The organism is Actinokineospora spheciospongiae (genome assembly GCF_000564855.1).
Classification (GTDB): domain Bacteria; phylum Actinomycetota; class Actinomycetes; order Mycobacteriales; family Pseudonocardiaceae; genus Actinokineospora; species Actinokineospora spheciospongiae.
Window position 1 is genome coordinate 1 of sequence record NZ_AYXG01000131.1, and the last position, 57671, is coordinate 57671.

At 73.8% G+C, this 57671-nt stretch carries 51 protein-coding genes (1 of these 51 running past the window's edge); 26 read left to right on the forward strand and 25 right to left on the reverse strand.

What is annotated here, in order from left to right:
• Window positions 1–119: 119 nt before the first annotated feature.
• Together UO65_RS17680 and UO65_RS17685 are read right to left on the reverse strand one after the other, a co-directional pair.
• Entirely contained in the window at window positions 120–641 is a 522-nt protein-coding gene (locus UO65_RS17680; RefSeq protein ID WP_233427712.1) for a TIGR03086 family metal-binding protein, read from the reverse strand.
• Between the two features lie 93 nt (window positions 642–734).
• The gene (locus UO65_RS17685; protein ID WP_035283950.1) at window positions 735–1769 is read right to left on the reverse strand and encodes a zinc-binding dehydrogenase; all 1035 of its coding nucleotides are present in this window, start codon (window positions 1767–1769) and stop codon (window positions 735–737) included.
• 175 nt (window positions 1770–1944) lie between these two features.
• Here UO65_RS17685 and UO65_RS17690 point away from each other — a divergent pair, with 175 nt between their 5' ends.
• The 4 genes from UO65_RS17690 to UO65_RS17700 all read left to right on the forward strand — a co-directional run bounded on the left by UO65_RS17690 (window position 1945) and on the right by UO65_RS17700 (window position 4846).
• On the forward strand, window positions 1945–2622 hold the full coding sequence (locus tag UO65_RS17690; RefSeq protein ID WP_035283952.1) for an SRPBCC family protein: 678 nt from the start codon (window positions 1945–1947) through the stop codon (window positions 2620–2622).
• Window positions 2619–3299, forward strand: a complete 681-nt coding sequence (locus UO65_RS17695; protein ID WP_035283954.1) for a DUF4166 domain-containing protein — start codon at window positions 2619–2621, stop codon at window positions 3297–3299. Before UO65_RS17690 ends, UO65_RS17695 begins: the two co-directional genes overlap by 4 nt.
• A 129-nt stretch (window positions 3300–3428) precedes the next feature.
• Complete coding sequence (locus UO65_RS36795; protein WP_161784476.1) at window positions 3429–3578, forward strand: hypothetical protein; 150 nt, start codon at window positions 3429–3431, stop codon at window positions 3576–3578.
• Window positions 3551–4846, forward strand: coding sequence for an MFS transporter (locus UO65_RS17700; RefSeq protein ID WP_233427701.1), 1296 nt, complete (start codon window positions 3551–3553; stop codon window positions 4844–4846). Before UO65_RS36795 ends, UO65_RS17700 begins: the two co-directional genes overlap by 28 nt.
• On the opposite strand, the gene UO65_RS17705 is transcribed toward UO65_RS17700, so the two are convergent.
• On the reverse strand, window positions 4806–6050 hold the full coding sequence (locus tag UO65_RS17705; protein WP_035283956.1) for an FAD-binding protein: 1245 nt from the start codon (window positions 6048–6050) through the stop codon (window positions 4806–4808). The genes UO65_RS17700 and UO65_RS17705 overlap by 41 nt on opposite strands.
• 222 nt (window positions 6051–6272) lie before the next feature.
• Between UO65_RS17705 and UO65_RS17710 the strand changes: the two genes are divergently transcribed.
• On the forward strand, window positions 6273–7067 hold the full coding sequence (locus UO65_RS17710) for an NUDIX domain-containing protein (RefSeq protein WP_233427704.1): 795 nt from the start codon (window positions 6273–6275) through the stop codon (window positions 7065–7067).
• A 5-nt stretch (window positions 7068–7072) separates the two neighbouring features.
• Here the strand turns inward: UO65_RS17710 and UO65_RS17715 are convergent, their stop codons facing one another.
• Window positions 7073–7573: a DUF1990 domain-containing protein gene (locus UO65_RS17715; protein ID WP_233427708.1), complete on the reverse strand. Its 501-nt coding sequence runs from the start codon at window positions 7571–7573 to the stop codon at window positions 7073–7075.
• An 85-nt stretch (window positions 7574–7658) separates the two neighbouring features.
• On the opposite strand from UO65_RS17715, the gene UO65_RS17720 reads away from it, so the two are divergent.
• The 3 genes from UO65_RS17720 (at window position 7659) to UO65_RS17730 (ending at window position 11947) form a co-directional block, all read left to right on the forward strand.
• Window positions 7659–8384: a dienelactone hydrolase family protein gene (locus UO65_RS17720; RefSeq protein ID WP_052021303.1), complete on the forward strand. Its 726-nt coding sequence runs from the start codon at window positions 7659–7661 to the stop codon at window positions 8382–8384.
• Window positions 8385–8552: 168 nt separating this feature from the next.
• On the forward strand, window positions 8553–10367 hold the full coding sequence (locus UO65_RS17725; protein WP_035283960.1) for a flavin-containing monooxygenase: 1815 nt from the start codon (window positions 8553–8555) through the stop codon (window positions 10365–10367).
• Window positions 10364–11947 carry an NHL repeat-containing protein gene (locus tag UO65_RS17730; RefSeq protein ID WP_035283961.1) on the forward strand — a complete coding sequence of 528 codons (1584 nt, stop codon included), beginning with the start codon at window positions 10364–10366 and terminating at the stop codon, window positions 11945–11947. Before UO65_RS17725 ends, UO65_RS17730 begins: the two co-directional genes overlap by 4 nt.
• A 46-nt stretch (window positions 11948–11993) precedes the next feature.
• On the opposite strand, the gene UO65_RS17735 is transcribed toward UO65_RS17730, so the two are convergent.
• The 7 genes from UO65_RS17735 to UO65_RS17765 form a co-directional block, all read right to left on the reverse strand.
• Window positions 11994–12482, reverse strand: coding sequence for an SRPBCC family protein (locus UO65_RS17735; RefSeq protein ID WP_035283962.1), 489 nt, complete (start codon window positions 12480–12482; stop codon window positions 11994–11996).
• Window positions 12479–12811 (reverse strand): ArsR/SmtB family transcription factor, encoded by a 333-nt coding sequence (locus UO65_RS17740; RefSeq protein WP_233427710.1) that lies wholly within the window; start codon window positions 12809–12811, stop codon window positions 12479–12481. The genes UO65_RS17735 and UO65_RS17740 overlap by 4 nt, the downstream gene beginning before the upstream one ends.
• Before the next feature lie 90 nt (window positions 12812–12901).
• Window positions 12902–13669 (reverse strand): SDR family NAD(P)-dependent oxidoreductase, encoded by a 768-nt coding sequence (locus UO65_RS35925; RefSeq protein ID WP_200873393.1) that lies wholly within the window; start codon window positions 13667–13669, stop codon window positions 12902–12904.
• Window positions 13666–15894, reverse strand: coding sequence for an MMPL family transporter (locus UO65_RS17750; protein WP_035283964.1), 2229 nt, complete (start codon window positions 15892–15894; stop codon window positions 13666–13668). Before UO65_RS17750 ends, UO65_RS35925 begins: the two co-directional genes overlap by 4 nt.
• Before the next feature lie 146 nt (window positions 15895–16040).
• Window positions 16041–16658, reverse strand: coding sequence for a TetR/AcrR family transcriptional regulator (locus tag UO65_RS17755; RefSeq protein WP_035283966.1), 618 nt, complete (start codon window positions 16656–16658; stop codon window positions 16041–16043).
• Window positions 16659–16809: 151 nt separating this feature from the next.
• Window positions 16810–17964 carry an acyl-CoA dehydrogenase family protein gene (locus tag UO65_RS17760; RefSeq protein ID WP_035283967.1) on the reverse strand — a complete coding sequence of 385 codons (1155 nt, stop codon included), beginning with the start codon at window positions 17962–17964 and terminating at the stop codon, window positions 16810–16812.
• A gap of 13 nt (window positions 17965–17977) precedes the next feature.
• The gene (locus UO65_RS17765; protein ID WP_035283969.1) at window positions 17978–18823 is read right to left on the reverse strand and encodes a 3-hydroxybutyryl-CoA dehydrogenase; all 846 of its coding nucleotides are present in this window, start codon (window positions 18821–18823) and stop codon (window positions 17978–17980) included.
• Window positions 18824–18952: 129 nt separating this feature from the next.
• Here UO65_RS17765 and UO65_RS17770 point away from each other — a divergent pair, with 129 nt between their 5' ends.
• The 9 genes from UO65_RS17770 to UO65_RS33420 all read left to right on the forward strand — a co-directional run bounded on the left by UO65_RS17770 (window position 18953) and on the right by UO65_RS33420 (window position 33076).
• Entirely contained in the window at window positions 18953–19636 is a 684-nt protein-coding gene (locus UO65_RS17770) for a TetR/AcrR family transcriptional regulator (protein ID WP_035283971.1), read from the forward strand.
• A 234-nt stretch (window positions 19637–19870) separates the two neighbouring features.
• Window positions 19871–20194 (forward strand): hypothetical protein, encoded by a 324-nt coding sequence (locus UO65_RS17775; RefSeq protein WP_152552137.1) that lies wholly within the window; start codon window positions 19871–19873, stop codon window positions 20192–20194.
• 951 nt (window positions 20195–21145) lie between these two features.
• Entirely contained in the window at window positions 21146–21745 is a 600-nt protein-coding gene (locus UO65_RS17780; RefSeq protein WP_161784477.1) for an EF-hand domain-containing protein, read from the forward strand.
• Window positions 21746–21805: 60 nt separating this feature from the next.
• Window positions 21806–26767, forward strand: coding sequence for a type I polyketide synthase (locus tag UO65_RS17785; protein ID WP_152552138.1), 4962 nt, complete (start codon window positions 21806–21808; stop codon window positions 26765–26767).
• On the forward strand, window positions 26764–28146 hold the full coding sequence (locus UO65_RS17790) for a phenylacetate--CoA ligase family protein (RefSeq protein WP_035283975.1): 1383 nt from the start codon (window positions 26764–26766) through the stop codon (window positions 28144–28146). The genes UO65_RS17785 and UO65_RS17790 overlap by 4 nt, the downstream gene beginning before the upstream one ends.
• Window positions 28143–29597 (forward strand): acyl-CoA reductase, encoded by a 1455-nt coding sequence (locus tag UO65_RS17795; RefSeq protein WP_063935963.1) that lies wholly within the window; start codon window positions 28143–28145, stop codon window positions 29595–29597. Before UO65_RS17790 ends, UO65_RS17795 begins: the two co-directional genes overlap by 4 nt.
• Window positions 29594–30772: a cytochrome P450 gene (locus UO65_RS17800; RefSeq protein ID WP_035283978.1), complete on the forward strand. Its 1179-nt coding sequence runs from the start codon at window positions 29594–29596 to the stop codon at window positions 30770–30772. The genes UO65_RS17795 and UO65_RS17800 overlap by 4 nt, the downstream gene beginning before the upstream one ends.
• Window positions 30773–30890: 118 nt before the next feature.
• The gene (locus UO65_RS33415; RefSeq protein ID WP_052021300.1) at window positions 30891–31895 is read left to right on the forward strand and encodes a hypothetical protein; all 1005 of its coding nucleotides are present in this window, start codon (window positions 30891–30893) and stop codon (window positions 31893–31895) included.
• A complete protein-coding gene (locus UO65_RS33420) occupies window positions 31886–33076 on the forward strand; it encodes a hypothetical protein (RefSeq protein ID WP_052021301.1) in 1191 nt (396 codons plus the stop codon). The genes UO65_RS33415 and UO65_RS33420 overlap by 10 nt, the downstream gene beginning before the upstream one ends.
• A gap of 30 nt (window positions 33077–33106) precedes the next feature.
• On the opposite strand, the gene UO65_RS17810 is transcribed toward UO65_RS33420, so the two are convergent.
• Complete coding sequence (locus UO65_RS17810; protein WP_035284041.1) at window positions 33107–33838, reverse strand: SDR family oxidoreductase; 732 nt, start codon at window positions 33836–33838, stop codon at window positions 33107–33109.
• Between the two features lie 101 nt (window positions 33839–33939).
• On the opposite strand from UO65_RS17810, the gene UO65_RS17815 reads away from it, so the two are divergent.
• Window positions 33940–34773: a helix-turn-helix transcriptional regulator gene (locus UO65_RS17815; RefSeq protein WP_035283980.1), complete on the forward strand. Its 834-nt coding sequence runs from the start codon at window positions 33940–33942 to the stop codon at window positions 34771–34773.
• A gap of 2 nt (window positions 34774–34775) precedes the next feature.
• Here the strand turns inward: UO65_RS17815 and UO65_RS17820 are convergent, their stop codons facing one another.
• The 3 genes from UO65_RS17820 to UO65_RS17830 form a co-directional block, all read right to left on the reverse strand.
• Complete coding sequence (locus UO65_RS17820) at window positions 34776–35897, reverse strand: RAD23 family protein (protein ID WP_152552139.1); 1122 nt, start codon at window positions 35895–35897, stop codon at window positions 34776–34778.
• A gap of 91 nt (window positions 35898–35988) precedes the next feature.
• Entirely contained in the window at window positions 35989–36708 is a 720-nt protein-coding gene (locus UO65_RS17825) for a class I SAM-dependent methyltransferase (protein WP_035283988.1), read from the reverse strand.
• 24 nt (window positions 36709–36732) lie between these two features.
• On the reverse strand, window positions 36733–38181 hold the full coding sequence (locus UO65_RS17830) for an MFS transporter (RefSeq protein ID WP_035283991.1): 1449 nt from the start codon (window positions 38179–38181) through the stop codon (window positions 36733–36735).
• Window positions 38182–38266: 85 nt separating this feature from the next.
• Here UO65_RS17830 and UO65_RS17835 point away from each other — a divergent pair, with 85 nt between their 5' ends.
• The 3 genes from UO65_RS17835 to UO65_RS17845 all read left to right on the forward strand — a co-directional run bounded on the left by UO65_RS17835 (window position 38267) and on the right by UO65_RS17845 (window position 42803).
• On the forward strand, window positions 38267–39211 hold the full coding sequence (locus UO65_RS17835) for an Lrp/AsnC family transcriptional regulator (protein ID WP_035283993.1): 945 nt from the start codon (window positions 38267–38269) through the stop codon (window positions 39209–39211).
• Between the two features lie 66 nt (window positions 39212–39277).
• Complete coding sequence (locus tag UO65_RS17840) at window positions 39278–40999, forward strand: ABC transporter transmembrane domain-containing protein (protein WP_035283996.1); 1722 nt, start codon at window positions 39278–39280, stop codon at window positions 40997–40999.
• Between the two features lie 76 nt (window positions 41000–41075).
• Window positions 41076–42803, forward strand: a complete 1728-nt coding sequence (locus UO65_RS17845) for an ABC transporter ATP-binding protein (RefSeq protein WP_035283998.1) — start codon at window positions 41076–41078, stop codon at window positions 42801–42803.
• Between the two features lie 161 nt (window positions 42804–42964).
• On the opposite strand, the gene UO65_RS17850 is transcribed toward UO65_RS17845, so the two are convergent.
• Window positions 42965–43597 carry a hypothetical protein gene (locus UO65_RS17850; RefSeq protein ID WP_035284001.1) on the reverse strand — a complete coding sequence of 211 codons (633 nt, stop codon included), beginning with the start codon at window positions 43595–43597 and terminating at the stop codon, window positions 42965–42967.
• A 167-nt stretch (window positions 43598–43764) separates the two neighbouring features.
• On the opposite strand from UO65_RS17850, the gene UO65_RS17855 reads away from it, so the two are divergent.
• Window positions 43765–46518 carry an AfsR/SARP family transcriptional regulator gene (locus UO65_RS17855; RefSeq protein WP_035284004.1) on the forward strand — a complete coding sequence of 918 codons (2754 nt, stop codon included), beginning with the start codon at window positions 43765–43767 and terminating at the stop codon, window positions 46516–46518.
• A 51-nt stretch (window positions 46519–46569) separates the two neighbouring features.
• On the opposite strand, the gene UO65_RS17860 is transcribed toward UO65_RS17855, so the two are convergent.
• From UO65_RS17860 to UO65_RS38650, 4 genes are all read right to left on the reverse strand, one after another.
• Window positions 46570–47145: a hypothetical protein gene (locus UO65_RS17860; protein ID WP_035284005.1), complete on the reverse strand. Its 576-nt coding sequence runs from the start codon at window positions 47143–47145 to the stop codon at window positions 46570–46572.
• Window positions 47146–47176: 31 nt separating this feature from the next.
• A complete protein-coding gene (locus UO65_RS17865) occupies window positions 47177–47743 on the reverse strand; it encodes a hypothetical protein (protein ID WP_035284007.1) in 567 nt (188 codons plus the stop codon).
• Between the two features lie 318 nt (window positions 47744–48061).
• On the reverse strand, window positions 48062–49045 hold the full coding sequence (locus UO65_RS17870) for a DUF6301 family protein (RefSeq protein WP_035284009.1): 984 nt from the start codon (window positions 49043–49045) through the stop codon (window positions 48062–48064).
• 71 nt (window positions 49046–49116) lie between these two features.
• Entirely contained in the window at window positions 49117–50328 is a 1212-nt protein-coding gene (locus UO65_RS38650) for a PucR family transcriptional regulator (protein ID WP_035284011.1), read from the reverse strand.
• Window positions 50329–50428: 100 nt separating this feature from the next.
• Between UO65_RS38650 and UO65_RS17880 the strand changes: the two genes are divergently transcribed.
• Window positions 50429–51274 carry an SGNH/GDSL hydrolase family protein gene (locus tag UO65_RS17880; protein WP_084175780.1) on the forward strand — a complete coding sequence of 282 codons (846 nt, stop codon included), beginning with the start codon at window positions 50429–50431 and terminating at the stop codon, window positions 51272–51274.
• Between the two features lie 126 nt (window positions 51275–51400).
• On the opposite strand, the gene UO65_RS36800 is transcribed toward UO65_RS17880, so the two are convergent.
• The 5 genes from UO65_RS36800 to UO65_RS17905 all read right to left on the reverse strand — a co-directional run bounded on the left by UO65_RS36800 (window position 51401) and on the right by UO65_RS17905 (window position 55124).
• Window positions 51401–51583 carry a hypothetical protein gene (locus UO65_RS36800; protein WP_035284013.1) on the reverse strand — a complete coding sequence of 61 codons (183 nt, stop codon included), beginning with the start codon at window positions 51581–51583 and terminating at the stop codon, window positions 51401–51403.
• Between the two features lie 247 nt (window positions 51584–51830).
• On the reverse strand, window positions 51831–53003 hold the full coding sequence (locus tag UO65_RS17890; RefSeq protein WP_035284044.1) for a cytochrome P450: 1173 nt from the start codon (window positions 53001–53003) through the stop codon (window positions 51831–51833).
• 17 nt (window positions 53004–53020) lie between these two features.
• Window positions 53021–53221 (reverse strand): ferredoxin, encoded by a 201-nt coding sequence (locus UO65_RS17895; RefSeq protein WP_035284015.1) that lies wholly within the window; start codon window positions 53219–53221, stop codon window positions 53021–53023.
• A 47-nt stretch (window positions 53222–53268) separates the two neighbouring features.
• Window positions 53269–53910 (reverse strand): TetR/AcrR family transcriptional regulator, encoded by a 642-nt coding sequence (locus tag UO65_RS17900; RefSeq protein WP_035284045.1) that lies wholly within the window; start codon window positions 53908–53910, stop codon window positions 53269–53271.
• Between the two features lie 2 nt (window positions 53911–53912).
• A complete protein-coding gene (locus UO65_RS17905) occupies window positions 53913–55124 on the reverse strand; it encodes a cytochrome P450 (RefSeq protein WP_035284018.1) in 1212 nt (403 codons plus the stop codon).
• Between the two features lie 185 nt (window positions 55125–55309).
• Here UO65_RS17905 and UO65_RS17910 point away from each other — a divergent pair, with 185 nt between their 5' ends.
• The 3 genes from UO65_RS17910 to UO65_RS17920 form a co-directional block, all read left to right on the forward strand.
• Window positions 55310–56728 (forward strand): MFS transporter, encoded by a 1419-nt coding sequence (locus tag UO65_RS17910; RefSeq protein WP_035284020.1) that lies wholly within the window; start codon window positions 55310–55312, stop codon window positions 56726–56728.
• Between the two features lie 96 nt (window positions 56729–56824).
• Window positions 56825–57148, forward strand: a complete 324-nt coding sequence (locus tag UO65_RS17915) for a DUF6300 family protein (protein WP_035284022.1) — start codon at window positions 56825–56827, stop codon at window positions 57146–57148.
• Window positions 57149–57162: 14 nt separating this feature from the next.
• Window positions 57163–57671: the 5' portion of a LysR family transcriptional regulator gene (locus UO65_RS17920; protein WP_035284024.1), read on the forward strand. It continues 418 nt past the right edge of the window; 509 of the gene's 927 nt are visible here — the first part of the coding sequence; its start codon is at window positions 57163–57165; its stop codon lies off the right edge, out of view.

Consider the following 57671-nt stretch of genomic DNA (forward strand, 5'->3'; position numbering starts at 1 on the left):
TCGCCATAGGGGCCCCGGCCAAACACATCCACCCAGCCGGGCACACCCACACAAGCCCGGGCCTGAGCCGAAGCGCGCGGCCGAGCACATCCACCCACCAAAGCCCAGCCTCCAGCCCGCTACACCGGAGCGCGACCGGTGATACCCAGAATGCGATCCAGCAACGGCGCATCCGGAGCAACAGCCACAGGCGGCCCCCAAAGCTCAGGCAGCGGAGCCCCGGGAACAAACCGGACCACATGCTCGTAGCAGGCACGCAGAGCGTCCTCAGGCAGCACGAGCCCGTTGCCGGTCGCCGTGGCCAGGTCCCACCCGTGCACCACGACCTCGGTCAGCGCGATCCGCCCCCACACCGCGTTCGGCAGAACGAGTCCCCCAGGCCCCTCGGTCTCCCCTTCCCACACAGCCGGAACGGCCCAGGCCCCAGCCAGGCCGCGAAGCCGGTCGGCCAGCCCAACCCGGTCACGCGGGCCACCCGCTCCGACGCTGGAACCCGCAGCGACGGTGAACCCCACCGCCACCCCGTCCAGGTGGTCGAGCAGGTCGGCAACCGTGTACTCAGCGCACAGGGTAGGGGCAGCCAGTTGGTCGTCGCGCACCTCCTCGACCAGCGCAGCCACCTCAGCGCACGTCTCGCGCATGTCGATCACAGGGGTCTCCTCCTCCGGGTGTGGGACATCTCCCGGGTGAGACTCCTCCACCGGCCGCGAATCATCGGCCCGGTGGAAACGCGGTCAGGGGCGGATCAGCACCTTGAGCGCCTTGCGGTCGGCCATCGCCCGGTAGCCGTCCGGCACCTCGTCCAGGCCCACCGTGCGGTCGAAGACCCGGCCCGGCTCGACCGCGCCGTCGAGGATGTCGGGGAGCAGTTCCTCGATGTAGGCGCGGGCGGGGGCGACGCCGCCGGTCAGGGTGATGTTGCGCATGAACAGGCCCCCGTCCATCGGCACGTCGGAGTACTGCGGCGCCCCGACCCGGCTGACCACGCCGCCTGCGCGCACCACGCCGAACGCGGTCTCCAGGGCGGGCTTGAGGCCGACGCACTCCAGCACCGCGTGGGTGCCGTCGCCGTCGGTCAGTTCTCTGACCTTCTCGACACCCTCCGCGCCGCGCTCGGCGACGACGTCGGTGGCCCCGAACTCGCGGCCCAGGTCGGTGCGGTCGGTGTGCCGCCCCATCAGGATGATCCGCTCGGCGCCGAGCCGCTTGGCCGCCAGCACCGCTGACAGCCCGACCGCGCCGTCACCGATCACGGTCACGGTGGTGCGCGGCCCCACCCGGGCGGTCACCGCGCAGTGGTGCCCGGTGGGGAACACGTCCGACAGCGTCAGCAGCGACGGCAGCAGCGTCGAGTCCTCGCCGACGGGGAGCTTCACCAGGGTGCCCTGCGCCTGCGGCACCCGCACCGCTTCGCCCTGCCCGCCGTCGACCCCGGGGGCGCCCCACTGGCCGCCGTGCCTGCACGAGGTCTGCAACCCCTCGGTGCAGAAGTCGCAGGTGTTGTCCGCCCAGACGAACGGCGCGACGACCACGTCGCCCCCGACCAGCCCGGACACCTCCGAGCCGACCTCCTCGACCACGCCGAGGAACTCGTGGCCGATGCGGTCGCCCTCGGTCGCGTCCTCCTTGGCGCCGTAGGGCCACAGGTCGCTGCCGCAGACGCACGACCGCAGCACCCGCACCACCGCGTCGGTGGGCTCGTGCAGCCGGGGGTCCGGCACGTCCTCCACCCGCACGTCACCGGCTCCGTAGATCAAGGTCGCGCGCATCTGGTTCCTCCCGCTGTCGGGTCCACTCAAGACTGGAAGTGGTTCCCCCCGGGCGGCGGGCGAAACCCGGAGCATCGGCGCTGAGCGCTGTGGCACACCACTCTTGAGCAGTCGCTCAACAATGGGCTATGGTCATGCCCGAGCTGTTGAGCGACTGCTCAAATCTGGGGGCGCCATGCGGGGCTTGTACGTGGAGACGCTGGTCAGAGCTGATCTGGACCGGGTGTGGGAGCTGACCCGGGACCCCCGGCTGCACCAGCGGTGGGATCTGCGGTTCACCACCATCGACCCCGTTCCGGGCACCGAGCCGCAGCGGTTCCGGTACGCCACGCGCGTGCTGCCGGGGCTGCGGATCGGCGGTACCGGCACGACGGTGGGCGAGCGGACCAGGCCGGACGGCACGCGCACATCAGCGTTGCGGTTCTCGTCAGGGCACCCGTTGTCGCCGATCGTGGCGGGGGCGGGCTACTGGCGGTATGTGCCGTCCGGTGGGGGTGTGCGGTTCCTGACCGGCTACGACTACACGCCCCGGCACCGGGTGGTCGACCGGGTGTTCCGGCCGCTGATGGGGTGGGGCACGGCGTGGTCGTTCGACCGGCTGCGGCTCTGGGCCGAGCGCGGCACCACCCCGGAGGCGTCGCTGCGCACCACCGCCCTGGACGTGGCCTGGCGCCTGGCCGCCACCGCGGCGGTCGCCGGGTTCAGCCCGCCCGCGGCGCTCGTCGCCGGGGTCGCGGTCGCGCTGATCCCGCCGTCACCGGGCACCCCGGCGGCGCGGCGGTGCCTGCGAACGCCACCGGACCGGTTCTCCGCGACCGCCCCCGCCACCCTCGCCCGCCTGGAGCAGCGATGACCTCGATCTTCCAGCGCGCCCTGGGCGGGGACTTCGACCGCCTGCACCCGAGGCTGCGCGAGCGGTTCGGCTTCGCCGCGGGCGACGGGCGCGGCTGCGTCGGCACCGGGGTCATGCGGCGGATCTGGCCGAGGGCGGGGATCGCGCGGCCGCTGTTGGCGCTCGGCGCGAGCAGGAACATCCTGTTCCCGGAGCGGGGCACCGACATCCCCTTCACCATCGAGAACCACGCCTACCTGGACCGGTACGGGCGGGACACGCTGACCTTCGTGCGCACCTTCGAGTTCCCGCACCGGCGCAGGCGCTTCGACGCGACCATGGTCTACAACGACGAGCGCGGCTGCGTCGTGGACTACCTGGGCACCCACCAGCACGTCGCCGTCGACCTGCGGCCCGAGGTGGGCGAGCGCGGCGAACTGCGCATCCGCTCCGGGGAGCAGCGGGTGCGCGGCCTGCGGCTCGACGTCCGCTGGCCCACCGCCCTGACCGGCGCGGCCGACGTGCGGGAGAGCTTCGACGACGAGCTGGGCCGGTTCCGGATCGCGGTCCGGGTCACCAACCCGCTGCGCGGGCTGGTGCTGGCCTACTCCGGGACGTTCGACGTGACCTATGTGGACACCACGACCTCAGCCCTCCCGGCCTCGGTGAAGCCGCTGCGGGAGGAACCGAGGGGATGACGGGCGGGCCGGGTCCGCCACCGCTGGGGGTGGTGACGGACCCGGCCGCCACCGGCGGTGACGAGGTGGCGATCGCCGCCCCGGCCACCCACTAGTCTGGCGCCTCCGCCAAGCCCCGGGAGGACGTCCTTGACCAGCACCACCGCCCCGGCCCGCGGGCCGGACCCGACCACCCCGGAGGCGTGCCCGGCCCCGGGGACCGACCTGCCCGCCGCACACCGGTTCGAGTCGACATCCGAGGCCCGCCCGGCGTGCGCCCTCCCGACCGGTCGGGGCTGAGCGGGGTGGCGCTGGGGCGGCAGTTCCGGTGGTTGTGGGCGGCGTACGCGACCAGCGCGGTCGGCACGTGGCTCGCCTTCGACGCGTTCGCCCTGATCGCCATCCGCGTGCTGGACGCGGGGCCGACCGCGGTGTCGATGCTGGCGGCGGTGGGGCTCGCGGCGGGGGCGGTGGTCGCGGTGCCGCTCGGGCCGTGGGTGGAGTTCCGCCGCAAGCGGCCGGTGATGGTGGCGATGGACCTGGTCCGGTGCGCCGCGGTGCTCAGCGTCCCGGCCGCTTTCGCCGCCGGGTGGCTGACCTTCGCGCAACTGCTGGCCGTCTCCGCCGTCGTCGCCACAGCCGACATCACCTTCACCGCGGCGAGCGGCGCCTACCTGAAGGCTCTGGTGGCCCCCGGGGACCTGCTCGTCGCCAACGGGCGGTTCGAGTCGACGGCCTGGACCACCACCGCGCTCGGACCACCGCTCGGCGGGGTCCTGATCGGCCTGTTCGGCCCGGTCACGACGGTGGTCGTCAACGCGATCAGCTACCTGCTCTCGGCGGCGGGCCTCCGCGCGATCGGCGGCACCGAGGAGCCGCCCGAGCGCACCGGCACGCACCGACTGCGCCTCCACGACGTGGTCGAGGGGTGGCGGCACATCCTGACCCACCCCACCCTGCGCCCGCTGTTCCTGAACACGGTCCTGGTGAACAGCCTGATCATGGCAACCGCGCCCCCGCTCGCCGTCCTCATGCTCGCCGACCTGGGGTTCACCCCGTGGCAGTACGGCCTGGCCTTCGGCGTCCCCTGCGTCGGCGGCCTCCTCGGCGCCCGCCTGTCGCGCGGTCTGGTCACCCGCTTCGGGCGGCACCGGGTCATGCTGACCGTCGGGGTGCTGCGCCCGTGCTGGCTGCTCGGGCTCGCCTTCGTCCACCCCGGCCCCACCGGTCTGCTCCTGGTGGTGGCCGTGGAACTGGCGATGATCACCTGCTTCGGCGTGTTCAACCCGGTGTTCGCCACGTACCGGCTGCACCACACCGCCACGGACCGGGTCGTGCGCACCCTGACCGCGTGGTCGGTCACCAGCAAGGCCACCACGGCGGCCACGACCGCGCTGTGGGGCCTGCTGGCGGGCATCACCAGCCCCCGGATCGCGATCGCCGCCGCCGGTGTCCTCATCCTCGGGACACCGTTCCTGCTGCCCCGCCACGACACCGACGTCCGAGCCGGGGAGGCGCCGGACGGGGTCAACGGGTCGGGAAGTGGGCGTCGAGCAGGGCGTTGGTGAACTTTCCCGTCGGGTCCAATGTGGACCGCAGGCGGGTGAAGTCGGCGGCGCGGTCGTAGGCGGCGGTGACCTCCGCCGGGGGCAGGGTGGTCAGCTTGCCCCAGTGCGGGCGGGCGCCCAAGGGGTGCAGGCGCCGTTCGACGGCGGCGATGACCGGCAAGACCGCGGCGGGGTCGAGGACCCAGGTGAAGTGGATCGTCACCGAGTCGCGGTGGTGGGCGGGGCTGAGCCACAGGTCGTCGGCGGCGACGGTGCGGACCTCGGCGACCTGGAGGACCGGGGCCATCAGCTCACCCAGCTCGCGCAGGGCGGCGAAGGCCGCCGGGGCCTGGGACCTGGGCAGGTACAGCTCCGACTGCAACTCGTTGCCCGCGCTGCTCGGGAGCCGGTCCGCGCGGAAGTGGGGCAGCCGCTCGAACCAGGGGCCGACCACGTCGAGCTGGGCGGTGCTGGAGTCGGTCGACATGCCGGGGACGGGGTGGACCAGCTCCGCGGCGGGCCTGCCGCCCGCCCAGCCGCTCGCCTCCCGGTCCACGCGCTGCTTGAGGAAGACCGAGCCGGTGCCGGAGCGCCAATCGGTGAAGACGCTGACGCTGTGGCCCGCGCCGAACACCTCGTCCACCGCGCCCGCCACCTCGTCCAGCGGCACCCCCAGCCGGACGGACTGGCGCATGTCGTACGCGGGCTCCACGCCCAGGGTGAGGTGGGTGACCACGCCGAGGCCGCCGAGCGCGACGACCGCCCCGGGCAGGGTGTCTCCGTCGAGGTCGACCACGTCGCCGTCCGGGCCGATCAGGCGCAGGGCGCGGACCGCGGCGGCCAGGCAGCGCTCGGTGTCGCCGGAGCCGTGGGTGCCGGTGGCGCAGGACCCGGCGACCGAGATGTGCGGCAGCGACGCCAGGGTGCCCAGGGCCAGGCCCGCGTCGTGCAGGGCGACCACGACCTCCCCGTAGGTCATGCCCGCGGCCACGGTCACCGCCCCGGCGTCCCGGTCGACCTCGAAGGTGGCTGGCATCCGGTCGAGGGTGACCAGTTCGCCGGTGGTGTCGGCGACGCCGTTGAACGAGTGCCCGCTGCCCACGGCCCGGATGCGGTCGGCGCCTGCGACGAGGGCGCGCAGCTCGTCGAGGCTCCTCGGGCGGTGCAGCCGGGTGGCGCCATAGGTGACGTTGCCCGCCCAGTTGCGCACCGGGGTGGTCGACATGCGTGCTCCCATCGGATCGGCGGCGGGGCTGTGCCGGAGGTGGGTTTCTCCGGAGAAAGCGCTGGTCACCAGTCGGTCCACGATAACCACCGGCGCCCGGGAGTGCCCTTGCGGGATAGTGGGCGCGTGACTGATCCCGGAGATGTCGACTACGCGAGGTCCGCGGCAGAGCAGGTGTTAGCTCGGCTCGGTCTCCACGGTCCCGCGTGGCGGGTCTCGGACGTGCGGCCGCACGACTCGGACGGGTTGGTCGTGGAGTTCGGTGGCGAGACCCCCATGCCGGTCTTCTTCCCGCTGGGCATCGGCCGGGCCGGGGGAACGGTGCGGATGGCCGATCAGCTCCAGGACCGGGCCGTCGAGCACGTGGCGGAACTGTTCGGGGCCGCCTTGCCCGCGTGCCCAGGGCACCGGCACCCGCTGTCGGCCCGGCTGGTGGACGGCAACGCGCTGTGGGAGTGCCCGGCCGACCGGGACCACCACCGGGAGCCGATCGTGGTCACCGACTGGGCGGCGGCCCTGCCCCGGCTGTTCGCCCCGCAGCGCTGGGACTGGGGCGGCATCGACGCCCGGTTCAGCACCGTCCCACCGGACCCCGACGCGGTGACGAACGTGCACCTGGTGGGCCGGGTCGGCGACCGGGTCGTGATCTGCCGCGACGGGACCGACCACTGGTTCCTCCCCGGCGGCACCCGCGAACCGGACGAGTCCACCGAGGACTGCGCCGCCCGGGAGATGCTGGAGGAAGCGGGCGCCCGCATCGTCGGCCCCCTGCGCGCGCTCGGCGCCCACCACGCGGTGACCGACCGCCCACGCCCCTACCGCCCCCACCAGCCGCACCCGGAATTCGCCTGGCTCTGGTGCGTCGCCGACGTGGTCCTCGACTCCACCCCGACCAACCCACCCGACGGGGAGCAGGTGGTCGAGGTCCGCGCCTGCCCACCCGCGGAGGCCGCCGCCCTCCTGAACCCCTCCGCCGACTGGTACGGCGAACTGCTCGACCTCGCCCAACTCCTCTGACGCGGTCAAACCCCCTTGAGGTACCGCCTGGTCATGAAGTCCTGGAACCCACGCCCCACCGCCCCGGAGGCACGCGACAGCACCGAAGCGGGCCGCGAGAAAGCCGTGATCCGGAAAGTCACCCGACCATCGGCGCCACGGTGCAGGAGGAACACCTCCTCACCGCTGACCGGATTGCCCGGCAACGTCCCGTAGGCGAACCCCCGCCGATCCGGCTCGTCCACGACGTAGATCACCCGACAGGGAATCCGCAGCACGAGCCCCAACCGCAGCACCACCACCGAACCGGCGACAGCCGACTCCGTCGAAGCGGCCACCCGAAAACCCGCGCGTTCGTGCACGCGCCACCGCATCAGGTCCTCGACCGCCGCCGAGAAGTCCGCCCCGGCGGGCAACCGCCTGCTCACCTCGACCACCCGGTACCCGACAGGCGGCTCCCCCGCCGTCGCCCCGACCTCGGGGTAGGTCGGGGTGTCCGGGACACCGCGTGGGTCGAGGCGCTTCACAGCCGCCATCGTAAGTGCGGTGGGACGACTCCGCGGCCCGGTTCGGTCTACCGTGCCGACCACTGCTGAGACCGTGGAGGACACCGTGCCCGAAGTAGACCTGAGTTCCCTCGCCGCCGCCAGGGCGGGTTCGCAGCCGCTGCGCGGCTACCTCGCCACCCCCTCGGGTGAAGGACCGTGGCCGGGGGTCGTGGTGCTGCACGAGGTCTTCGGGATGAACGACGTCGTGCGCAGGCAGGCCGATCGGCTCGCCGACCTGGGTTACCTGGCCCTCGCCGTCGACCTGTTCAGCCAGGGTGGTGCCGCCCGGTGCCTGGTGGCGACCATGCGGGCGTCGATGACCGGCAAGGGGCGCGCCTACGCCGACATCGCCGCCGCCCGCGACCACCTGCTGGCCCTGCCCGACTGCACCGGCAAGACCGGCATCATCGGCTTCTGCCTGGGCGGCGGTTTCGCGCTGATGACCGCAGCCTCCGGCGACTACGCGGCTGCCGCCGTCAACTACGCCCACCTGCCCCCCGATCCCCTGACGACCTTGGCGGGGGCCTGCCCGATCGTCGGCAGCTTCGGCGGGCGCGACCTCACCCTGCGCGGGGCGGCGGCCCAGCTCGACACCGCCCTGACCACCCTCGGCGTCGAGCACGACGTCAAGGAGTACCCGGAGGCCAACCACGCCTTCCTCAACGACGACGAGGTCGGCCCCGGCTGGTTGCGCCCCCTGTGGCGCGTCGCGGGCATCGGGCCGCACCCGGCTGCGGCGGCCGACGCGTGGGCGCGGATCGAGGGGTACTTCCGGGCGCACCTGCACTGAGCGAGCGGGCGGTGGGGTGCTCGCGGGAACCGGTACGGTGTAATTCAGTCACTTGACTTACGTAGTTCGGTGCCGCTTGACTGGTTGCGGAGCGCGTCCGCGCGGACACCCGGTGTTCGCACGCGGCGCGCCCGCCGACACCCCGGTCCCCACAGCAGAGAGGCCCGCATGCCCACGCCCCCTGATCACCTGGTCCCGGACGACCTGGGCTTCGACCCCGACGAGCTGCGCGCGCGGTACCGGGCGGAGCGGGACCGCCGGGTCCGGCCCGACGGGAACGCGCAGTACCGCTCCGCCGACGGCGACTTCGGCTACTACGCCGACGACCCCTACGCGGAGACCGAGCGCGACCGGGGACCGCTGACCGACCGGGTCGAGGTGGTGCTCGTCGGCGGCGGGTTCGGCGGGTTGCTCGCGGGGGCCCGGCTGCGGCAGGCGGGGGTGGCGGGCATCCGGGTGATCGAGGAGGGCAGCGACTTCGGCGGGACCTGGTACTGGAACCGCTACCCCGGCATCCACTGCGACATCGAGTCCTACGTCTACCTGCCGCTGCTGGAGGAGATCGGTTACGTCCCGGAGTGGAAGTACTCCCCCGGCGAGGAGATCCGGCAGCACGCCCGCGCGATCGGCAGGCACTTCGACCTCTACCGCGACGCCTGCTTCCAGACGAGGGTGACCGCGCTGCGCTGGGACGACGACACCTCGGAGTGGGTGGTGGAGACCGACCGGGGCGACCGGGTGCGGGCGCGCTACGTGATCACGTCGACCGGAACGCTGAGCAGGCCGAAGCTGCCCGGCATCCCCGGCATCGAGTCGTTCCAGGGTCACACCTTCCACACCAGCCGCTGGGACTACGACTACACCGGCGGCAGCGCCGACGGCGGGCTGGACAGGTTGGCGGACAAGCGGGTCGCGCTGATCGGCACGGGGGCGACCGCCATCCAGGTGGTGCCGCACCTGGCGCGCGACGCCGAGCACCTGTACGTGTTCCAGCGCACGCCGTCGTCGGTGGACGTGCGGGGCAACCGGCGGACCGACCCGGAGTGGGCCGCGTCGCTGGCGCCGGGGTGGCAGCGGGAGCGGATGGAGAACTTCCTCACCGTCGTGAGCGGTGAGCAGGTGGAGCGGGACCTGGTGGCCGACGGGTGGACCGGCAGCGCCCGCCTGTTGCAGAACCTCATCCCCAGCAACGCCTACTCCGACCTGTCTCCGCAGGAGCGCGAGTACGTCAACGAGATCGTCGACTTCCAGAAGATGAACGAGATCCGCTCCCGGGTCGAGTCCACCGTCGAGGACCCGGAGACGGCGGAAGCGCTCAAGCCCTGGTACCGCTACATGTGCAAGCGGCCGACGTTCAGCGACCACTACCTGGACGCGTTCAACCGACCCGACGTGACGCTGGTCGACACCGCCGACCACGGGGGCGTCGAGCGCGTCACGGAGAAGGCCGTGGTGGTGGACGGGGTGGAGTACCCGGTCGACTGCATCATCTTCGCCACCGGGTTCGAGGTGGGCCGCTCCGGCATCCTGTCCGGGCTGCTGCCGGTGCACGGCCGGGGCGGGAAGTCGCTGTTCGAGCACTGGGGCACCGGGCCGAGGACGCTGCACGGGTTCAGCAGCCACGGCTTCCCGAACCTGTTCAACCTGGGCCCCTTGCAGAACGCCAGCTCGGTGAACTACGTGCACATCCTCGACGAGCAGGCCACGCACGTGGCCGCGGTGGTCGCCGCAGCCGAGGAGCGCCGGGCCCGGTACGTCGAGCCCAGCGCCGAGGCGGAGGCCGCCTGGGTGGCCACGATCCGGGAGAAGGCGCCGGACCAGCACCGGTTCCAGGCCGAGTGCACCCCCGGCTACTACAACAACGAGGGCCAGCCGAGGGCGCGCAGCGAGTCCTACGGCGACGGGCCGGTGGCCTTCCACGCGGAGCTGCGGCGCTGGCGCGACGAGGGCGGCCTGGACGACGTGCTGGTGGAGGCGAAGTGACGCGGCCCAACCGGTTCGACGGCACCGGGCGCGAGCACCCGACGAGCACCCGCTGGGACGTGCGGCGGCTGACCCCGCCGAGCCCGCTGTGGGGGTCGAACGGGGTGGCGTTCGGCCCGGACGGGCGGCTGTACGTGGCGCAGTTCCTCGCCGGGCAGATCAGCGCGGTCGACCTCGCCTCCGGGGACGTGGAGGTGGTGGTGCCGGTGGACGGCCCGGTGCAGGCACCGGACGACTTGGCCTTCGGTGCGGACGGGTCGATGTACATCACCGACCTGATCCCCGGCCGGGTGTGGCGGCGCAGCCCGGCCGGTGAGTACGCGCTGGTGTCCGACGAGGTGCAGGTGCCCAACGGGATCACCTGCGTCGGCGACCGGCTGTTCGTCAACGAGATGAAGTTCGACGGCCGCGTGCTGGAGCTGTTCCCCGGCGGCGGCGACCCGGTCGTCCTCGCCGAGGGCCTGGCCATGGGCAACGCGATGCAGCGCGGCCCGGACGGGCACCTGTACTACCCGCACATGCTGACCGGCGAGGTGTTCCGCACCCACCCCGATGGCGGCCCGGCCGAGCTGGTCGCCGAGGACGTGCACGAACCCGTCGCGGTGCGCTTCGACCTCGACGGGAACCTGGTGGTGCTCTCCCGGGGGGTGGCGGGCATCGTGACCCGGATCGACCTGGGCAGCGGGGAGCGGACGCTGGTCACCAGCGGGGTCGTGGGGCTGGACAACGCGGCGTTCGACGCGGAGAACCGGATGTACGTCTCCAGCTTCGCCAGCGGCGGGGTCGCCGAACTGCACCCGGACGGCCGCACCCGGCCGATCGTGCCGCAGGGCCTCGACGGCCCGTTCGGCGTGACGGTCGACTTCGGCGGCAACGTGCTGGCCGCCGACCACTACCGGCTGGCAACCCCGGAGCCGGACGGGGTGAGCACGCGGGAACTGCTGGTCTTCGCCCACGGCATCACCACCGACAGCGCCGGACTGGTGCACCTGACCTCGCAGTACGGCGACGTGCGGACCTTCGACCCGGTGGCGAAGACCACGCGGGTGCGGGCGGAGCGGCTGGCCCGCCCGATGGGGATCGCGGTCCGCGCGGACGGCGCGCTCGTGGTCGCCGAGTCGGGCGCGGGCCGGGTCCTGCTCATCGACGCCGAGGACGTGGTGACCGTGCTCGTGGAGGGCTTGGCGCAGCCGGTGGACGTCGCCCTGGACGGCGAGGAACGCTGCTACGTCAGCGATGAGCGGCGCGGCGCGGTGTTCAGGATCGACGACGGGAAGGCGGTCCTCGTCGCGGAGGGCCTTGGTGCGCCGCAGGGGTTGGCGGTGCGCGGTGATGAGGTGTTCGTGGTGGAGGTCGAGCACCGGCGGCTGACCGCGATCTCCCTGGTGACCGGGGAAAGCCGGGTGGACGCGGAGAACCTGGCGGTCGGCCTGCCGGGCGGGGTCACCCGGGAGGACCCGGCGCTGTTCTGCCACGGGATGCTCGGTGCGCCGAGGCAGTTCGCCGGTCTCGCGGTCGGACCGGACGGTTCGCTCTACCTGTCGGCCAACGGCGAGGGCAGCGTGCTGCGCCTGTCCTGAACGCGGTGGAGGGGCCCCGGCCGGGGCCCCTCCACTGTGGACTTGCTCAGCTCCCCGCGAGGATCGCGTCGATCTGGCCCATGGCCTCGCGCATCCCCTCTTCCATGCCCATGTTCACCATCTGCTCCAGGTGCTCGGCGCTGGAGAAGGTGCTGGCGGTGACCATCCGGGTGCCCTCGGCGGTCGCCTCCAGGGTGACCACGCAGTGCACCGGGGCGGGGTCGGGCAACTGCTTGCCGTCGTCGTCGGCGAAGCCGTCGTCGAACTCCAGGCGGTTGGGGGCCTCGACCAGGGTGAACCGCCACCAGCCGCGGGCCTTCTCACCCTCGGGGCCGGTCATGTAGTAGGCGGAGCCGCCGCCCACGGTGACGTCGTGCTCGTCGAAGGTGGCGGGCCAGGTCGGCGGACCCCACCAGCGCTCCAGTTGGCGCGGGTCCTCCCAGATCTGCCACACCCGCTCGACGGGGGCGGGGAACTCGGCGGTGAACGTCATGCTCAACGCCTCGGGGTCCTTGTGGACGCTGGTCACGGTCACTTGTCTGTCCTCTTCTCGCTCTTGCCGCTGTCCTCGGACAGGATGTCCGAAATGGCCTGGGCGCGGTGGCGCCAGAGCTGCTCGTACCGGTCGAGCAGGCGGGCTGCCTTGCGCAGGGTGTCGGCGTTGCCGTGCACGATCTGCTCCCTCCCCCGCCGCTGCTTGCGCACGAGCGCGGCCCGTTCGAGCACCGCGACGTGCTTCTGCACCGCGGCGAAGCTCATCTCGTAGCGCCGGGCCAGCTCCGAGACCGACTGCTCCGCGCGCAGCACCCGGCCGATGATGTCCCGGCGGGTGCTGTCGGCGAGGGCGTGGAACACGCGGTCCACCTCGTCGACACTGAGCCCGTCAATCCCGAGCTGATCTACAACCACATGGTTGTACGTTAGTCCGTGCCGACGGACAGCGCAAGGGGCTCCCTACTGGACGGACCAGCCGCCGTCGGACGGGAGGACGGCGCCGGTGACGTTGGCGCCGTCGTCGCTGAGCAGGAAGGTGATCGACGCGGCGAGCTGCGCCGCGGTGGCGACCGGCGGGATGAGGCCCGTGAAGGCGCCCATCCGCCCCAGGCCGAACTGCGACGGGGTGGCGCTCATGGTGATGCCGGTGGCCACGCCGCCCGGCGCCACCGCGTTGACCCGGATGCCGTTCGGGGCGTACATGAACGCCGAACTGCGGGTGATGCCCAGGACGGCGTGCTTGGAGGCGGTGTAGGCGGCCCCGGCGGCGGAGCCGCGCAGCGCCGCCTCCGAGGCGACGTTGACGACCGAGCCGCGCCCGGCGGCCAGCATCGACGGGAGGACCGCCCGGGTGAGCCGGAACATCCCGTCGACGTTGACGGCGAACACGCGCCGCCAGGCCTCGTCGGTCACCTCGTGCACCGGGGAGAAGTCGTCCATCACCCCGGCGACGTTGGCCAGGCCGTCGACGCGCGGCCCGGCCGCGGCGGTGATCCGCTCGACGTCGGCCTGCTCGGTGATGTCGGCCGCGACGGTGACCAGGTCCGCGTCCGGCAGTTCGGCGGCGAGCGCGTCCAGGCCCGCGACGGCGATGTCGACCGCCACGACCCGGCCGCCCTCCCTGGCGACCCGGGCGGCCGTGGCGCGGCCGATGCCGGAGGCGGCACCGGTCACGATCACCGTGTGGCCGTCGAACCGGCCGGGGACGATGCGCTCGGCGGCGCTCACCGCAGCACCTTCTCGGCCTCGGGAGCGGAGCCCGCGTCGCCGCGGTCCAGGTGCTGCACCAGCTTCTCCCCCTCGACGTCCACATCGGGCAGTACGCGGTCGAGCCACCGCGGCAGCCACCAGGCGGCGCGGCCGAACAGCGTCATCAGCGCGGGCACCACGACCATCCGGACCACGATCGCGTCGAAGAACACCGCGATGGCCAGGCCGAAGCCGATGGACTTGATGAACGACTCCGGGGAGAAGACGAACCCGGCGAACACGCTGATCATGATGAGCGCCGCCGCCGTCACCACCCGGGCGCCGTGGGCGAACCCGACGGTGACCGCCATCCGCGCGTCGCGGCCGTGCACGTGCTCTTCGCGCATCCGGGTGACCAGGAAGACCTGGTAATCCATGGCCAGGCCGAACACGATGCCGACCAGGAAGATCGGCAGGAAGCTGATGATCGGGGCGGGCTGCTCCACCCCGAACACCCCCGCCAGCCACCCCCACTGGAACACGGCCACGACCGCGCCGAGGGTGGCCGCGATGCTCAGCAGGAAGCCCGCGGTGGCCTTGAGCGGCACCAGCAGCGAGCGGAACACCAGCATCAGCAGGATGAACGCCAGCCCGACGACCACCGCGACGTAGGGCACCAGGGCGTCGTCGAGCTTGGTGGAGATGTCGATGTTGACCGCGGTCAGGCCGGTGACGCCGATGCCCGCGCCGGGGATCGTGCCGTCGAGGGCGCGGATGGCGCGCACCAGGTCCTGGGTCTCGGCGGCGTTGGGGGCGCTGGCCGGGACGACGGTGAGGATCGAGGTGTTGCCCTCGGGGTTGGTGGCGACCGGGACGACCGCCAGCACGTCGGGAAGGCCGCCGATGCGCTGCGCGGCCTGCTCGGCCGCCGCGGTGACCGACTCGCCCCCGGTGTCGACGACGACGGTCAGCGGGCCGTTGACGCCGGGGCCGAAGCCGCCCGCGAGCAGGTCGTAGGCCTTGCGCTGGGTGCTGTCCGGGCTGGCCACCGCCTCGCTGGGCATCCCCAGCCGCAGGTCGAGGGCGGGGATGGCGATGACGCCGAGGGCGACCAGGCAGGTCAGCAGCACGGTCACCGGCCTGCGCGCGATCGCCGCGACCCAGCGCTCCCCCATCGGCGCCTTGGCCCGCTCGCCAGCCGGGTCGGCCCCGGCGGTCCGGTCGGACCCGGCGGCCTGCGCGGCGCGGGCGCGGCGGCCCAGGAGGCGGTGCCCCGCGAAGCCGAGCAACGCGGGCAGCAGGGTCAGCGCGAGGACGACGGAGATCGCGACCGTGCCCGCCGCGGCCAGCCCCATCTGGCTCAGGAACGGGATGCCGATGACCGCCAGCCCGGCCAGCGCGATCACCACGGTCAGCCCGGCGAACACGACGGCGGAGCCCGCGGTGCCGACCGCGCGGCCCGCGGCCTCCTCCGGGGCGCGGCCGAGCGCGACCTCGTGCCGGTACCGGGAGACGATGAACAGCGCGTAGTCGATCGCCACCGCCAGCCCCAGCATCAGCGCCAGGACCGGGGTGTAGGAGGACAGGTCGAAGAAGTGGCCCGCGGCGGTGACCAGCCCGACGCCGATGCCGATGCCCAGCAGCGCGGTCAGCAGCGGCAGCCCGGCCGCCACCAGCGACCCGAAGGTCACCACGAGCACGACCGCGGCGACCGCGATGCCCAGCACCTCGGCCACCCCGGTCTCCACCGGCGCCTGCAACGCGTCCCCGCCCGCCTCGACGGTGAGGCCGGACGTGCGGGCCTGCTCGATGGCGGCCATCAGCGCGTCCCTGGCCTCCCCGGTGACCAGCGCGGAGGACACCGAGTAGGTGGCCTGCGCGTAGCCGATGGTGCCGGTCGTCGGGTCCACCGCCCCGGTCTGGAACGGGTCGGTGACCGACGCGACCTGCGGGGCCCCGCCGATGTCGGTGATCGCGCGCTCCACCGCCGCCCGGTACTCCGGCTCGGCGAGGGTGCGCCCCTCCGGTGCGGCGAACACGACCCGGGCACTGGCGCCGCCCGCGGAGACGGCGGGGAACCGCTCGCCGAGCAGGTCGATCGCCTGCTGCGCCGGGGTTCCGGGGATCTCGAACGTGCCGGAGGCCGGCTTGGCCAGGGCCACCGCGGCGAGGACGGTCGCGGCCAGCACGCCGAACCAGGCCACCGTCACCAGCCATCGGCGGCGGAAGGCGGACCGGCCGAGCCGGTACAGGAACGTGGCCATGGGGTGTTTCTCCTGTTCGGGGCGTGCGCGCCCGCGGTGGGGACCGGGTGCGGGGCGGGACCTGGGGGGCCGGGCAGTGGGGCGGGCAGTGAGATCAGGCGGTGAAATCAGGCGGTGAGGTCAAGCGATGGGGTCAAGCGATGGGGTCAGGCGGTGGGTGCGAGGTCGGCGGTGGGCAGGCCCGCGCGCAGGTGGTCCAGGCACTCGCGGAGCAGGTCGGGCAGGTCGGTCCGCGCGCCGCCGGTGACCCAGAAGGTCGCCGCCGTGCTGACCGCGGCGAGCACCGAGCCCGCCAGCAGCCGCGGCGCCAGGTCGCGGTCGGCGTCGGCGCCGGTGCGCTCGGCGATCACCTCCGCCAGCAACTGACCGGTGCGGTCGAGGGCGAGCAGGTTCTGCGCCAGCATCGCCGGGCTCTCGCTGATCACCCGCAGCAGCACGGCGAAGTCCGCCCGCTCCCCCACGATGTCGGTCAGCGCCCGGGGCAGGACCGCCAGCAGCGAGTCCCACACCGGTTCGTCGGCGGGCCGGGCGCGGACGGCGTCGGCGAGCGAGGCGTGCCGCCGCGACCACTCGTCGACGATCGCCTCCTCCCGGCTGCCGAAGTAGTTGCGGAACGTCCGCGAGGACACCCCGGCCGCCTCGGCGACCGACTCCGGGGTGACCGCGTCCAGACCGCGCTCCAGCATCAGCGACCACGCGGCGTGGCCCAGGGCCAGCCGGGTGGCCGCTTTCTTGCGGGCGCGCAGGCCCGGCTCGGCGGTCATGCCTCCACAGTGGCCGTTCGTTTCCATCCGTGCAACTTTTCCAAAAGTGAAACGAGGTGCGATCGGTCACAGGCGGGGGAACGGGCGACGCCGCCGCCCCCGGTGAACCGGGAACGGCGGCGTCTGGGTGGGACGACTCAGTTCCGAGTGGTCACTTCAACAGGTGGCGGGCCATCACCACGCGCTGGATCTGGTTGGTGCCCTCGTAGATCTGGGTGATCTTGGCGTCGCGCATCATGCGTTCCAGCGGGAAGTCCTGGGTGTAGCCGTAGCCGCCGAGGAGCTGCACGGCGTCGGTGGTGACGCGCATGGCGACGTCGGAGGCGTGGCACTTGGCGGCGGCGCCGAAGAACGACAGGTCCGCGTCGCCGCGCTCGGACTTCGCGGCGGCGGCGTAGACCATCTGCCGGGCGGTCTCCACGGCCATCGCCATGTCGGCCAGCATGAACTGGATGCCCTGGAAGTCGGCGATGCGCTTGCCGAACTGACGGCGCTCGCGCACGTAGGCCAGGGCGTGGTCCAGCGCGCCCTGGGCGATGCCGACGGCCTGGGCGGCGATGGTGACCCTGGTGTGGTCCAGGGTGCGCAGGGCGATCTTGAGCCCCTCGCCGGGCTCGCCGACGATGCGGTCGCCGGGGATGCGGACCCGGTCGAACAGCAGCTCGCGGGTCGGTGAACCCTTGATGCCGAGCTTCTTCTCCTTGGCGCCGAAGGAGAACCCGGGGTCGGACTTCTCCACGACGAACGCGCTGATGTTGGAGCCGCGCGGGCCGTCGGGGTCGGTGACGGCGAGGACGGTGTAGTACTCGGAGAACCCGGCGTTGCTGATCCAGGACTTCTGCCCGTCGAGCACCCAGCCGTCGCCGTCGGGGGTGGCGCGGCAGCGCATGGAGGCGGTGTCGGAGCCTGCTTCCCGCTCGGACAGGGCGTAGGAGAACGCGGCCTGCCCGGAGGCCAACGGCGGGAGGTAGCGCTGCTTGACCTCCTCGCTCCCCGCCAGCACCAACGGCAGGCTGCCCAGCTTGTTCACCGCCGGGATCAGCGAGGACGACGCGCACACCCGCGCCACCTCCTCGATCACGATGCAGGTGGCCAGCGCGTCGGCCCCGGCACCGCCGTGGGACTCGGGCACGTGCGGGGCGTGGAAGTCCGCGGCCACCAGGGCGTCGTAGGCGTGCTTGGGGAACTCGGCGCGCTCGTCGACCTCCGCGGCGTGCGGGGCGATGCGCTCCTCGGCCAGCTCGCGCACGACCGCGCGCAGGGCCTCGTGGTCGTCGGTGGTGCGGAACAGGTCGAACCCGGTCATGGCGCGGCCCTCCTCAGGCGTAGGTGTAGAAGCCGCGGCCGGTCTTGCGGCCGAGCAGGCCCGCGTCGACCATCCGGTTCAGCAGCGGCGGCGGGGCGTAGAGCGGTTCCTTGAACTCCTCGTACAGCGACTCGGCGACCGCCCTGGTGGTGTCGAGCCCGATCAGGTCGGCCAGCGCCAGCGGGCCCTGCGGGTGCGCGGCGCCGCGCACCAGGCCCTCGTCGATGTCGTCGCGCTCGGCGAAGCCGGACTCCAGCATCCGGATCGCGGCGAGGATGAACGGGATCAGCAGCGCGTTGACCACGAACCCGGCCCGGTCCTTGCTGCGGATCGCGTGCTTGCCCAGCGCGGTCCCGACGAACTCGGCGGCGCGGTCGGTGGTCTCGTCCAGGGTGAGCAGGCTCGGCACCAGCTCGACCAGCGGCAGCACCGGGACCGGGTTGAAGAAGTGGATGCCCAGCACGTGGGTGGGCCGCTTCGTCGCGGTGGCGATCTTCATGATCGGGATGGACGAGGTGTTGGAGGCCAGCAGCGCCTCCGGTGAGACCACGACGTCGTCGAGCCGCCGGAACAGCGCCACCTTGGCCGCCTCGTCCTCCACGATGGCCTCGACCACCAGGTCGCGGTCGGCCAGGTCCTCCAGCGAGCCGGTGAGGGTGATCCGGTCCAGCACCTCGGCGGCACTGGCGACCTTCCCCTTGCGCTCGGCCCGCTCCAGCGACGCGGTCAGCCGCTCGCGCCCGGCGTCGATCGCGGCCCGCCCGGTCTCGACCACCACCACGTCCAGCCCCGCCCGAGCCGACACCTCGGCGATCCCGGACCCCATCAGGCCACACCCGACGACCCCGACCTTCTGCATGGCGACGCCCTCTCCGCTGGTACTGAATACCCGATCGCCGGTACTCAGTACCCGAGGGTAGACGAAGCTCCGACCGCGCGGCGCCCGGCACGCCCTAGGGTGAGCCCGAACCGAGCCGAGGAGCCCCCGATGCCAGTGACGCCGACCAGGGCCCGCCTGATCGACGCCGCGTTCGCGCTGTTCGAGGAGCGCGGCTACGAGCAGACCACGGTGGACGACATCACCGACCGCGCGGGCGTGGGCCGCACCACGTTCTTCCGCACGTTCCGCTCCAAGGAAGACGTGATCTTCCCCGACCACGACGTCCTGCGCCGGGCCATCGAGGCCCGCCTCAACGGCTCCACCCACGAGACGGCGCTGGTCGCGGTCACCGAGGCCTCCCGCCTGGCGCTGCGCCACTACCTCGCCGAGGGCGACCTCGCCCGCGCCCGCTACCGGCTGACCCGCAGCGTCCCCGCCCTGCGCGCCCGCGAGATCGCGGGCGGGCAGCAGTACCACCGCATCTTCCGCGAGTTCATCCACACCTGGATGGGCGGCGGCCGGGAGAGCGCCCTCAAGGCCGAACTCATGGCCGCCGCCGTGGTCACCGCCCACAACCACGTCCTGCGCCGCTGGCTGCGCGGCCAGACCGACCACCCCGAACCCGAGTTCGACGCCGCCATGGCCACCACGGTCGACCTGTTCACCGCCCGCCAGTCCCCCGGGCCGGAGGGCGGCATCGTGGTCTTCCGCACCACCAAGGACCTTGACACCGTCCTCCCCGGCCTCCGCCACCTCCTGAGCGAGCCCGCCGACACACCGCGTGACGACTGAAACCGGCCCGGCGGGAGCGGTTCTTGTCACCGCCGCCGAACAAAATCCCCCCGCACCGGAATTCCGGGAAAGCAGATCGCACCCGCCACCCGATTGGCCCATTTCGGTGACTGACCGCCGCTTCCCGGACAGTCACCGAAAGGACTATCGACACCCTTCGCGGGCTGCCCGTAGCGTCTGATCCGTCTTGCCGACCGGATCGCATCACCATTCACACTCGGGAGAATTGGTCGAATGTCCACGAGAACAATGAAGTTTTTCGTCGTCACGGGCGCGGTGGCCGCGGCACTGGCCCTGGCCCCCGCCACCGGCTCGGCCGCCCCGGCTCCGACGACGGCCCTGCTCCAGCCCAGCGTCGCCGCGGCGTGGCAGAAGGGCCACGTCAACTCCACCGGCCAGACCAGGCTCTTCGCCGCACCGACCGGTGACGCCAACTACGGCTACCTCAACGCCTGCACGAACTTCTGGTACGACGCCATCATCAACGGCCGCTACCGCACCGACCTCGGCGGCTACGTCTCCACCGACAAGGCGGGCCCGGGCTGGTGCGGCGACTGACCTCCGGTCGCATTTCCCCGGGGTCCCGCCCACGCGGACCAGGAAATGATTTTCCGACCGCCGACCGATGACGAAAATTGCGGTGCAGGACAACCCGGGAACATTTCTTTTTCAGGGGTGAGGGCTCCACCGGAGCCCTCACCCCTTTTCGTGCGCCCCCGGGAACGACAGGCGGCCATTCCACCGAACCCGGTCCGCGCGTCAATCGCGCGCCCCCACCGCGACCACGCCCCGGCGCTCCGCCGACGCGGGTCGGGTGCGACTCGACCACCGCCGCCCCGCCCAAACGTGGCCCCCCCACTCCCACCAGGCGATGACCGCGACGGGAAGGCACCCCGCCCCGGAGCACGACCGGCACAAGTGGACCGTCCATTGCGAACCCCAAATGCGTCCACTGTGGACAACACTGTCCACGGAGACCGCCCTCCACCGCGCGGAGCGGTCCAGCCCGCCACGCGCCTCTCCCCCGGCACAACCGACACCCGACCCAACCGCACATGCGGATGCACGTGCACCGAACCAGTGTGCCCGGATTCGCCCGCACCGTCACCACCCCGGACCCCCTGTCACCCGAACGCACGATCGCCGCACATCCACCGGCCGAGCCCCGGCCACGCGGACCAGGACGCGGCGCTCCCCGACCCGTTCCCGGACGCCGGGGCGTCGCGGTACTCGCGGATACCGGAGTCGGGGTAACGCCACTATCGGCCAGCCGGGTGATGGGGAGTGGCGTCGACGACCACTGTGGGAGTGATTCCCGTTCCGCACCGCTCGCAAACATCCTTTCCGGGTGACGATACTTGCGCGGGCGTCGTCCCCGTCGCTACTTTGGCGAAGGCGCTGCGGCGCCACTGCCCGGGACTTCCTCGCCCGGCGCCACGGCCTTCTTCGGCCCGGTCTTCACCTTTCACCTTCCCCCTTTCATTCGATGCCTTAGGTGGTGTTTCTTCCGTGAGCCCTTCCGACGTGGCGAACCTGCTCGACCGCAAGCTCGACATCTGCTTCGGACACGGCGACCAGAACGGCAACGGCGTGCTGGAGCCCGCCGACGCCCTCGCCCTGGCCGCCCGCACGGTCGCCGCGCTCGGCGAGCCGTTCGGCTCGCCCAAGGCGATCGCGCTGTTCAGCGCGTTCGACACGTTCTGGCAGCACCTGTCCAGGGAGCTGGACTCCAACAACGACGGCAAGGTGACGCCGCTGGAGTGGCGCACCGGCCTCAAGCGGGCGTTCTCCGGTGAGGACGGCAACTTCGAGGAGGGCTTCCGGCCGCTGGCCCAGGCCCTGTTCGACCTGTGCGACAAGTCCGGCGACGGCAAGGTCCAGCCGGGCGAGTTCGCCGCGTACCACCGGGCGTTCGGCACCTCGTCGGCGAACGTGCGCATCGCGTTCGAGAAGCTCGACCGCAACGGCGACGGGTACCTGACGGTCGACGAGCTGGTGCAGGCGTGGAAGGAGTACTACACCTCCACCGACCCCGAGGCCCGGGGCAACTGGCTCTACGGCGACATCTTCGGCGCGACCGTCTGGGACGGGGACAAGGTCCTGCTCTGAGGCACCGGTGGCCGGGGCCCACTGGCCCCGGCCACCCTTTTCCGGCACGCAGGGGAGGGAATGGCAGTGGGGTTGGACGAGCCGGTCGCGGTCATCGGGATGTCGTGCCGGTGCGCCGGGGGAATTGATTCACCAGCCGCTTTGTGGGATTTTCTCATGACCGGCTCGAATGCTGTCGGGAGCATTCCGGACAATCGGTGGAAATCGTATGCCGAACGCGGTTGGGAGTTCGCACGCGCCATTCGCGGGCGCGTTTCCCAGGGGTCGTTCCTGGCCGATGTGTCCGGTTTCGACGCGGAGTTCTTCGGGATGACCGCACGCGAGGCGCGACTGGTCGACCCGCAACACCGGCTCGCCATGGAACTGGCCTGGGAAGCGCTCGAACACGCGGGCGTCCCGGCCCGCTCACTGGCGGGCACCGACACCGGGGTGTGGGTCGGCATCGGCTCGGAGGACTACGGGCGCAGGCTGCTGGAGGACCTGCCGACCGTCGAACCATGGACGGGGATCGGTTCCTCGCAGTGCGGTGCGCCCAACCGCGTCTCGTACGCGCTCGACCTGCGCGGCCCCAGTGTCGCGGTGGACACCGCCTGTTCCTCGTCCCTGGTCGCCGTGCACCAGGCGGTGCAGGCGCTGCGGCTCGGTGAGGTCCCGTTGGCGCTGGCGGGCGGGGTGATGGTCATGTCGGCCCCCGGGCTGTCGGTGGTGCTCGACCGGGCCGGGGCCACCGCGCCGGACGGGCGGTCCAAGCCGTTCGACGCAGCCGCCGACGGCTACGGCCGGGGCGAGGGCGGCGCGCTGCTGGTGCTCAAGCGGCTCTCCGACGCCCGGCGCGACGGCGACCGGGTGTTGGCGGTCCTGCGCGGCGGGGCCGTGCGCCAGGACGGGCGCACCGACGGGATCATGGCGCCCAGCGGGCCCGCCCAGGAACACCTGCTGCGCGCGGCCTACGCGGCGTCCGGGGTGGACCCGGCCTCGGTCGGCTACGTCGAGGCCCACGGCACCGGGACCCGCGCGGGCGACCCGGTCGAGGCCGGGGCGCTGGCCGCCGTCCTCGGCGCGGGCAGGCAGGCCGAGCAGCCGTGCCTGATCGGTTCGGTCAAGGGCAACGTCGGGCACCTGGAGGCGGGCGCGGGCGCGGTCGGCCTGGTCAAGGCCGTCCTCGCGGTGGCGTCCGGCACGATCCCGCCGACCGCGTCCACCGCCGGTCCGCACCCGGGCATCCCCTGGGAGCGCAACGGGCTGCGCCTGGTGACCGAGCCGACCCCCTTCCCCGGCGAGGTCCGCCGGGCCGGGGTCGCGGGCTACGGCTACGGCGGCACCATCGCCCACCTCGTCGTCGAGCAGGCCCCGCCCACCGCCCCCGTGCCGCGACCGCACTCCCGCCCCGTCCTCTTCCCCGTCTCCGGTGATTCACCGGAAGCGTTACGGGACAACGGTTCCCGGCTCGCCGACTGGTTGCGGTCGCACCCGGAGGCGGACCTGGCCGCCGTGTCGGACACGTTGGCGACCCGCCGTTCGCACCTGGCCTGCCGCGCGGTCGTCGTCGCGGAGGACCGGGACGACCTGGTCGCCGGGCTGGGCGACCTGCGCGGGTCGACGGTCACCCGCACCGAGGTCGACCCGGTGTTCGTGTTCTCCGGCCACGGTGCCCAGTGGGCCGGGATGGGCCGGGAACTGCTCGCGGAGGAACCGGTGTTCGCCCGCGCCATCGACGAGCTGGACCCGGTGTACGCGGCGGAGCTGGGGCTCAGCGCCCGCGACATCATCACCGGTGCCCACCCGCTGGGCACCGACCTGGTCCAGGCGGCCATCGTGGCGATCCAGCTCGCGCTGACCGACGTCTGGCGCGACCGGGGTGTCCGGCCCGCCGCCGTCGTCGGACACTCGGTGGGCGAGATCGCCGCCGCCGCGGCGGCCGGGGTGCTCAGCCGCGCCGACGCCGCCCGGCTGGCCTGCCGACGGGCGGTGCTGCTGCGGCAGGTGGCCGGACGCGGCGCGATGGTCATGGTGGCGCTGCCCTTCGCCGAGGTGGCCGCGCGCCTCGACGGGGACCCGCACGTCACCGCGGCCATCGAGTCCTCTCCGGGCACCACGGTTGTCTCCGGGTCACCGGGCGCCGTCGAGCGGGTGAGTGCGCGCTTCGCCGCGCTGGGCGCGCCGGTGCGCCGCGTGGACTCCGACGTCGCCTTCCACGGCCCGCAGATGCGCCCGCTGTGCGCCGGGCTGGCCGAGGCGGCCGCGTCGCTCGCCGCGGCGCAGCCTGCGGTCCCGCTCTACAGCACCGCGCTGCCGGACCCGCGCGACCCGGCCGACCGCGACGCCGGGTACTGGGTGGCGAACCTGCGCAACCCGGTGCGCTTCGCGGGCGCGGTGACCGCCGCCGTGGCCGACGGGCACCGGGTCTTCCTGGAGGTGTCCACCCACCCCGTGGTCGCGCACTCCATCGGCGAGACCGCCCCGGAGGTCGCCGTCGCGCACACGCTGCGCCGCCACCGGCCCGAGCGGCGCACCCTGCTGGAGAACGCCGCCGCGCTGCACGCCGCGGGCGGGCGGGTCGACTGGACCGCCCTGGTCCCGCGCGCCGGGCTGGCCGACCTGCCCACCACCGCCTGGCAGCGGCGCGAGCACTGGGCCGGGGAGCGGCCCAGGCCCGCGGGCGGGCGCGGGCACGACCCGGCCGAGCAGAGCCTGCTCGGCGCGGACGCCATCACCGTGCGCGGACCGGTGCCGGTGACGGTGTGGCACACCCGGCTCGACCACGACTCCCGCCCCTACCCCGGGGACCACCCGGTCGCGGGCAGCGAGATCGTGCCCGCCGCCGTCCTGCTCAACACGTTCCTGCGGGCCGCCGGGACCACGGCGCTGCGCGACGTGCGGCTGCGCGTCCCGGTGGCCACCTCCCCGGCCAGGGAGGTGCAGGTCAGCGCCCAGGACGGCGCGCTGCGGCTGTCCTCGCGGGTGGACGGCGACTGGCTGACCCACACCACCGCCACCGCCGGGACGGCCGGGCCGCCGGCCCGGGCGGCGGCGCGGCTGGTCGGCACGCGCATCCCGTCGACGTCGGTGGTGACCCGACTCGCCCGGCTCGGGGTGCTGTCGATGGGGCTGGAGTGGACGGTGACCGAGCTGCGCCGGGGCCACCGCCTGCTCAGCGCCCGGGTCGAGGTGCCGGGCACCTGGGCCGAACTGCTCGACGCGGTCCTGTCGACGGCGTCGGTGGCGTTCCCCGGACCGGCTCGGCTGCGGATGCCCGCGGCCGTCGACCGCCTGTCGCTGGCGCAGGAGGCCCCGACCGACGCGGTGTTCAGCGTGCGCGTGCGGACCGGGGACACCGTCGACGTGGACATCGCGTCCGCGTCCGGCGTGCCCGCCGGGATGCTGCGGGGGCTGCGGTTCGGCACGCCGGACGCGGACGGGGCCTCGGCGGCGGGTCTGCTGCACGAGCTGACCTGGCAGCCGGTGACCGCGCCGGAGCACGAGCCCGGCGCGACCGCGGCCGTCCTCGGCGACGCCCCGGACCTGGTGGCCGCCCTGGGTTCGCGGCTGGTGCCCGCCGACCGGGCCGAGGTGCTGGTGTTCGCCCCGGAGCAGACCGGGGACGACACGGCCGCCGCGGTGTCGGACCTGGTGTGGCGGCTGCGCGAGGTGGTGCTCGCCCACCCCGGGCGGCGGGTGGTGTGCGTGACCCGGGGCGTGCGCACGGCGCGGGCGCGGGAGGGCCTGGCGCAGACCGCGCTGTGGGGCATGGCCCGTGGGCTCGCCGCGGAGTACCCGGAGCAGTGGGGCGGGGTCCTCGACCTGGTCGCCGACCCCACCGCCGAGGACCTGGCCGCGGTGGCGCGGCTGGTGGGCTCGGGCGTCGACGAGGACGTCGTGGCGGTCGCGGGCGGCCGGGCGACGGCGGCCCGGCTGCGCGCGGCCGTGCCCGGCAGGCTCGACGGCGGCCCGCGGTGCAGGCCGGACGGCACGTACCTGGTCACCGGCGGGTCCGGGGCGCTGGGCGGCCGGGTGGCCCGGTGGCTGGTGGAGCGCGGGGCGCGCAGGCTGCTGCTGCTCAGCCGCTCCGGCCGGGTGGGCCGGGGGCTGCGCGCCGACCTGGAGGCCGCGGGCGCGACCGTGCGCGGGCTCGCCGCCGACGTCGCCGACGAAACCGCGACCAGGGCCGCGCTGGCCGAGGTCGGGTTCCCGCCCGTGCGCGGCGTCGTGCACGCCGCCGGGGCGGTGCTGTCCGGGGCCGCGGCCGACCTGACCCGCGCCGAGCTGGACGCCGTGCTCGCCCCCAAGGTGGCCGGGTCGCTGGTGCTGCACCGGGTGTTCCCGCCGGGCACCCTGGACTTCCTGGTGCTGTTCTCCTCCGCCGGGCAACTGCTGCGGCTGCCGGGGCAGGCCGCGTACTCGGCGGCCAACGCCTTCCTCGACGGGCTGGCCCGGCACCGGCGCTCGCTCGGCGACCGCGACGCGGTCGCCCTGGCCTGGACGAGCTGGCGCGGGCTGGGCATGGCCGCGTCGGCGGCCGCGGTGGACGCCGAGCTGGCCGCGCGCGGCACCGACGCCGTCAGCGCCGAGGAGGCGCTGCGCGCCTGGTCCAGGGTGGACAGCGGCATGGCGGGCAACCTCGCGGTGCTGCGGGTGCTGCCCGAGGACCCCGGCGGCCCCGACCCGCTCGACGTCCCGCTGCTGCGCGGGCTCGTCGAGCGCGGACCGGCGCGGCGGGCCCCCGTGCCCTGGGTGTCGCTGACCGGGCAGGCCAGGGTCGACTTCCTGGTGGCCGAGGTCCGCGCCGCCGCCGCCGAGGTGCTGGGGGCCGCGCCCGACCGGGTCGACCCGCGCAGGCCGCTGCCCGAGCTGGGCCTGGACTCGCTGCTGGCGGTGGCGCTGCGCCGGGAACTGGGCGCGCGCCTCGGGGTCACCGTCGCCGCGACCCTGCTCTGGCACCACCCCACCGTCACCGCCATCGCCCACCACCTCGCCCGGGACGCCTCCGCCCCGCGGCCCGAGCCGGAGAGGAAGACCGCATGACCGGCGAACACGACCCGCTCACCTTCGCGGGCAACCCCGTGGAGTACTTCAACGGCTCCCGACTGGCCATGCACACGCTGCCCCGGGGGGAACTCGAACGCCTGCAACTGGAGGCGGCGCGCCTGCGCTTCGCCGCGCTGCGCGACCGGGTCCCGGTGCTGACGACCATGGCCGAGGAGCAGGGCATCACCGAACTGCGCGGGCTCGACGACGCCGCGCCGCTGCTGTTCCCGCACACCGTCTACAAGTCCTACCCCGCCTCCCTGCTGACCGACAACCGGTTCGACCGGCTCACCCGGTGGCTGGCCCGGCTGACCACGGTCGACCTGTCCGAAGTGGACGCTCGTGGCCTGGGTTCGATCGACGCCTGGCTCGATCTGGTCGACGAGCGGACCCCGCTGCGGCTGGCGCACTCCTCCGGCACCACCGGCACCATGTCGTTCCTGCCGCACACCGCCGTGCAGTACGACCGCCTCTACGAGATGGTCCGGCTCGACGTGACCCCGGACGCCGACGTGGACGTGGTGTGGCCCAGCTTCCGCACCGGGCGCAGCGGCATCGCCAGGCACGCCACCGCCATGGGGCAGCAGCTCGGCGGGAGCCCCGACCGGTTCCACACCCTGCACGACGGGCACCTCAGCGCCGACGTGATGCACCTGGCCGGGCGCCTGCGCGCCGCCGCGGCCCGGGGTGAGCTGGACCGGGTCCGGGTACCGGCGAACCTGGCCGAGCGCCGGGCGGAGTTCGAGGACGCGCTCGACGCCACCGGCCGCGGCATGGGCGAGTTCGTGCAGCGGCTCGCCGACACCCTCGGCGGGCGGCGGATCGCCTCGCTGAGCACCTGGGACGTCTTCCACGGCATGGCCGAGGCCGGGTCGGGCCGGGGCCTGCGGGGGGTGTTCGCCCCCGATTCGGTGCTGCTGCCCGGCGGCGGGTCCAAGGCGGGGGCGCTGCCCGAGGACTGGGACCGCGGCGTCATGGCCTTCGCGGGCGTCGACCGGCTGGCCTACGTCTACGCGATGGTCGAGGTGATCGCGCTCAACATGCTCTGCCAGGACAACGCCTACCACGTGGAGCCGTGGCTGGTGCTGTACCTGCTCGACCCCGACACCGGGCGGGTCCTGCCCCGGCGGGGCACGGTCACCGGCCGCGCCGCGTTCCTCGACCTGTCCGCCGACCTGTTCTGGGGCGGGTTCGTCTCCGGGGACAGGGTCACCGCCACCTGGGAGCCGTGCCCGTGCGGGCGCACCACCCCCCGGCTGCACCACGGCACCGTCGGCCGCTTCGGCGGGGCGGGCGGGGACGACAAGATCACCTGCGCGGCGACGGCGAGCGCGCTCACCGAGACGCTGGAGTTCCTGAACGGGGCACTGGTGTGAGCGCCGTCTTCGTGCCCGCGGTCGTGCGCGGGCGGGTGCACGAGGCCGACCCGGTCGAGTTCCCGGCGGGGTTCCACGGCCCGGACCCGGTCGGCCTGCTGCCGGTGCTGCCGCTGCGCGACCCGGTGGCGCTGTCGGACCTGCAATCGGTCCCGTTCGCCGAGGTCGTGGACCTGCTCGCGGAGCTGGGCGGACAGCTCGCGCTGTCGCGCAACGATTTCCTGCAGGAGGCGCTGTCCCTGCTGCCGGAGTTCTCCGACCTCACCGCCGACGTGCTGCGCTCGACCTACCTGCAACTGCCGGGCCTGTTCGCCCCGGAAGCGGTGTGGGCGCTGGCCGAGCGGGCGATCGGCGCGGAGTTCCTCGACGGCTGGGTGTCCTCCGGCGGCGCGGCCGTGCGGGCGTTCGGGGCGCGGGCGGTGCACGTCATCGCGGGCAACAACCCGATCATCGCGGCCATCACCGTGGTCCGCAGCGCCGTCACCCGCGGCGACGCGATCATCAAGGCACCCGCGAACGACCCGGTGACCGCGCCCGCCATCCTCCGCACCCTCGTCGAGCTGGCACCGGAGCACCCGCTGACCCGGCACCTGTCGGTGCTGTACTGGAAGGGCGGCGACACCGGGTTCGAGCGCGGCCTCTACCACCCGGCGCAGGTCGAGAAGGTGGTGGCGTGGGGCGGGTTCGGCTCGGTCCAGCACGTGACCCAGTACCTGCGGCCGGGGCTGGAGCTGATCGCCCTGGACCCGAAGCTCTCGGCCACCGTGATCGGTCCCGAGGCGTTCGCCTCCGAGGCGGCGCTGCGCGAGACGGCCAGGCTGGCCGCCGCCGACGTCGGCGTGCTCAACCAGGAGGGCTGCTTCAACGCCAGGGTCATCTACGCCGCCACCGGCACCGACGAGGCCGGGCTGGCCACCGCGCTGCGTTGGGGCGCGATGCTGCACGAGGAGGTGCAGCGGCTGCCCGCCGCGCTGAGCACCCCCGCCCGCCGGTTCGACCCCGAGCTGCGGGAGAACCTGCGCGGCCTCGCCGCCGCCCCGGACTGGTACCGGGTCGTCGGCGGCCGGGGCGGCGAGGGCGCGGTGGTGGTGTCGCTGTCGGCGGAGCCGGTCGACTTCCGCGACGCGCTGTCGGGGCGGGTGGCCAACGTCGTCCCGATCGACGACCCGGCCGAGGCGGTGCGCGCGATGAACAGCTACACCCAGACCGTCGGCGTCTACCCGGACTCGCTCAAGCGGGTCCTGCGCGACACCGCGCCGCTCTACGGCGTGCAGCGGCTGGTGTCGCTCGGCTACGCCACCCACTTCCGCCCCGAGGTCCCCCAGGACGGGATGGAGCCGACCCGCCGCATGATCAAGTGGATCACCGACGAGAGCTACGACCCGGCGTCGACGCACCCGTTCGCGCACCTGGCGCCGGACGCGCCCGCCTGGGCCGGGGAGGTCCGATGAGCTGCCCGGTCGACCGCCTCACCGCCGACTTCGACCACCACGACCCCGAGTTCACCCCCGACCTGGCCCTGCGGGTGCACCGCGCGGTGCGGGAACGGGGCAGGGTGGCGCACTCGTCGGCGCACGGCGGGATGTGGGTCCTGTCCCACCACGCCGACGTCGACGCCGCCCTGCGCGACCACGAGACCTTCGCCTCCGGCCACGGCGTGTTCTTCCCCAGGGCGGCGGGCACACCCCGGTTCGCCCCGCTGGAGTACGACCCGCCGGAGCAGACCCGCTACCGCGCGCTGATGCGCCCGCCGTTCACCCCGGCGCGGGCCAAGGAGTCCGCGGCGGCGATCACCGGGCTGGTGGCGGAGCTGGTGCGCCCCGTCGTCGAACGCGGCCACGGCGACCTGGTCGCCGAACTCGCCACCCCGCTGCCGCTGGCCGTGGTGGGCGCGGCGGTCGGCTTCTCCCCCGAGGCCCGCGCCCGCATCCGCGAACTGACCAGCAACACGTGGAAGGGCATGCCCAGGGACGCCGACTCCGGCGGCTTCTGGCCCCCGTTCGCCGAACTGTTCCGCACCGAGATCCGCCGCGCCCGCGAAAACCCCGGCGACGACCACCTCTCCACCCTGGTCCGCACCCGCGTCGACGGGGAACTGCTCACCGAGGACGACCTGCACGTCATGCTGGTCGCCTACGCGATCGCGGGCCACGAGACCACCATGAACACCATCGGCCACCTGTGCTGGGTCCTCGCCCGCCGCCCCGACCTGCAAGACCTGCTGCGCGAACACCCCGACCTGCGACCACGCGCGGTCGAGGAGACCCTGCGGCTGTGGGCCCCGGTCGACCACGGCACCCGGTTCACCACCCGCGAGGTGGAGGTGGGCGGCACCACCATCCCCGCGGGCGCCCGCGTGGTCCTGCTGACCGGCGCCGCCAACCGCGACCCGGCGGTCTTCGACGACCCGGACGAGTTCCGCCTCGACCGCCCGCACAACCGGCACCTGACCTTCGGCCAGGGCGTGCACTTCTGCCTCGGCGCCCACCACGCCAGGACCGAGTTCCTCGCCGTCCTCGACGAACTGGCCCGGCACGGCAACTACCGGCTCACCGCCGAACCGACCCGCTACTTCGAGAACGGCAGGCACATCTGCGTCGACCGCCTCCCGGTGGAGTTCGACTGAGGGGCGTACGAGCGCACTGGCCCACGGGGCTGGGCGGACCCGATAGCCTCGGGCGTCGTCAGCAGAACCGCACTCCGGCGCCCGGGAGAGACCGATCGACAGTCAGCGAGCAGGGTGGGTGAAGGCCCTCACCGGGAGCGCCGTGACCGCCGCCCTGGGCATCGTCATCAACGTCGCGACCGACCTCAAGAGCAGCGTCTGGGCGTGGCTCGCGGTCGTGGTCCTGGTGGTCGCGGGGGCGGCGGTCGGGTTCGGGGCGGAGAAGCGCACGAGGTCGCGCGGGGCCGTGGGGGCGCAGGAGGCGTCCGTGCCGGGGGCGGTGAGCCAGGCGAACCACGGCGAGCAGGGCGTGCAGGTGAACGTGGGCGGCTCCAGTGACCGGATCACGGTCAAGTCGCGTTCCGGCACCGCGGGGCTGACCGTCGGTGTGCTGGTCATCGTGGCGACGCTCGCCGGGATGGTGGCGGGGGCGTGGTTGTTGCAGCGGTCCGGGCCCGCCACGGCGGATTCGGCGACCGGTGGCGGGGCGCCGCACTGGGCCGTGTCGATGGGCCCGGACCGGTGCGAGACCGGGTGGGTGGTGCCCGACCGGGGTCAGAAGTCGATCCCGGTGCCTCGGGAGGGGCCGCCGGACGGGGCCGCGCTCAGCTCGGGTGGGCACGTCGAGGTCACGTTCCAGGGGGCCAGCGACACGGCGACCGTGCTGCACTCGATCTCGGTGGAGGTCGTGTCCCGGTCCGCGCCGCTGACCGGGATCTACCTGCCGGGCACGTGCGGCAGCGACGTCACACCGCACCACTACGCCACCGACCTGGGCTCGCCGCGACCCGAGGTCGTCCCGGTGGCGGGTGAGCAGGGCGGCCGGGTCGTCCCAGCCCAGGAGTTCAGCTTCAAGGTGGCGAAGGACGACGTGGAGAAGGTCGTCGTCGTGCCCACCGCGTCGAGCGGGTACGTGGAGTGGTACCTGCACGTGCGGTGGACTTCCGGCGGCAGCCGGGGTGACCTGCGGATCGACGACGGCGGCAAGCCGTTCCGGACGACCGCCGCCACGGCGGCGCGGAAGTGGTGCACGGAGGACTCCATCACCTGGGCCGAACCGGACGGGAGCCCGGCGTGCGCCTGATCCGCCTGCCGGTGGTCGTCCTGGCGATCGCCCTGGCCGCCGCCTGCGGGACCGGCGCCGCGCCGCCCCCGCCGACCGCACCCGCCGCACCGGCTCCCCGCTGGGTCGCCGCCTCCCCCGGGGTCCCGCCGGACCGGCTCACCAGCCTGCAGGGCGGCGCCGGGTGGGACCGGGGGTTCGTCCTGGCCGGGCACCACCTCGTCCCGGCCGCGCCGAACAGCCGGGGCCAGGTGAACGACCTGGTCAGCGACGTCTTCACCTCCCCGGACGGCGGGACGTGGTCCCCGGTGGTGCTGGACGGCGTCCGGCAGCTCGGGCACCGGACTCCGGTCGCCGGGTACCGGAACACCGTCCACGTCCTGGGCGCCACCACGAGCGGGGCAGCGGTCTGGCGGTCCGAGGACGGCGTTTCGTGGTCCGCGCACCCCTTGGCGGGGAGCGAGCCGGGCGAAGCGCTCTCGGCGGTGGCCGCCGGACCGCGCGGCGTGGTCGTGGTCGGGTTCGACCGCCCCATGGCCGTCCTGGACAGCGACCGCGTCGACAACCGCGACCACAACGGCCTCCGCGTCTGGCACTCGACCGACGGGAAGACCTTCTCCGGGCCGGATGCGGTCGACACCCCCGACCTGCGTTCCGGGTACCTGCCGGACGTGACCGCCACCGCCGACGGGTTCACGATCTTCGGCGTCACCGGGGATTCCTCCGGCGACACCACCGTGTTGTCCTCGACCGACGGGACCGGGTGGACCGCGGACGACCCCGGCCCCCTGCGCGGCAGGGTGCTGTCCCTGACCCGCAAGGACGACCTCACGGTCCTGTTCACCGACCCGACCACAACCGGCGACCCCAGGCCCACGGCGTGGCGCCGCGGAACCGGCGACTGGACCGCCTCCCACGACGTGACCGTGGGAGTGCTGCCCGACGCCAACGTCGACGAACCCGAAGCGCAACACGTCCGCCAGGTGGCCACCTGGCGGGGCTGGCTCATCGCGACCGGCTCCTCCGGCGACGGCGGTGGGGTGTGGCTGTCCTCGGACGCCGCCCGCTGGGAACGGGTGCCGGTCAAGCAGAACGGCTTCGACGCCGCGGGCAGCCTCAGCGTCTTCACCAACGACTCCACCGCCCTCGTCGCGGGCGACGCGGTGGACGGCGGTCCGCTGAGGATCTGGACGACCGCCTGACCGGGGGCTCACCGCGGCGGGCGCGACCGGTCAGGGGCGCTGGGCGGTGGGGCGGACGATGATCTCGTTGACGTCGACACCGGCCGGTTCGCCGACGGCGTAGGCGATGGCCCTGGCGATCGTGTCGGCGGGCAGGGTGTTCCTGCGGTAGGTGCGCATCGCCTCCCGGGCGGTGGGGTCGGTGATGTGGTCGGCGAGTTCGCTCTCCACGACCCCGGGCGAGACGGTGGTGACCCGGATGGACGGGTCGAGTTCCTGGCGCAGCCCCTCGGTGATGGCCCACGCGGCGAACTTCGTCGCGGAGTAGACCGCCGACGTCGGGACGACCTCGTGGGCGCCGATCGAGGCGACCGTGACGAAGTGGCCGCCGCCCTGGGCTTGGAAGTGCGGGAGCGCGGCGGCGATGCCGTGCAGGAGGCCCTTCACGTTGACCTCGACCATGCGGTCCCACTGCTCGACCAGCAGCGCGTCCATCCGCGACAGCGGCATCACGCCCGCGTTGTTCACGATCACGTCGAGCCTGCCGTGGTCGGCCGCGACCGCGTCGACGGCGGCCCGGACGGCGGCGGCGTCGGTCACGTCGAGGGCGCGGGTCGAGGCGGAGCCGCCCGAGGCGGTGATCGCGTCGGCCAGCCCGGCGAGCAGGTCGGTGCGGCGGGCGGCGAGGACGACGTGGTGCCCGGCCCCGGCGAGGGCCGTGGCGGTGGCGGCGCCGATGCCGCTGCTGGCACCGGTGATGAGGACGACCTTGTTCGTGTTCATGCCGTCGACCTTGCCGACCCGGCCCACCCCGGAGAAGGCCGCCGCGAACCTGGGAGCACCGCACCCACCCTCGCCCGCCCGCGCCGACCTACCCTGGTGCCATGAGCGCCCTCGGTGACCACCTCCGCGCCCGGCGTTCCGCCACCACCCCCGCCGGGGCGGGCCTGCCCGACACCGGCCGCAGGCGCGTTCCCGGGTTGCGCCGGGAAGAGGTGGCGATGCTCGCGGGCATGAGCGTTGACTACTACACCCGCTTGGAGCAGGGCCGCGAGACCAGCCCGTCCGGCCAGGTCCTCGACGGCCTGTGCGCGGCGCTGCGCTTGGACGAGGACGGGCGGCAGCACCTGTACCGCCTCGCCGGGCTCAGCCCGCGCGGCGACGGCTCCGGCGGTTCCGAGCGCGTCGACCCGGCGCTGGCCCAGCTCCTGGACGCCTGGCCGCACCACCCCGCCCTGGTCCTGGGCCGCGCGTACGACGTGCTGGTGGCCAACCGCCTCGGCGAGGCCCTGTTCTCCGGCTTCCCGGTGACCCGCAACCTGGTGGAGAAGGTCTTCCTCGACCCGGGCTCCCGCTCGTTCTACGCCGACTGGGACGCGGTCGCGGCGAACACCGTCGCGGGTTTCCGGCTGCTCGAAGGCGCCGCGCCGCAACACCCGCGCGTCCGCGCCGTGGTCGACGACCTGCTCGGCCGCAGCCCGGAGTTCGCCCGGATGTGGGCGCAGAACCGGGCCAGGGGCAAGCGGATCGAGACCAAGCGGCTGGTCCACCCCGAGGTCGGAGCCCTCACCCTGCGGATGCTGAGTTTCGACGTGCGCTCCGCGCCGGGGCAGGAACTGATCGTCTACCAGGCCGAACCGGGGTCGCCGAGCGCCGACGCGCTGGCCCTGCTCGGCAGCATCGCCGCGACCACCGCCGACCGGGACGGCCGCCGGTAGCGTCAGGCGGTGAACTCCAGCAGGGCGGTGGCGCCGGTGACGGTGGTCAGCTTGGTGGGGGTGCCGCCGGTCGCGGGGACCGTGTAGAGGTAGGTGGAAGTGCCCTCCCCCGCGAGGAAGGCGACCGACTTGCCGTCGGAGGAGGCCGTGACGTCCCAGATCGTCAGCTTGTCGTTGGCCAGGACGGTGGTCACCGTCGCGGTCTGCCCGGACAGCTTCACCGCGTAGATCTGCATGTCGTCGGTCAGCAGCACGGTGTTGTCGTCGAGGAAGCCGTGCAGTTCGGGTCTGCCGGTGAACTCGGCGGTGATCGGGACGCCGCTGGTGGCCTGGCGCAGGGAGTCGCGTTCGGCGGTGGGGACGACCACGACCTGGTCGGTGCCCGCCACCGCCGCGCTGATCAGCCCGGCGACCAGGGTGCCGGACCGGTTGTAGACCACGCCCGATCCCTTGTCCTCCAGGAGGGGCGCGGCCGTGGGCACCAGGACCGCCTTGTCCGACGCGGTGCTGGTCTCCGCCTTCTGGCCGGTGCCGTCGGCGGCGACGGACCTCAACTCGTCGTCGGCGTCGCGGAAGAACACCCGGTCGGTGGCGGGGTGGAACATCGGGTCGTGGTCGAGCTGCTTGGTGAAGTCGCCGGACACCGGTGTGGTCAGCGGGGTGAACTCCAGCTCCGGGGACAGCCAGCCGATGGTGGAGTTCTCCCCCTCGGTGTCGGTGGCGAGCGCGGCGGTGTAGTCCTCGTTGAAGGCCGACCGCAGCAGGTGCCCGTCCGCCCGGCTGGCCTGGGTGGTGAAGATCCCGAAGTCCAGGCAGGTCAGCGCGGGTGCGGCGCCCGGCGAACCGACGGGGAGCCAGGGGAACTCGGTGGTGCCGGTGGAGGTCCCGTCCGGCCCGAACCCGCTGACCCGGACCCCCGCCCCCGAGGGCACGTCGCAGTTGACCAGCACGACCCCCGGCCGCACCCCGACCGCGGGCGCGGCGCTCTGCGTGGTCTCCGGGGTGGCGGAGGCCTCGGTGGTCGGCGCGGGTGTCGACGACGGCGGCGCGGCGCTGTTCGCACCACACGCGGTGAGCCCTCCGACCACGACGAACACGGCGGTGGGCAACAGGACTCGACGCATGCGGTGGCAACCCCTCGACCGGTGGACCTTCCGCCTGGGGTCGCCGGGTGGGCACCACCCGTTACCCCGCTCGCCCAGAACGTGGGATCGCTCAGGCGGTCTTCTGCGCCAGGAACAGGTACTCCCGGCCGGGTCGGTCCGGCGCGTCCCGCACGTCCCGGACGGTGAAGCCGTTGGCGGACAGGCTTTCCTCGACCTCCGGCCGGTCGCGGAACCTGAGGGTGCAGTCGGACCGGAGGGCCGAGCCGTCGGAGGCGAAGGTGTAGGTGGTCTGGAAGGACACGAGGGGCAACGCCACCTCCACCACCTCCATCCGCTCCTCGACCGACCCGACCCCGGGGACGTCCACGACGCGGCGACCGTTCCACCCCTCCCACGCCCGGCGTTGCGGCCGCCGCGTCTCGAACGCCAGGTGGCCGCCCGTGCGCAGGGCGCCGAGGGCGCCGCGCAGCGTGGCCGCCCAGGCGTCGTCGGTGAGAAAGACCTGGGCGGTGTTACCGGTCATGGTGGCCAGGTCGGCCGCCAGTGGCGGGAGGGTGGTGGCGTCGCCGTGCAGCCAGGTGATCGGTCCTGGGGCGGGTTTCGCCCGTGCCACGCGCAGGGACGCCTCGGCGGGGTCGACGGCGGTGACCCGGCGGCCGGTGGCGGCCAGCAGGAGGGGGAGGGCGCCCGTGCCGCAACCGAGGTCGAGGACGTGGTGGGCCTCGACCTCGGTGGCGATGCGGAGGTAGGCGTGCAGGTCGTCGCGCTCGCCGTTGACCGCGTCGTAGACCTGGGCCAGTCGGGGGTGGGTGAAAGCTGTGTCCGGCATGGGGACCACCGTGCCGGACCGGGCTCAGGTCCGCACCGGAGTTGATCGCTCGGCCGGGCGCCGGGTCGAGCGGACCAGCCACAGCACCAGCAGGCCGCCGACCAACCCGGCGACCGCCGCCGCGGTGTGGCCGTGGCGCAGGCCCGCCGCGACCGCCTCGCGCACCGCGTCAGTCCTGGGTGCCTGCCCCGCCACGACCGCACCGGCCAGGTCGGGGTCGCCGACGTGGTCGACGACGGTCTGCTTGAACACCAGTCCCAGCACCGCCACCCCCAGCGCGTACCCGAGCTGCCGGGCCGTGTTGAGGGTGCCCGCGACCATCCCGCCCTGCTGCGGCGGCGCGGCGGACATGGCGGCGGCGGTCAGGGTGGGGATGGCCAGGCCGACGCCGACGCCCACCACGGCCAGGCCGGGCAGCAGGACCAGCGCGCCGGAGTCGGCCCCGACCGTCGCCTGGAGGGCCGAGCCCAGGCCGACGAGCACCATCCCGCCGCCGACGGTCCACCGAGGCGGCACCGCTTGAAGTGCGCGCCCGGCCAACGCGGACACCAGGAACGAGCACACGGCCAGCGGCAGCAGCGCCACCCCCGCCTCGATCGGCGACAGCCCGAGGACGCCCTGGAGCCAGACCGAGGTGAAGGCGAGCATGGCGAACGCGGCGGCCATCAGCAGCAGGCCCGCGGCGATGGTGGCGCTGAACGACCTCGACCGGAACAGCCCCAGGTCCAGCAGCGGGTGGCGCACCCGGCGCTCGATCCCCAGGAACACCACCAGCGCCACGGCGGCCAGGGCGAGGAGCAGCAGCGGGCGCGGCGCGGTCCAGCCGTCCTCGCCCACCCGGATCAGCGCGTAGGTGAGGGCACCGGCGAAGACCGCGAACGCCAGCGCGCCCGGCACGTCGACCCGCACGCCGCGGCGGCGGGTCTCGGTGGTGACGAGCAGGGTCAGGGCGATGGTCAGCACGGACACCGGCAGGTTCACCAGGAAGATCCACCGCCAGCCCGCGTGCTCGGTGAGCAGGCCGCCGACCAGCGGGCCCAGCGCCGACCCGGCGCCGTTGACCGCGCCCCAGGCGCCGAAGGCCACGCCCCGGTCGCGGCCGGTGTAGGTGGCGTTGAGCATGGCCGTGGTGGTGGCAAACATCAGCGCGCCGCCGATCCCCTGCAGGCCCCGGGCGGTGATCAGCACGCCCACCGTGGGGGCCAGGCCGCAGGCCAGGGAGCCGAGGGCGAACAGGGCGAGGCCGACCACGTAGGCCCGGCGCCTGCCGACGATGTCGCCGAGCGACCCGGCGCCGAGCAGCAGCGCGGCCAGGGCCAGGGCGTAGACGTCGAGCACCCATTGCAGGCTGCTGAAGGAGGCGTGCAGGTCGGCGGCCATGTCGGGCAGCGCGACCGTCACGATCGTGACGTCGAGGAGGAGCATGAACGACCCGAGGCAGATCGCGACCAGGGGCCACCAACGAGAGCGCATGGGGACAAGGATCGCGGCTGTGCGGGGAAAACCAGGTGTCGGCGGGCGTACGGTGGGAGAATCCGACACCAGACGGGGATTTGAGATGGATGTCGACGAGCTGGATCAGCGCGTCCTGCACGCGCTCACCGTGGACGGACGCGCGTCGTTCGCCCGCGTCGGCGAGGTGCTCGGGGTGTCGGACCGGACGGTGGCGCGCCGGTACGCGCGGATGCGGGAGTCCGGTGTGGTCCGGCTCACCGGGGTGATCAACGCGGTGCGGCTCGGCGGCGCGCAGTGGGTCGTCCGGGTGCACTGCCAGCCGGGCGCCGCGGTGGAGGTCGCGCTCGCCCTGGCCCGCCGCGACGACACCCGGTGGGTGCACCTGCTCTCCGGGGGCACCGAGATCAGCGCCAGCGTGCAGTCCTGGTCGGCCGAGGAGCGCGACGAGCTGCTGCTGCGCAAGCTGCCGCACACCGCCCCGATCACCTCGGTGACCGCGCACGGCATCCTGCACGTCTTCGGCGGCGGCCCGGAGGTCTTCGCCACCGTCCTCACCGACGCCGAGGTCGACGCGCTGCGCCCCGACCTGCCCCCGGTGGCGACCGACCTGACCGACGCCGACCGCCCGCTGCTGCGCGAACTCGCCCGCGACGGCCGCGCCCCCTACGGGCTGCTGGCCAGGGCCACCGGCTGGTCGGAGTCGACGGCGGCGCGCCGGGTGGAGGCGCTGCGCGGGGCCGGGCTGCTGTCGTTCGACGTGGACGTGGCCACCGCCCGGTTCGGCTACCACGCCGCCGCCCAGCTCCGGGCCACCGTCGCGCCGTCGCACCTGGCCGAGACCGGCGCCGAGATCGCCACCCACCCGGAGGTCGCGTTCTGCGCGGCCACCACCGGTCCGACCAACCTGATGGTCTCCGTGGTGTGCCGGGACAACCGGGACCTGTTCGGCTACCTGACCCGGCGCATCGGCGCGCTGCCCACGGTCGGCGCCGTGGAGACGAGCCCGGTCATCCGCACCCTCAAGCGCGGGGGCGCGTTCGAGCCCTGACGCTCCTCTGTGGACAGAGCATCCGGCGCGGTGATCGACTCCCGGTCCGCCGCGTAGGCTGGGGACATGCCGGGGGAGCACACACCGCCGACGGCGGGGGACATCAGCGGGCCGGGGCGGTTCCTGTGGTGGCTGGTGCGGTCGCAGCAGGGGCGGATCGCGGTGGCGATGGCGCTGAGCAGCGCGTGGATGGTCAGCCTCGCCGTGCCGCCGTACGTCCTCTCGCGGGCCGTCGACGACGGGCTGGCGCCCCGGGACATGGGTGCGCTGGTGGGTTGGGCGGCGGTGTTGCTGGGGGTGGGGCTGCTCAGCGCTGTGCTGGCGGTCCACCGGCACCGGACGATGACCCGGGTCCGGATGGACGCGTCGTTCCGGGTGGTGCGGGCGACGGTGCGCCAGTGCGCCCGGCTGGGGGCCACGCTGCCGCGGCGGGTGGGGGCCGGGGAGGTGGTGGCGATCGGGGTCGCGGACGTCACGGTGGTCGCCCAGTCGCTGACCGTCGCCGGGCCGGGGTTCGGGGCGGTCGTGGCCTACGCCGCGATCGCGGTGGTGATGTTCGGCATCTCGCCGCTGCTGGCGCTGGTGGTGCTGGGCGGGGTTCCGCTGCTGGCGCTGGTCATCGGGCCGCTGCTGCGGCGGATCGAGCGCACCGGGGCGGGCTACCGGGAACTGCAGGGCCAGTTGACCGGCCGGTTGGTGGACGTGCTGGGCGGGTTGCGGGTGCTCAACGGGCTCGGCGGGAAGCAGTCGCACGCCGACCGGTACGACGAGCGGTCGCGGCGGCTGACCGAGTCGGGGTACCGGGTCGGTGGTCCGGCGAGTTGGGTGGGCGCGCTGGCGAACGGGCTGCCCGCGCTGTTCTTGGCGGTGGTGGTGTGGCTGGCCGCGCGGATGGCGGCGCGGGGCGTGATCTCCATCGGCGACCTGGTCGCGGTCTACGGGTACGTGGCGGTGCTGGTCGTGCCGGTGGCGTTCTTCATCGAGGGCAGCGGGGACCTGGCCAGGGCCGTGGTCGCCGCGCGGCGCGTCATCCGGTTGCTGGCCCTGGAGCCCGACCACCGCGACACCTCGGGCGCGGTCGAGCCGCCCGGGGGCTGCGGTCCCCTGGTCGACCCGGCGTCCGGGGTGGTGCTGCGGGCGGGGCGGATGACCGCCCTGGTCAGCGCCCGCCCGGCGGAGGCGGTCGCGGTGGTGGAGCGGCTGGGCCGGTTCACCGACACGGACGCCACCTGGTCCGGGACCCGGATCGACGCGCTCGCACCGGACCGCCTGCGGAAACGGCTGCTGGTGGCCGACAACGACGCCGACTTCTTCGCCGGGACGATCCGCGAGGCGGTCGCGGGCCGGTGCGAGCCCGACGACGCGCGGGTGCGCGCGGCGGTGCGCGCGGCGGTGGCCGACGACGTCGTGGACGCCCTGCCCGCCGGGTTGGACGCCGAGGTGACCCCCGGGGCGGGCACCCTGTCCGGTGGCCAACGGCAACGGCTGCGCCTGGCCAGGGCGGTCTACGCCGAACCGGACGTGCTGCTGGCGGTGGAACCGACCTCCGCCGTCGACGCCCACACCGAGGCGGTGATGGCCACCCGGCTGCGGGCGGCGCGACACGGCCGCACCACCCTGGTCACGACGACGTCGCCCCTGGTCCTCGCCCAGGCCGACGAGGTGGTCTTCCTCACCGACGGCCACGCCACCGCGACCGGCACCCACGACGAGTTGATGCGCGAGCACCCCGCCTACCGTGACCTGGTGACCCGGCAGGCGGGCCTGCTCGGGGACGGGGACGCGTGACGCCGCCCGGCGCGCTGCCGCGCCGCACCAGCCACCCGGTGTCGCGGCGGGCGGTCCTGGCCGGGGGTGGGGGCGCATGACGCTGCCCATCGCGGGTGGGGCCCGGGTGCGGGCGGCGGTGTGGGGCGAGATCGTCGCCGACCGCCGGACCGTCGTCGGCGTGCTGGTCCTGAACAGCCTGGCGGCGGCGGCCGGGCTGGTGGGGCCGTGGTTGCTGGGGCGGATCGTCGACGCGGTGCGGTCGGGTTCCGACGTGCTCGCGACCGTGGACCGGCTCGCCCTGGTCATCCTGGTGTTCACCGTGGCGCAGACGCTGCTGTCGCGGGCCGCCCTGTCGCTGGGCCACCGGTTCGGCGAGCGGACCGCCGGGCGCATCCGCGAGCGGTTCCTGGCGCGCACGCTGGACCTGCCCGCCTCGGCCGTGGAGCGGGTGTCGACCGGCGACCTGATCGCCCGGGGCAGCACGGACTCCGCCACCGTCGCCTCGGTGCTGCGGCAGGCGTTGCCGGAAGTCCTCGTCGCCCTGGTGTACGCGGTGTTCCTGATCGCGGCGGTGCTGGTGCTCGACCCGCTGCTGGGCGCCTGCGGGCTGCTGAGCCTGGTCGGCATCGGCGGCGCCCTGAACTGGTACCTGCGGCGCGCGCGGACCGCCTACCTGGCCGAGGCCGCCACCGGCGCCCGACTGGCCGACGTGGTGGCGAGCACCGCCGAGGGGGCGCGCACCATCGAGGCGCTGGGCCTGCAGCGGCGGCGGGAACAGGCGGCGGAGGCCGCGATCGCAGACGCGCGGCGGGCGCGGTCGCACACGCTGCGGCTGCGCAGCGTCCTGTTCCCGACGTTCGACGTGTCCCACCGGCTGCCGCTGGTCGCCGTGCTGCTGGTCGGCGGCGCCCTGCACATCGGGGGCGCGGCCAGCCTGGGCACGGTCGTCGCGGCCACGGTGTACCTGCGCCAGCTCGGGTCACCCCTGGACACGCTGATGGTCTGGGTCGAACAGCTCCAGGGCGCGGTGGCCTCCTTCGCCAGGGTCGAGGGCTTGGCGGAAATCCCCCGCGCCGCCCGCGGTGACACCCGGACCCCGGCCGACGACCGGATCGAGGTCCGCGCCGTCCACTACGCCTACGACGGCGAACGCGACGTCCTCACCGACGTGGACTTCTCGGTGAACCCGGGTGAACGGCTCGCCGTCGTCGGCGCCTCCGGGGCAGGCAAGTCCACTTTGGGCAGACTGCTGGCCGGAGTGGACAGACCGCGTTCCGGCTCGGTCACCGTCGGCGGCGTCCCGATCGTCGACCTGCCCCCGGACGCGCTGCGCGAACAGGTGGTCCTGGTCACCCAGGACCACCACGTGTTCCGCGAATCGGTGCGGGACAACCTGCTGATCGTCAAACCCGACGCCCACGACGACGACCTGCGCGCCGCCCTCGATGCGGTGGGCGCCACCTGGCTCACCGACCTCCCGGACGACCTCGACACGGTGATCGGCACCGACACCCACCTCGACGGCGCCCAGGCCCAACAGCTCTCCCTGGCCCGCGTGGTCCTCGCCGACCCGCACACCCTCGTCCTGGACGAGGCCACAGCCCTGCTCGACCCCACCACCGCCCGCACCACCGAACGCTCCCTGGCGGCGGTCCTGCGCGGTCGCACCGTCATCGCGATCGCCCACCGCCTGCAAACCGCCCACGACGCCGACCGCGTCGCGGTCATGGACGCGGGCAGGCTCATCGAAATCGGCACCCACGACGAACTGGTCGCCGCGGGCGGCGCCTACGGCGCCCTGTGGCGCTCCTGGCACGGCTGAGCGGGTGCCGCGCCCAACCCGAGGGCGGTCGAGAGGACCGGGCGGATCATCCTGTCGCGGAAGGAGGCACGGCCGGTGGGAGAACAGCAGCCGCGGCGGGCGGGGCGTGGATCTGCTTCAGGGAACGGACCGCACCCGCGCGCGGGTGCGGCCCGTCCTGATCAGACGTACGAAGAGTAGGTGGCGTTGCCATTGCTGAAGACGTTGATCTGGGTGTACGGGTAGCTCCAGCCGGGACAGCCGTAGGTGGCCAGGCAGTGGTGGACCTGGCGCTGCATGACCGAGCTGGTGACGGTGCCGCCCGGCGGGTTGGCGAAGTTCTGCAGGTAGGCGCCGAAGTTCGCGGTGCCGTCGTTGTAGTCGACGATGTCGTAGCGGTTCTTCCAGGCCCTGACGACGTTGTAGTTGTAGTACCACTCGACGTACTGGCGGTAGCTGTAGACCGTGAAGCCCAGGGTCGAGTAGTAGTTCACCCGGACGTACGCCCAGTTGTACTCGTCCTGCGCGGTCTGCGTGCCCAGCTCACCCGTGGGTCGGTTGCCGGACCCCCGCTCGAACTGCACGGTGGTCTTCGCCGGGTCGACGACCCGCTTGGCGACCTCGGGCACCCGGGCCAGCAGCGCCCGGTCGGCGTCGGTGGCCCGCTCGTGCCACACCCGGTCGATGGCCGCGGACAACTGGGCCGTGCTCGGTTCGGCGGTCGCCGAGGCAGGGGCGGCGAGCGCGATCACCCCCAGCGCGACGGCCACCAGCGTGGTGATCAGGCGGCGCGAGCCGCTTCTGCGTGGTTTCATGAGTCTTCCTCCGCTCTCGCCCCGGCGCCCTCGCTGCCGGGCCGTCGACGACCGTCGCAACCGGCGGTGGTCAACCACTGGACGCTCTCTGGACGCGGTGGCGAGGACGACCGGCCCGCGCACCCGGTGTGGTAGACACCGGGGGGACCTCGCGGAGCGGAGGCGCAGTGCGCGTTCAGGTGCTGGGGGCGGTGCGGGCGTGGTCCGGTACCGATGAGGTGAACATCGGATCACCCGGCAGACGGGCCCTGCTGACGTTGCTGGCCCTGGCCGACGGGCACCCGCTGGGGATGAACGGGCTGATCGAGGCGCTGTGGGGTGAGCGGTCCCCGCGCAGCGCGGTGAACGTGGTGCACACCCACGTCAAGCACCTGCGCCGGGTGCTCGAACCCGCACGGCGACCGGGCTCCCCCGCGCGGGTTCTGGTGCGCTGCGGCGACGGGTACGCCCTGCGACTGCCCGACGAAGCCCTTGACCTGGCGCAGTTCCGGCGGTTGGCCGCCTCCGGCGCGGCGCTGTGCCGGGCAGGGGAGCACCGCGCCGCGACCGCCCGGTTGACCAGCGCGCTGGAGCTCTGGGCCGGTCCACCCGGTGGCGGGCTCGCCGCGCTGGCGGGCAACCCCGCCGTGACGGCGGCGGTTCGCGAGTGGTTGTCAGCGGTGCTGGCGCACGGTGAGGCCGCGCTCGCGGCGGGGGAACCGGCGGTCGCCGTGCCGCTGCTGTCGCGGGCCACCGCCGAGGCCCCGTTGGACGAGTCGTTGCACGCGCTGCTCATCCGCGCCCACCACGCCACGGGTGACCGCTCGGCGGCGGCCGCGGCCTTCCACCGGGTGCGCAAGGACCTGGCGGCGGAACTGGGACTCGACCCCGGTCCGAAACTGACCGCCGCGTACAGCGAAGTCCTCGCCAGCAGGCCCGCGGCCGCGGCCAGGGTTGTTGCCGTGGTGCCAAAGCAGTTGCCACCCGCCTGCGGGTCCTTCGTCCTCCGGGACGAAGTGCTCGCGGAGCTGGACGCGGTGGTGGCCGACGGCGACCGCGGGGTGCCGGTCGCGGTGGTGGACGGGACGGCGGGCGTGGGCAAGACGACGGTGGTGGTGCACTGGGCGCACGGGGTCGCGGACCGCTTCCCGGACGGGCAGCTGTTCGTGGACCTGCGCGGGTTCGGGCCGGGGGCGCCGCTGGACCCCACCGACGTGCTGGCCGGGTTCACCGAGGTGCTGGGGGTTCCCGCCGGGGCCTCGTCGGACCTGGCTGCCCGCACGGGGTTGTTCCGCAGCCTGCTGGCGGGCAAGCGGGTCCTGGTGGTGCTGGACAACGCCCGCGACGCCGACCAGGTGCGCCCGCTGCTGCCCGGGACGGCGGGCTGCGCCGCGGTGGTGACCAGCCGATCCCGGCTGCCCGGTCTGCTGGTGGGCGGGGCGCGGGCAGTCGCGGTGGACCTGCTCGCCCCGGCGGAGGCGCGCGAGATGCTCGCCGGGCGGCTGGGCAGCACCCGCGTGGCCGCCGAACCCGAGGCCGCGGAACGGGTGATCGCCGCGTGCGCGGGGCTGCCGCTGGCGCTGGCGGTGGCCGCGGCGCGGGCGACGACCACACCGCTGGTCGACGTGGTCGCGGACCTGGACGAGGCGGGCAGCCTCGACGCCCTCGCGACCGGCGAACCCCACTCGGACATCCGCGTGGCCTTCGAGACCAGCCACCGGGCGGTCGCGGAGCCCGCGGCCGGTCTGCTCGACCTGCTCGGCGTGCACCCGCTCCCGGAACTCCCCCTCGCGGCGGCCACCGCACTGGCGGGCACACCCACGACCGCGACCCGCCGCTGCCTGCGCACCCTCGCCGACGCCAGGCTCGTGGACGACCGCGGCCACGGGCGGTTCCGGCTGCACGACCTGCTGCACGACTACGCCCGCGAGCGGGCAGCCGAACTTCCCGCCCGGGCGGCCGCCGCGGCCCTGGACCGGCTGTTGGACCACTACCTGCACTCGACCCGCGCCGCGGCGCGCACGTTCTCCCCGTACACCGACACCCGGGAGGTGCCCGCCCCCGCGCCCGGGTCGGAACCGCTGGACTTCACCGACCGCGCCGCGGCCACCGCCTGGTTCGCCGTGGAGCAGGAGGCGCTGGTGGCGCTGGTCGGCACCGCGGAAGCGGCGGGTCGCGACCGGCACGTGTGCGAACTGGCCGTCGCCCAGCGCTTCTGGCTCGACCGCCGCGGCAGGTGGGAGTGCATGCGCGCCCTGGGCGAGGTCGCGCTGGCGGCGGCGGACCGGCTGGGCGACCCGTGGCTGCGCGGTCGCTGCCACCGCGAGCTGGTGACCGCGCACATGCGGTTGGCGCGCTGGGCGGACGGCGAGCACCACCTCGCCGCGGCGCTGCGGCTGCTCGAGGAGGCGGCCGACCCGGTCGCCTACGGGCAGACCCTGGTCAACGGCGCGCAGATGCGCCGCAAGCAGGGGCGCGTCGAGGAGGCCCTGCACGACGCCAGGACCGGCCTGGGTCTGTTGGTCGAGGCCGGGCACAACGGGCAAGCCCTGGCGCTGAGCCTGGTCGGCAGCCTGCTGTCGCAGACCGGGGCGCACGTCGAGGCGCTGGCCGCCCACGAGCGGGCCCTGCACCTGCAGCGGCAGCTCGGATACCGCTTCGGCGAGGCGGACACGCTGCTGGCGATGGGCACCGTCCGCCACAACACCGGCGACAACGAGGGGGCCAGGGCGTGCCACCGGCGCGCGGTCGAGCTGTTCGGCGAAGCGGGCGACCAGTTCTGCGTCGCCGACAGCCTGCTGCGCCTGGGCGACGACGAGCACGCCTTGGGCCACACCGCCGACGCCCGGGCGAACTGGGAGCAGAGCCTGAGCATCCTCACCGGGCTGCGCAACCCGTTGGCGGACACCGCTCGCCTGCGGTTGTCCGAGACCAGCGGCTGACCCCGGACGAGCGGCGGGGCCCGCCCGCGCACGGCGGGCGGGCCCCGGCGGTCAGGCGAGCCCGTAGCGGTAGATCGACGTGTGCAGGTCGAACAGGTGCCACGAGTTCGGCGGGATCGTCCACGAGCCCGCGAAGGCGCCCTCGGAGGTGCCGTTGTCGACGTAGGCCACGTGCGTCAGGGTGTCGCTGGGGTCGTGGTTGGCGACGCTGAACCCGTTCAGCGCGTGGTGGTAGTCGGGACTGCCGACCTCGAACACCTGGCCCTCGCCACCGCACACCGCACCCCGCCAGCCGATGCCGCCGACCAGGGCGTCGATGCAGAGCTGGGTCAGGCCCCACTGCTTCACGCGCAACGCCTGGAGCTGGTAGTACCAGGGGGAGACGATTGAGCTGCCACCCGGCCTGTAACCGGAGGGGGTGTAGTCGCCGCACCGCCACTCGGTCCACACCCCGTTGATGCCGCGACCGGAGATGCAGATCAAGTGCGACCGGCTCTCCGAACCGGCGGGGCGGTCGGGGCCGTAGCGGTCGTACCAGGTCGCCGACGCGGGCGCGGCGGTCGCGACGGCCGCGGTGAGCACCGCAGCCGCGACGACCGCGGCGCGGCGGAACCTCTTGCCGATCATGTCGTGCCTCTCTGCAGGGGGTGGGCGCGGTTCACAGGACCCAGAAGCCCTTCATCGGGCCGCCGAGGTCGAACAGGTACCAGGACTCGGGTCCGATCAGGGTCGGCGACGGCCAGTTCCAGTTGTCCGACCGCTTGGCCTCGAAGGAGATGAGGTCGCTGGGGTGGTAGTTGGCGATGCTCAGCCCGTGGATGTAGTGCGAGTTGTCCGGGCTGCCGACCTCGAACACCTGGCCCTCGCCACCGCATTGCTGACCCCGCCACCCGAGGCCGCCGACCAGGGAGTCCACGCACAGCAGCGGCAGCCCCCACTGCTTGAAGCGCAGCGCGGTGATCTTGCCGCCCGAGCCGTAGACCCACGGGTCGGCGTTGCCGTCCCACCCGGTCTCGGTCTGCTGGGCGCACTTCCACCGGCTCCAGGACCCGTTGGTGCCACGGGCCTGGTTGCACACGGTGTGGTTGGAGTACACGGCGCCGGGCGGGAAAGCGGGCCCGTACACGTCGGTCCAGGACGCCGACGCGGGCACCGCGGTCCCCAGAACGGCCGCGGCGGTGGCCAGTGCCATGACCGCGAACCGGCGGATCTTCTTGCCGAACATGGAGTCCTCCAGTCCGGGGGTGGGCCCGGCCCACCCCGTGAACGCCCCGATCTGAGCGATGCCCCGACCCTCCCACCCTCGGATGGTCACCCTCTGGACATCGACTGGACGGTTCACCGGGCTCGGATCAGGGGCCTCCAGCGGGTGCGGAGGAGCAGCAGCGCACGGCGGCGCCGCGACCACCGGCAGCGGCAGCCTGCCAACCGCGGCGCACCCCGCCGAGCCGAGCGATCGATGCCCGCCCGTCCTTCCTCCGCCTGCCCCGGCGCCCCGGGGGCCTGTCCGGACAAGCAGCCCAGGTCGGGTCTCGGACCCGGATCAGTCGAGTCCGAGTACGGGAAACTCCACCGCGGCGGCGGCCCCCGCACCCGGCGGTTCGCACCACGCGCGGTACCGGAGTCCATCCGGGCTCGTGATCCCGTACGCCCCGTGCAGTGCCGCGGTGCAGCACCGAGCGAGCTGCACGAACTCGTCCGTGAGCGCGGGGCGCCGGAGCGAGGACGTCCAGTTGGGTTGCGCGACGTCCGGCGCGGTCCACCCGGTCCGGCGCAGCAGGTGCTCGTCGGCGTCCCGCACGACGTCCGTCGCCGGTGCTTCCGCGTCGAGCAGGTCGGGCGCTGCCGCGAACTGCACGTACCGCCTGGGGTCCGCCGCCGCGTGGACGATGAGGAAGACACGGTCGGTCACGTCGCGGAACGCGTCCGCGAGGCGTTCGGTGAACAGCTCCCAGTCGTGCGCCATCCTCCACGGCACGGGGGGCGTGGTGGTGGACCGGGACCCCGGGTCGTCGGACGCGACCGGTTTCGCCCCTTCCGATCCGCGGTGGTCGGCCCGCTCGAAGCCCTCGACGTCCTGCGGGGTGTGGAACACCGCGCTGAGGCTCCTCGCGGTGAGGTTGAACGAGATCCGCCCGCCGGACGCGGTGTCCCAGTCCGCGGACGTCGTCCCCTCCCCGTCGCGCAGCGTCGGCACGCCCCAGCGCCCCTCCCCTTCGCGCACCGCCAGGGCGAAGGCGTCCCCGAGGAACCGCCTCGACCCGGGGGTCACCTCGCGGATCGTGTCCGCGACGTTGAGCTTGAGGTAGGACAGGTCGCCCTTGGAGCCGATGGTCGACACGTCCGGGACGGTGAACCCGGACACCGTGTTCATGAGGTAGGAGGTGCCGTCCTCGACCTCGGTCGTCCACCCGAACCGCTCGACGGCCCGCTGCTGCACCTGGTCGCGCGTGAGCGGCCAGGGCGCGGCGTCCCAGAAGTCCACGAGGTCGCACACCTCGGCCGGGGCCATCGCCTTCCACGTCACTTCTCGATCATCTCCTCGCAGTGTCGCGCACCAGTCTCGCAGGCGGTGACGCGTGGACGACTCGGGCAGGCTCAGGGGCTGCCTTCAGCGGCGTGGGCGGCGAGGGCGGCGGTCAACTTGAACAGGTCGTCGTGCCGGGTCGGGTTGAGCGACGTCAACTCCGCGATCCGGCGGATGCGGTAGTCGATGGTGTTCGGGTGGACCTGGAGCCTGCCCGCGGTCTGGCGGCGGTTGAGGTTCGTCGCCAGGTAGAGGCGCAGGGTGGGCAGCAGGTCGGGTTTGTCGAGCAGCGGCGTCAGCAGCGCGGCCAACTGTCGGCGGGCGGGACCGGGCCGGGTCAACTGGTGCTCCAGCAGCAGGTCGTCGAGGCGGTGCAGGCCCGGTGGGCGGTGGAAGGCGGTGGCGACCTCGCGGAGTTCGGCGGCGAGCCGGGCGGCGGCGGGCACGTCGGCGGGGGCGCAGTGCGTGGCGCAGGCCAGGACGGGGGCGCCCGCGGCCTTGCCCAGGGCCTCGACGAGGGCGCGCAGCCACGCCCACGGGTCGGGTTCGTCCGGGCACGGGACCAGCAGCAGGCCCTCGTCGGCGGAGACGCGGGCCAGGGCCGGGTGGGCGCAGCGGCGGTCGAGTTCGGCGCGGACGCGGCGGGTCTTGCGGCGGCCCGCCACGGCGGCGTCCACCCCGGGGTCGAGTTCGTCGGGGTGCGGGTCGATGGCGGCGGAGACGACGAAGTACGCGGTGGGCAGGCGGATGCCGGTGCGCCGGGCGGAGACCTCCGGGTCGGCGCCGGAGAGCAGCGCCGCGAGCATGGTCTGGTTCTGGGTGTTGTCCTCGCCGACGAGGGCCTGCCGCTCGGCCAGGTACCCGGCGGCCACCTCGGACACCGCCACGCACAGGTAGTCCAGCAGCGATCGGTGCACCACCGCCATCTCCCCCGGGTCCGTCTCCGGGAGCAGCGCGTCGACGCAGGCCTGCGCGCCGAGGTGGTAGGCGCTGAGGACGGCGTCGATCGGCAACCCCTCCTCGGCGCGCTTGGCCGCCGACGCCCGGATGGCCGCCAACTGGGCCGGTTCCGGTGGTCGCCCGGTGCGCAGGCCGCGGGCGAAGCCGCCGATGATCTGCTTGACGATCCGGTGCACGTCCCCGTCCAACTCCTCGGCGGGCAGCCTGCGGTAGACCGGCAGCCGCTCGGCCAGGTGCCCGGTGACGGTGGCCGCGAGCCCGGGCAGGTCGGCGAGCAACCGGGCGGCCAGCGACTCGGCAGCCGCGGAGTTGTGACCGGTCACAACAGCATCTCCCGGAACTCTGGCGGAGGTCCCAGCCGGACACCCCCGCGTTTGGCGGGATCATAAACGCGCCGGTAACACCTCACCCCTTGGAGCACCAGTGCCGCGGCCCAGGTTGATCAGCACCGCCCCCGTCCTCGCCCTGCTCGCCTGCGTCGGCCTCGGCGCCACCACCGCGGGCGCCGCCGACCCGCTGGAGTACGTCGCCCTGGGCGACTCGGCGGCGGCCGGGCCGCTGATCCCGCAGGTCGACCCGAACCTGCTGTGCCTGCGCTCCCGGGACAACGACTACCCGGCCGTCGCAGCCCGCACCCTCGGCGCCAAGCTCACCGACGTCACCTGCTCCGGCGCCACCACCGCCCACTTCACCTCCCGCCAGTTCGGCCTGGTGTCCCCCCAGTTCGACGCCCTCAAGCCCACCACGGACCTGGTGTCGCTCACCATCGGCGGCAACGACGTCAGCCTGGTGCAGCTCACCCTGGGCTGCCTCAACCTCCTGCCGGAACCGCTGGGCCGCTCCTGCGCCGACCAGGAGGCCGCCAAGGGCAACCCGACCGCCGCCAAGATCGACGCCTGGGCCCCCGCCCTCGGCACCGCCCTGGACACCATCCACGCCCGCTCCCCCCACGCCAAGGTCGTCGTCGCCGGCTACGGCACCTACATCCGCCCCGGCGGCTGCCACCCCACCCAGCCGATCTGGTCCCGCGACGCGGACTTCGTGCAGAGCCTGGTGAACCGCCTCAACGCCGCCCTGCGCACCCAGGCCGAGGCCCACGGAGCGACCTATGTGGACATCGCCGCGGTCAGCGAGGGCCACGACACCTGCGCCGCACCCGCCCAGCGCTACCTCGAGGGGCTGATCCCCACCAGCCCCGCCGCGCCGCTGCACCCCAACGCGGCGGGCATGGCGGCCTTCGGCGCCGCGGTCGCCGCCGCCGCGCGCTGACACCCCAGGCCGGGCTCGACCCGCGGGTCGAGCCCGGCCCTGCCGCTGCACCACCGGCGGCGCGGGGCGGAAGCGTTGTCGAGGGGCGAGCAGCCCCCACAGGCCGAAGCCCGCAGGGGTGCGCGGCTACACGACCCGGTGGAGCCGGCCCCGGGTGTCGGGGCGGGTGCCGAACTGGATTCCCACGATGTGTTCGCGGGTGGCCGGCGTGGTCGCCCCGGGGATGCCGCCGCCGACCGCCTGGGTGTAGCCCCGGCCTCGGAACTCCAGGATCGGGGTGATGACCGCCGCCGTGCCCGCCGCGAACATCTCGGTGACCGTTGAACTCTGGGCGGAACAGCCAAATGCTGTCGTCGGCGTGGCGGAATGCCTTAGCCATGTGGTCGGTGAAGACCTTGCCGAAACCCGGGTCCCGCACCGCCCGCTGCCGGGCCTCGGCGGGCACCGGGTCGGGCGCGGGGGTGTGGGTGAACGTGGTCATGGCGGCCTCCTCGTCCGGTGTCCGCGTCCTGTGGGGAACGCAGTCCACACCGCACGCGGGGTCGGGGAGGTCAGATCACCAGCGGACGGGGAGTTCGTAGACGCCGTACACCGCCCCGTCGTGCTTGAACGGGACCTTGTCGAGGTCGGTGGCCAATTCCAGGGTGGGGATGCGGCGGTAGAGGGTGCTGTAGACGACCTGGAGTTCCAGGCGGGCCAACTGCTGCCCCAGGCACTGGTGGACGCCGAAGCCGAAGGCGAGGTGCCTGCGGGCGTCGCGGCGCAGGTCGAGGCGGTCGGGGTCGGGGAAGACCTCGGCGTCGCGGTTGGCGATGTCGTTGGCCATGATCAGGCCCTCGCCCGCGCGGATGACCTGGTCGCCGACGGGGATGTCGGCGGTGGCGACGCGGCGGCGGCCGCTGTGGGTGATGTTGAGGTAGCGCAGCAGTTCCTCCACCGCCGAGGCGACCAGGGTGGGGTCGTCGGAGTCGCGCAGGAGGGCCAGTTGGTCGGGGTTCTCGAAGAGGGCGAGGGTGCCCAGGGCGATCATGTTGGCCGTGGTCTCGTGCCCGGCGATGAGCAGCAGCACCCCCATCTGCGCCGCCTCGGACCGGGTCAGCTCGCCCGCCTCCACGCGGGTGGCGAGGCCGGAGAGCAGGTCGTCCGCCGGGTGCTCCATCTTCGTGCCGACCAGGTCGTCCAGGTAGGACATCAGCTTGCCCATCGCGGCGGTGCGCTGCTCGGTGGAGACGTCGCGCTTGACGATGGTCTTGCTGCTGTCCTGGAAGTACTCGTGGTCGGCGTACGGGACGCCGAGCAGTTCGCAGATCACCAGTGACGGCACCGGCAGCGCGAAGGCGTCGACCAGGTCCACCGGGTTCGGTCCGGCCAGCAGTTCGTCGACCAGGTCGTCGACGATGCGCTGGATGGCCGGGCGCAGGGCCTGCACCCGCTTGGTGGCGAACGGCGCGGTCACCATCCGGCGCAGCCTGCCGTGCTCGGGGTCGTCCATCAGGATGAAGCTGATCGACGTGCCCCCGGGCGGGATCGGGGCGGAGCTGGGGTAGCCGGGGCGGGTGATGTCGGCGCTGACCCGGGGGTCGGCCATCAGCGCGCGCTGCTCGGCGTGCCGGGTGACCAGCCACGGAGTGCTGCCGTCCCACAGGCCGACCCGGGCCAGCGGGCCCTCCTCCTGCTTGGCCCGCGCGGCGGGCGGCGGGTCGAACGGGCACCCGGGGGCGCGCCGCATGGGGAACAGCTCCGCGCTCACGGGCCCTCCGCGATCTCGATCGCGGCGGCCGGGCAGACCTCGGCGGCCTCGCGCACGGCCTCGTGCAGGTCCGGCCGCGGGGCGGGGTCGAGCAGGACCACGATGCCGTCCTCGTCGCGCTGGTCGAACACGTCCGGGGCGAGCAGGACGCACTGGCCCGCTCCGCAGCACCGGTCCTCGTCCACCGTCACCTTCATCGTCGCCTGCTCCTTCGTCGTGGTGGTGCGTTCGGGTTCCGGGCCGGTCAGGTGACCGGGGCCTGCCAGAGGCAGGTGATCGCGTCGATCAGGCCGGTCCCGGCGTCGTGCCAGGTGGCCCTGGGGGTGGGGGTGCCGTCGGCGAGGGCGCGTTCGCGTTCGGCGACCATGTGCACCATGAGCTGCCGGGCCATGTCGCCGCGCTCGGCGCGGACGTCGGCGGGCAGGTCGGGCAGGCAGCGGTGCAGCCCGTCGAGGATCTGCCGCAGCGACGGCGCCTCCAGCGCCTCCTCGATCATGATGCCGCGCAGCGCGGGGTCGGTCATGACCTGCGCGCCGAAGCGGGCGAACCAGGTGGGCCCGACCGCGCCCGCCAGGTGGTCGGTCACCGGGCGCACCAGGCAGGCCACCCAGTCGCGGATGTCGGTGGAGCCCGCGCAGGCGGCCACCATCCGCGCCCGCAGCACCTCGGTGGGTTCGGAGTGCCTGCGGGTGATGGCCCGGACCAGGTCGGCCTTGGTGCCGAAGTGGTAGCCGACGGCGGCGTTGTTGCCCTGGCCCGCCGCCTCGCTGACCTGGCGGTTGGACACGGCGTAGACGCCGTGCTCGGCGAAGAGGCGTTCGGCGGTGTCGAGGATCTGGTCGCGGGTGGAGACCGCCCGCTCGGTGCGCACCGTTCGGCCGGGCACGGTCACCACCTGACCGGGAGTTCGCGCAGCCCGCCGACCGCGAGTCCTTCGACCCGGCGCAGCTCGGCGGCCGGGACGGCGAGTTCGAGGGTGGGCAGCCTGCGGACCAGCACGTCGAGGACCGCCTGCAACTCCGTGCGCGCCAGCGCCTGGCCCAGGCAGGAGTGCGGCCCGACGCCGAAGGTCAGGTGCGGGTTGGGGCTGCGGGCGAGGTCCATGTCCTCGGCGCCGTCGAAGGCGGTGGCGTCGCGGTTGGCGGCGGCCATGCTGCACACCACGGTGGTGCCCGGCGGCAGGTCGGTGTCGGCGACGCGGGCGCCCTCGGTGAGGAACCGGGGCATGCCGAACCCGGGGTTGGCGTCGAACCGCAGCACCTCCTCCACGGCGGTGCGCACCAGCGACGGGTCGGCCACCAGCCGCTCCCAGCGGGAGCGGTCGGCGAGCAGCATCCCCACCATCTTGCCGATCATGTTCGCCGTGGTCTCGTGCCCGGCGACGAGCAGCGCCTGCCCGGTGGCGACCAGTTCGCCGTCGGTGAGGCCGCCCTCCTCCTCGCTGCCCGCGATGAGGGCGCTGAGCAGGTCCTCGCCCGGCGCGGCGCGCTTGGCCGCGACGTGCTCGGTCATGTAGGCGCCGAACTCGGTCTGCGACCGGCGGATCTCCGCGAGGTCGTAGCGGGTGAGGTTGAGCAGCGTGTCGGACCAGTGGGCGAACCGGTCGCGGTCGGAGTCGGGCACGCCGAGCAGGTCGCAGATGACCCACACCGGCAGCGGGAAGCCCAGGTGCGCCTTGAGGTCGGCGGGGGCGCCCGCCGACCTCAAGGTGTCGATCAGCTCGTCGGCCAGCGCCTCGATCTGCGGGCGCAGCGCCGCCATCCGCTTGGCGGTGAACCAGCGGCCGACCGCGCGCCGCCACCGCTGGTGGCCCTCGCCGGTCTGCGGGAGGGCGTTGGCCATGTTGCTGTTGAACACGCCGCCGGACTCGTCGCTGGAGATGCGCGCGGCGCCGGGGGCGGTGCGGGCGAAGCGGGGGTCGGACAGCACCTGCTTGACGTCGTCGTAGCGGGTCAGCAGGGTCGCGGTGTCGCCGCTGGGCAGGGTCACCGTGGCGACCGGGCAGCCGGTGCGCAGCTCGGCCCACTCCGGTGGCGGTTCCAGTGCGGCCGGGCTGGGGATCGGGTACTCCAACACGTGATCGTCATCGACGTGCGCCACGGGTGTGTCCTCCTCGACAATCGACCTCGGTCCGTCACCACCTAACCGCCCCTTGCTACGGTAAGTCAAGCAACTGACTTAACTCCTGGTTCCCCGCTCCCAGCCGGAGGCTGACCGTGTCCCGTGCCGCTGTCCCGAACAGCGCTGTCCCCGGCGGAGCCGCCGACCAGCCCGCCGCAGCGGCGGTGATCCCGCCGTCGCGGGCGACCTCCGTGGTCGTGGTGCTGGCCTTCTCCGGCATCGTCGTCGCGCTGATGCAGACGCTGATCATCCCGCTGGTCCCCATGCTGCCCCGGCTGTTGCGGGCCGACGCCGCCGACGCCACCTGGGCGATCACCGCGACCCTGCTCGCGGGCGCCGTCGCCACCCCGACCATGGGTCGCCTCGGCGACATGTACGGCAAGCGCCGGATGCTGCTGGTCAGCCTGGGCCTGATGATCACCGGCTCGGTCGTCGCGGCGCTGAGCGACACCCTGCTGCCCATGGTGGTCGGCCGCACGCTGCAAGGCCTGTCCTCGGGCGTGATCCCGCTGGGCATCAGCATCATGCGCGACGAACTGCCCGCCGACCGCCTCGGCTCGGCGACGGCCATGATGAGCGCTTCCCTCGGCGTCGGCGGCGCCCTCGGCCTGCCCGCCGCCGCCCTGCTGGCCCAGTACACCGACTGGCACGTGCTGTTCTGGGCGTCGGCGGGCTTCGGCGTCGTGGCGCTGGCCCTGGTGCTGTCGCTGGTGCCGGAGTCGCAGGTGCGCACCGGGGGCCGGTTCGACGTCGTCGGCGCGCTGGGGCTGTCGGTCGCGCTGATCTGCCTGCTGCTGGCGATCTCCAAGGGTGCCGCGTGGGGTTGGGGCAGCGCGCTGACGCTGTCGCTGTTCGGCGCGGCCGTGGTGGTCCTGCTGCTGTGGGGGCGGTGGGAGCTGCGCACCCGGCAACCGCTGGTCGACCTGCGGACCACCGCGCGCAGGCAGGTGCTGCTGACCAACCTGGCCTCTGCGGTGTTCGGCTTCGCCATGTTCGCCATGTCCCTGGTGATGCCGCAACTGCTGCAACTGCCCACCGCCACCGGGTACGGCCTGGGGCAGTCGATGCTGGCCGTGGGCCTGGTCATGGCGCCGTCCGGTCTGGTCATGATGGCCACCGCGCCGCTGTCGGCCCGCGTGTCGCGGCTGCGCGGCCCGAAGACGACGCTGATGGTCGGCGCCGCCATCGTGGCCGCCGGGTACGGGATCAACATCGTGCTGATGTCGGCGACCTGGCACCTGGTACTGGTGTCGTGCGTGATCGGCGCGGGCATCGGCTTCGCCTACGGCGCCATGCCCGCCCTGGTCATGAGCGCGGTCCCCAACTCGGAGACGGCGGCGGCCAACAGCCTCAACACGCTGATGCGCGCGATCGGCACCTCGGTGTCCAGCGCGGTGGCGGGGCTGGTGCTGGCGCGGCTGACGATTCCGTTCGGCGACACGGCCCTGCCGTCGCAGGGCGGCTTCCGCATCGTCATGGCGATCGGGGCGGGCACGGCCCTGGTCGCGCTGCTCATCGCCTCCTTCCTCCCCCGCCGGGTGCCCGCCCTGCCCCCGGCCGAGCCGGTTCCCGCCGCCGCCTGACAACCACCGGTTGTCCACGGCTCGCGTGTCGTTTGTTGGACACCGGTCGCCCCGGTCGGCTCGAATGGGCATTCGAGCCGACGAGAGGGGCGACCGGTGGGGCACGGCGGACCGGGGTGGGAGGTCGACCTGGTCGCGGGGTTGCGCTGCCACCGGTGCACGGGCGAGGTGGTCTGCGCGGTGCGCGTGCCACATTCTTTCCTGCGCGCCGACGGCACCGAGGTCGGCGGCACCCGGCTGGTCGCCCTGTGCCCGGATTGCGACCGGGGTCGGGCGGGCGCCGCGCCGGTGATCGCGTACTTCCGGGCGCACGGGCGGGTCGTCGCGGACCGGGTGGAGGAGTTGGCCGGGCTGCTGCGCGAGTGGGTGGCGGACGTCGGACCGGCTCGGGCCGGGGACCTGGAACACTCGGCGCGCTGACACGGGAGGTGGGCGTGGGGGAACTGGACCTGGGCGCGGTGCGGGCCTTCGTGGCGGTGGCGGAGAACCGGCACTTCGGTGAGGCGGCGGTGGAGCTGGGGATCACCCAGCAGGCGGTGTCGAAGCGCGTCGCCAAGCTGGAGGCGGACCTCGGCACCGTGCTGCTGTCCCGGCTGCGCACCGGAACCGGCCTGTCCCGGGACGGGGACCGGTTCCTGCCGCACGCGCGAACCCTGTTGGAAGCGGCGGACCGGGCGGCGGTGGCGCTGCGCCGAGACCGCCCCCTGCGGGTGGACGTGCTCGACACCCGGCTGACGACCACGGAACTGATGCGCGCCTACCACGAAACCGGGGTGGACATCGACGTCGTCACCTCGGACGGCCTGCGGACCGCGCGGTCGACGCTCAGGGCCGGGACGGTGGACGCGGCCTTCGCGCGGGTGACCGGCCCGCTGGACGGGGTGCGGAGCACGCCGGTCCACCTGGAGCCGATGGAGGTCCTGGTCGGCACCGGGCACCCGTG

What these genes read in the sequence shown, in the direction of transcription:
- UO65_RS17705 (WP_035283956.1), bottom strand. Translation starts at nt 6,050, where the DNA reads ATGTCGACCACCCCGGTGCGCAACTGGGCGGGCAACGTCACCTATGGC.
- UO65_RS17690 (WP_035283952.1), top strand. Translation starts at nt 1,945, where the DNA reads ATGCGGGGCTTGTACGTGGAGACGCTGGTCAGAGCTGATCTGGACCGG.
- UO65_RS17760 (WP_035283967.1), bottom strand. Translation starts at nt 17,964, where the DNA reads ATGACCGGGTTCGACCTGTTCCGCACCACCGACGACCACGAGGCCCTG.
- UO65_RS17820 (WP_152552139.1), bottom strand. Translation starts at nt 35,897, where the DNA reads ATGCGTCGAGTCCTGTTGCCCACCGCCGTGTTCGTCGTGGTCGGAGGG.
- UO65_RS17865 (WP_035284007.1), bottom strand. Translation starts at nt 47,743, where the DNA reads ATGTTCGGCAAGAAGATCCGCCGGTTCGCGGTCATGGCACTGGCCACC.
- UO65_RS17750 (WP_035283964.1), bottom strand. Translation starts at nt 15,894, where the DNA reads ATGGCCACGTTCCTGTACCGGCTCGGCCGGTCCGCCTTCCGCCGCCGA.
- UO65_RS17895 (WP_035284015.1), bottom strand. Translation starts at nt 53,221, where the DNA reads ATGAAGGTGACGGTGGACGAGGACCGGTGCTGCGGAGCGGGCCAGTGC.
- UO65_RS17860 (WP_035284005.1), bottom strand. Translation starts at nt 47,145, where the DNA reads ATGATCGGCAAGAGGTTCCGCCGCGCCGCGGTCGTCGCGGCTGCGGTG.
- UO65_RS17755 (WP_035283966.1), bottom strand. Translation starts at nt 16,658, where the DNA reads ATGACCGCCGAGCCGGGCCTGCGCGCCCGCAAGAAAGCGGCCACCCGG.
- UO65_RS17815 (WP_035283980.1), top strand. Translation starts at nt 33,940, where the DNA reads ATGAGCGCCCTCGGTGACCACCTCCGCGCCCGGCGTTCCGCCACCACC.
- UO65_RS17695 (WP_035283954.1), top strand. Translation starts at nt 2,619, where the DNA reads ATGACCTCGATCTTCCAGCGCGCCCTGGGCGGGGACTTCGACCGCCTG.
- UO65_RS17810 (WP_035284041.1), bottom strand. Translation starts at nt 33,838, where the DNA reads ATGAACACGAACAAGGTCGTCCTCATCACCGGTGCCAGCAGCGGCATC.
- UO65_RS17850 (WP_035284001.1), bottom strand. Translation starts at nt 43,597, where the DNA reads ATGAAACCACGCAGAAGCGGCTCGCGCCGCCTGATCACCACGCTGGTG.
- UO65_RS17680 (WP_233427712.1), bottom strand. Translation starts at nt 641, where the DNA reads ATGCGCGAGACGTGCGCTGAGGTGGCTGCGCTGGTCGAGGAGGTGCGC.
- UO65_RS17790 (WP_035283975.1), top strand. Translation starts at nt 26,764, where the DNA reads ATGACCGGCGAACACGACCCGCTCACCTTCGCGGGCAACCCCGTGGAG.
- UO65_RS17775 (WP_152552137.1), top strand. Translation starts at nt 19,871, where the DNA reads ATGTCCACGAGAACAATGAAGTTTTTCGTCGTCACGGGCGCGGTGGCC.
- UO65_RS17890 (WP_035284044.1), bottom strand. Translation starts at nt 53,003, where the DNA reads ATGCGGCGCGCCCCCGGGTGCCCGTTCGACCCGCCGCCCGCCGCGCGG.
- UO65_RS17725 (WP_035283960.1), top strand. Translation starts at nt 8,553, where the DNA reads ATGCCCACGCCCCCTGATCACCTGGTCCCGGACGACCTGGGCTTCGAC.
- UO65_RS17840 (WP_035283996.1), top strand. Translation starts at nt 39,278, where the DNA reads ATGCCGGGGGAGCACACACCGCCGACGGCGGGGGACATCAGCGGGCCG.
- UO65_RS17830 (WP_035283991.1), bottom strand. Translation starts at nt 38,181, where the DNA reads ATGCGCTCTCGTTGGTGGCCCCTGGTCGCGATCTGCCTCGGGTCGTTC.
- UO65_RS17685 (WP_035283950.1), bottom strand. Translation starts at nt 1,769, where the DNA reads ATGCGCGCGACCTTGATCTACGGAGCCGGTGACGTGCGGGTGGAGGAC.
- UO65_RS17825 (WP_035283988.1), bottom strand. Translation starts at nt 36,708, where the DNA reads ATGCCGGACACAGCTTTCACCCACCCCCGACTGGCCCAGGTCTACGAC.
- UO65_RS36800 (WP_035284013.1), bottom strand. Translation starts at nt 51,583, where the DNA reads ATGTTCGCGGCGGGCACGGCGGCGGTCATCACCCCGATCCTGGAGTTC.
- UO65_RS17770 (WP_035283971.1), top strand. Translation starts at nt 18,953, where the DNA reads ATGCCAGTGACGCCGACCAGGGCCCGCCTGATCGACGCCGCGTTCGCG.
- UO65_RS17845 (WP_035283998.1), top strand. Translation starts at nt 41,076, where the DNA reads ATGACGCTGCCCATCGCGGGTGGGGCCCGGGTGCGGGCGGCGGTGTGG.
- UO65_RS17835 (WP_035283993.1), top strand. Translation starts at nt 38,267, where the DNA reads ATGGATGTCGACGAGCTGGATCAGCGCGTCCTGCACGCGCTCACCGTG.
- UO65_RS17785 (WP_152552138.1), top strand. Translation starts at nt 21,806, where the DNA reads ATGGCAGTGGGGTTGGACGAGCCGGTCGCGGTCATCGGGATGTCGTGC.
- UO65_RS17800 (WP_035283978.1), top strand. Translation starts at nt 29,594, where the DNA reads ATGAGCTGCCCGGTCGACCGCCTCACCGCCGACTTCGACCACCACGAC.
- UO65_RS17765 (WP_035283969.1), bottom strand. Translation starts at nt 18,823, where the DNA reads ATGCAGAAGGTCGGGGTCGTCGGGTGTGGCCTGATGGGGTCCGGGATC.